The 57,671-nt window shown below is 45.8% G+C and carries 38 protein-coding genes and 1 tRNA gene (1 of these 39 running past the window's edge); 17 read left to right on the top strand and 22 right to left on the bottom strand.

Going from position 1 to position 57,671, the window contains the following annotated elements; translation table 11 throughout:
• From LZZ85_RS25960 to LZZ85_RS25945, 4 genes are all read right to left on the bottom strand, one after another.
• Positions 1-1,577: the 5' portion of a GAF domain-containing protein gene (locus LZZ85_RS25960; RefSeq protein WP_237876598.1), read on the bottom strand. 724 nt of this gene lie to the left of the window's left edge; only the first 1,577 of its 2,301 coding nucleotides appear in the window; it begins with the start codon at positions 1,575-1,577; its stop codon lies beyond the left edge, outside the window.
• 184 nt (positions 1,578-1,761) lie between these two features.
• Entirely contained in the window at positions 1,762-3,165 is a 1,404-nt protein-coding gene (locus LZZ85_RS25955) for a serine hydrolase domain-containing protein (protein ID WP_237876597.1), read from the bottom strand.
• Positions 3,166-3,418: 253 nt separating this feature from the next.
• Positions 3,419-3,805, bottom strand: a complete 387-nt coding sequence (locus LZZ85_RS25950) for a DUF3037 domain-containing protein (RefSeq protein WP_237876596.1) — start codon at positions 3,803-3,805, stop codon at positions 3,419-3,421.
• A complete protein-coding gene (locus tag LZZ85_RS25945) occupies positions 3,783-4,574 on the bottom strand; it encodes a HipA family kinase (RefSeq protein ID WP_237876595.1) in 792 nt (263 codons plus the stop codon). The genes LZZ85_RS25950 and LZZ85_RS25945 overlap by 23 nt, the downstream gene beginning before the upstream one ends.
• A gap of 290 nt (positions 4,575-4,864) precedes the next feature.
• On the opposite strand from LZZ85_RS25945, the gene LZZ85_RS25940 reads away from it, so the two are divergent.
• The 5 genes from LZZ85_RS25940 to LZZ85_RS25920 all read left to right on the top strand — a co-directional run bounded on the left by LZZ85_RS25940 (position 4,865) and on the right by LZZ85_RS25920 (position 14,349).
• Positions 4,865-5,674: an SDR family oxidoreductase gene (locus tag LZZ85_RS25940; RefSeq protein ID WP_237876594.1), complete on the top strand. Its 810-nt coding sequence runs from the start codon at positions 4,865-4,867 to the stop codon at positions 5,672-5,674.
• A gap of 170 nt (positions 5,675-5,844) precedes the next feature.
• Positions 5,845-6,672 (top strand): SAM hydrolase/SAM-dependent halogenase family protein, encoded by an 828-nt coding sequence (locus LZZ85_RS25935; RefSeq protein ID WP_237876592.1) that lies wholly within the window; start codon positions 5,845-5,847, stop codon positions 6,670-6,672.
• A 345-nt stretch (positions 6,673-7,017) separates the two neighbouring features.
• The gene (locus tag LZZ85_RS25930) at positions 7,018-10,536 is read left to right on the top strand and encodes a glycosyltransferase family 117 protein (RefSeq protein WP_237876591.1); all 3,519 of its coding nucleotides are present in this window, start codon (positions 7,018-7,020) and stop codon (positions 10,534-10,536) included.
• A 945-nt stretch (positions 10,537-11,481) separates the two neighbouring features.
• A complete protein-coding gene (locus LZZ85_RS28725) occupies positions 11,482-12,579 on the top strand; it encodes a vWA domain-containing protein (protein ID WP_237876590.1) in 1,098 nt (365 codons plus the stop codon).
• Between the two features lie 240 nt (positions 12,580-12,819).
• Positions 12,820-14,349: a MoxR family ATPase gene (locus LZZ85_RS25920; RefSeq protein ID WP_237876589.1), complete on the top strand. Its 1,530-nt coding sequence runs from the start codon at positions 12,820-12,822 to the stop codon at positions 14,347-14,349.
• Positions 14,350-14,529: 180 nt separating this feature from the next.
• On the opposite strand, the gene murB is transcribed toward LZZ85_RS25920, so the two are convergent.
• Positions 14,530-15,540, bottom strand: a complete 1,011-nt coding sequence (gene murB, locus LZZ85_RS25915) for a UDP-N-acetylmuramate dehydrogenase (protein WP_237876587.1) — start codon at positions 15,538-15,540, stop codon at positions 14,530-14,532.
• Between the two features lie 26 nt (positions 15,541-15,566).
• Between murB and LZZ85_RS25910 the strand changes: the two genes are divergently transcribed.
• On the top strand, positions 15,567-16,235 hold the full coding sequence (locus LZZ85_RS25910) for an NAD(P)H-binding protein (protein WP_237876586.1): 669 nt from the start codon (positions 15,567-15,569) through the stop codon (positions 16,233-16,235).
• 133 nt (positions 16,236-16,368) lie between these two features.
• Here LZZ85_RS25910 and priA read toward each other — a convergent pair whose 3' ends face one another.
• From priA to LZZ85_RS25895, 3 genes are all read right to left on the bottom strand, one after another.
• Positions 16,369-18,885, bottom strand: coding sequence for a replication restart helicase PriA (priA, locus tag LZZ85_RS25905; protein WP_237876585.1), 2,517 nt, complete (start codon positions 18,883-18,885; stop codon positions 16,369-16,371).
• Between the two features lie 204 nt (positions 18,886-19,089).
• On the bottom strand, positions 19,090-19,836 hold the full coding sequence (locus tag LZZ85_RS25900; RefSeq protein WP_237876584.1) for a lysophospholipid acyltransferase family protein: 747 nt from the start codon (positions 19,834-19,836) through the stop codon (positions 19,090-19,092).
• Positions 19,836-20,339: a DUF4258 domain-containing protein gene (locus tag LZZ85_RS25895; RefSeq protein WP_237876582.1), complete on the bottom strand. Its 504-nt coding sequence runs from the start codon at positions 20,337-20,339 to the stop codon at positions 19,836-19,838. The genes LZZ85_RS25900 and LZZ85_RS25895 overlap by 1 nt, the downstream gene beginning before the upstream one ends.
• Positions 20,340-20,466: 127 nt before the next feature.
• Between LZZ85_RS25895 and mtaB the strand changes: the two genes are divergently transcribed.
• Entirely contained in the window at positions 20,467-21,759 is a 1,293-nt protein-coding gene (mtaB, locus tag LZZ85_RS25890) for a tRNA (N(6)-L-threonylcarbamoyladenosine(37)-C(2))-methylthiotransferase MtaB (protein WP_237876581.1), read from the top strand.
• 223 nt (positions 21,760-21,982) lie between these two features.
• On the opposite strand, the gene LZZ85_RS25885 is transcribed toward mtaB, so the two are convergent.
• Positions 21,983-22,057: transfer RNA gene (locus LZZ85_RS25885), tRNA-Val, on the bottom strand.
• 130 nt (positions 22,058-22,187) lie between these two features.
• On the opposite strand from LZZ85_RS25885, the gene LZZ85_RS25880 reads away from it, so the two are divergent.
• A complete protein-coding gene (locus tag LZZ85_RS25880) occupies positions 22,188-22,478 on the top strand; it encodes a hypothetical protein (RefSeq protein ID WP_237876580.1) in 291 nt (96 codons plus the stop codon).
• Between the two features lie 134 nt (positions 22,479-22,612).
• Positions 22,613-24,286 (top strand): tetratricopeptide repeat protein, encoded by a 1,674-nt coding sequence (locus LZZ85_RS25875; RefSeq protein ID WP_237876579.1) that lies wholly within the window; start codon positions 22,613-22,615, stop codon positions 24,284-24,286.
• A 96-nt stretch (positions 24,287-24,382) separates the two neighbouring features.
• On the opposite strand, the gene LZZ85_RS25870 is transcribed toward LZZ85_RS25875, so the two are convergent.
• The gene (locus tag LZZ85_RS25870; protein ID WP_237876577.1) at positions 24,383-24,943 is read right to left on the bottom strand and encodes a hypothetical protein; all 561 of its coding nucleotides are present in this window, start codon (positions 24,941-24,943) and stop codon (positions 24,383-24,385) included.
• Between the two features lie 191 nt (positions 24,944-25,134).
• On the opposite strand from LZZ85_RS25870, the gene LZZ85_RS25865 reads away from it, so the two are divergent.
• Positions 25,135-25,752: a hypothetical protein gene (locus LZZ85_RS25865; RefSeq protein ID WP_237876576.1), complete on the top strand. Its 618-nt coding sequence runs from the start codon at positions 25,135-25,137 to the stop codon at positions 25,750-25,752.
• Positions 25,753-25,824: 72 nt separating this feature from the next.
• Here LZZ85_RS25865 and LZZ85_RS25860 read toward each other — a convergent pair whose 3' ends face one another.
• From LZZ85_RS25860 to LZZ85_RS25810, 11 genes are all read right to left on the bottom strand, one after another.
• Positions 25,825-26,547, bottom strand: a complete 723-nt coding sequence (locus LZZ85_RS25860; protein ID WP_237876575.1) for a hypothetical protein — start codon at positions 26,545-26,547, stop codon at positions 25,825-25,827.
• Between the two features lie 104 nt (positions 26,548-26,651).
• Positions 26,652-27,617: a GAS domain-containing protein gene (locus tag LZZ85_RS25855; protein ID WP_237876574.1), complete on the bottom strand. Its 966-nt coding sequence runs from the start codon at positions 27,615-27,617 to the stop codon at positions 26,652-26,654.
• Between the two features lie 36 nt (positions 27,618-27,653).
• Positions 27,654-29,417: an outer membrane beta-barrel family protein gene (locus LZZ85_RS25850; protein WP_237876573.1), complete on the bottom strand. Its 1,764-nt coding sequence runs from the start codon at positions 29,415-29,417 to the stop codon at positions 27,654-27,656.
• A gap of 35 nt (positions 29,418-29,452) precedes the next feature.
• Positions 29,453-30,781: a PKD domain-containing protein gene (locus LZZ85_RS25845; protein WP_237876572.1), complete on the bottom strand. Its 1,329-nt coding sequence runs from the start codon at positions 30,779-30,781 to the stop codon at positions 29,453-29,455.
• Between the two features lie 2 nt (positions 30,782-30,783).
• On the bottom strand, positions 30,784-31,890 hold the full coding sequence (locus tag LZZ85_RS25840; RefSeq protein ID WP_237876571.1) for a hypothetical protein: 1,107 nt from the start codon (positions 31,888-31,890) through the stop codon (positions 30,784-30,786).
• An 82-nt stretch (positions 31,891-31,972) separates the two neighbouring features.
• Positions 31,973-32,986, bottom strand: a complete 1,014-nt coding sequence (locus LZZ85_RS25835; protein ID WP_237876570.1) for a hypothetical protein — start codon at positions 32,984-32,986, stop codon at positions 31,973-31,975.
• 7 nt (positions 32,987-32,993) lie between these two features.
• Positions 32,994-39,077 (bottom strand): fibronectin type III domain-containing protein, encoded by a 6,084-nt coding sequence (locus LZZ85_RS25830; RefSeq protein ID WP_237876569.1) that lies wholly within the window; start codon positions 39,075-39,077, stop codon positions 32,994-32,996.
• Positions 39,078-39,136: 59 nt separating this feature from the next.
• Positions 39,137-42,565: a T9SS type A sorting domain-containing protein gene (locus LZZ85_RS25825; RefSeq protein WP_237876567.1), complete on the bottom strand. Its 3,429-nt coding sequence runs from the start codon at positions 42,563-42,565 to the stop codon at positions 39,137-39,139.
• Between the two features lie 19 nt (positions 42,566-42,584).
• On the bottom strand, positions 42,585-44,702 hold the full coding sequence (locus LZZ85_RS25820; RefSeq protein ID WP_237876566.1) for a fibronectin type III domain-containing protein: 2,118 nt from the start codon (positions 44,700-44,702) through the stop codon (positions 42,585-42,587).
• A gap of 6 nt (positions 44,703-44,708) precedes the next feature.
• A complete protein-coding gene (locus tag LZZ85_RS25815) occupies positions 44,709-49,433 on the bottom strand; it encodes an Ig-like domain-containing domain (RefSeq protein ID WP_237876565.1) in 4,725 nt (1,574 codons plus the stop codon).
• A gap of 294 nt (positions 49,434-49,727) precedes the next feature.
• Positions 49,728-50,795: a hypothetical protein gene (locus tag LZZ85_RS25810; protein ID WP_237876564.1), complete on the bottom strand. Its 1,068-nt coding sequence runs from the start codon at positions 50,793-50,795 to the stop codon at positions 49,728-49,730.
• A 686-nt stretch (positions 50,796-51,481) separates the two neighbouring features.
• On the opposite strand from LZZ85_RS25810, the gene LZZ85_RS25805 reads away from it, so the two are divergent.
• The 5 genes from LZZ85_RS25805 (at position 51,482) to LZZ85_RS25785 (ending at position 54,113) form a co-directional block, all read left to right on the top strand.
• Positions 51,482-51,805 carry an ArsR/SmtB family transcription factor gene (locus LZZ85_RS25805; RefSeq protein WP_237876562.1) on the top strand — a complete coding sequence of 108 codons (324 nt, stop codon included), beginning with the start codon at positions 51,482-51,484 and terminating at the stop codon, positions 51,803-51,805.
• A gap of 6 nt (positions 51,806-51,811) precedes the next feature.
• The gene (locus LZZ85_RS25800; protein ID WP_237876561.1) at positions 51,812-52,282 is read left to right on the top strand and encodes an SRPBCC domain-containing protein; all 471 of its coding nucleotides are present in this window, start codon (positions 51,812-51,814) and stop codon (positions 52,280-52,282) included.
• 224 nt (positions 52,283-52,506) lie between these two features.
• Positions 52,507-52,887, top strand: coding sequence for a DoxX family protein (locus tag LZZ85_RS25795; protein ID WP_237876560.1), 381 nt, complete (start codon positions 52,507-52,509; stop codon positions 52,885-52,887).
• Between the two features lie 9 nt (positions 52,888-52,896).
• The gene (locus tag LZZ85_RS25790) at positions 52,897-53,475 is read left to right on the top strand and encodes a YdeI/OmpD-associated family protein (RefSeq protein WP_237876559.1); all 579 of its coding nucleotides are present in this window, start codon (positions 52,897-52,899) and stop codon (positions 53,473-53,475) included.
• A 62-nt stretch (positions 53,476-53,537) separates the two neighbouring features.
• Complete coding sequence (locus tag LZZ85_RS25785; RefSeq protein ID WP_237876557.1) at positions 53,538-54,113, top strand: DUF4256 domain-containing protein; 576 nt, start codon at positions 53,538-53,540, stop codon at positions 54,111-54,113.
• 161 nt (positions 54,114-54,274) lie between these two features.
• Here the strand turns inward: LZZ85_RS25785 and LZZ85_RS25780 are convergent, their stop codons facing one another.
• Positions 54,275-55,366, bottom strand: a complete 1,092-nt coding sequence (locus tag LZZ85_RS25780) for a nuclear transport factor 2 family protein (protein WP_237876556.1) — start codon at positions 55,364-55,366, stop codon at positions 54,275-54,277.
• A 197-nt stretch (positions 55,367-55,563) separates the two neighbouring features.
• Between LZZ85_RS25780 and LZZ85_RS25775 the strand changes: the two genes are divergently transcribed.
• Positions 55,564-56,598: a sensor histidine kinase gene (locus tag LZZ85_RS25775; protein ID WP_237876555.1), complete on the top strand. Its 1,035-nt coding sequence runs from the start codon at positions 55,564-55,566 to the stop codon at positions 56,596-56,598.
• A complete protein-coding gene (locus LZZ85_RS25770; RefSeq protein ID WP_237876553.1) occupies positions 56,595-57,302 on the top strand; it encodes a LytR/AlgR family response regulator transcription factor in 708 nt (235 codons plus the stop codon). The genes LZZ85_RS25775 and LZZ85_RS25770 overlap by 4 nt, the downstream gene beginning before the upstream one ends.
• Positions 57,303-57,671 lie beyond the last annotated feature (369 nt).

Below are 57,671 nucleotides of genomic sequence, written 5' to 3'. Positions count from 1 at the left end.
TGCACACGGCTTTCAAGGTAGTTATTGATATGCTGCTCCGTCCCTGCTTTGAATGCGTCGATCAATTCTTCGAGATGAACAGAAAGAAAGGTAATCTCCTCGCCGAACGGTTCATCTACATTGAGTCTCTTCAATAACATGATCAACTCCTGCAACTGCCGCTGAAGATCTTTCTGCACACTGGAATTGCGCATTTCGGATGATCCCTTTACATCTATCTGGCCGTACAAGGGATATACTCCCGGAAAAACAATCTCCTTTAATTGGTATTTCTCCCCATCGAGATCCGCCGATATCAGCTTCTGTGCTTCATCCCGGAACTTCCAGTATACACTTTCATGGATCGACGTATACTTTTCCTGTATGATCGCCTGCACCTGGTTCTGCAGCTCAACGATCATCCGCTCTACCGTATCCGTCAGAAAAGGCATCACCACCTCCAGCTTATGGGCATTAATACTGTTGAGATCTTTTTTCTTTGAAGACACCAGTTCAAGTATCCCCAATAACTTTCCGTTCTTGATCACCGGAGCGAGGATAAAACTTTTTATATCCTGATCCATGAATCGCTTTCCCAGGCAACTGACCTCGGCATCACGAAAGAACTCATCGATATCAGACACTGAAAAATATTTCCGGTCAGCGATCAGGCAGTTATATGATTTAGAACACAATACTTCATTCGCTTTGCCCTGGTCTTCGTTATCCAGGATATAACTGTGCATCTGGTGGCCAAAGCCGTCCAAATTAAATTGCTCTCCTTCCTGGTTATAAAGGGTAAACCCCACTTGCATTTCCGGCAGACGGTAAATAGAGCGGAATATAGATGTTACACTGGTATGAAATCCAATAGAGTTCAGTCCAAGTAATTTTTCTTTCAGTATAGAAACGGCATTTTCCACGGTAACATCTATCAGGGTCATGATAGAGAACCCGCGAAGGATCCAGCTTCCCAGCGGAAACTTTTCTTTCCAGAGAGAAAGATTGTCATAATTATTGGTCAGCAGGTCGATATCTGCAGCAGTAAGCGGCACCGCCTTATCTGTCGGAAGAATATCCAGGTTATCCGCATTGTACAGGATCTTGTAATGACGCACTATCCCATCTGCTGTGGGAATATCATAGAACAATGGTTTGGAAAAATCGAGGTATGTTCCATAATATTCATTCAGGATGATACAGCAGCTCAATACGTATGATTGATGTTCATCGAAATTCCGGATGCCGATCTCAAAATCCGCACCAGCCGCATTCAGTATGTTTAGAAAACGCTGGCTATGATTGAAGATGATATTATGATAGGGCAGGTTGACCGCCTTGATCTCATTCAGCGTAAGCGCGGGTGGGAAATAATCCACCAGCAACCGGCTGATCAGATCGCTGTGAGCCTGAACCTGGGATGCATCTGTGATCCCTTCCGCGAATTCAGGAAATGATTCGAGCTCTTTCAACAGTTTCTTTGCCCGTTCAAATCCTTCATCGGATGGATCGGCAGCCACGCTCTCCAGCTTTGCCACTACCTGCTGAAAGCTAAGCTCGATCTGAAATGGAGTATTGGGAAGAGTAAACGAGTTCATGACGCGAATTAATGATGCGAATTTCGCGAATTCCCGGTTGATTTCAGAGAATGGTTTTTGAGATCAGCAGAGCCTGTAAAAAATCGCTTTATACAGTGAATAGAATGATCTAGACATCAGAAGGACCAAAAGGAATTCACGTGATTAGCGAGCATTCGCGGCAATTAGTGAGCATTCGCGGCAATTAGTGAACATTCGCGTTAATTTTTTTACGGAGTTCGATCACCTTTTCCCGCGCTCCCTGATTGGTTGAATCGAGGATCACAGACCTTGTATAATAGTTGAACGACTGTTTCCAATCACCTTTATTATAGAAAGCCTCGCCTGCGCTGTCAAATACATTGCCCGACGAAGGAAAGAGTTTCGTGTTATAGGTGAACACGGCGATGGCATCATCCAGACGACCTTTGTTCATCAGTTGATAACCCAGCATATTAAGTTCAGCCTCGCTGTCGAACGTATAATCGGCGGCGAGAGTGGATTTCAGGTCATTATAATATTTGATGAGAGCTGCACCGCTGAGAGAATCTGCTTTTTTCTGCATAAGCTCAAATACAGACTTTTTGGGAAGCTTGTAGGGCTCGCCATTAAGGATCTGTTTGATGGCTTCGGTCACGGCGAACATTTGCGCGTTGCGGCTATTGGTCATCCAGATGATGGTCCGCCCCTTAGTGGCATCCACATCCAGCAAAGCCTGGTAGTTCCTGGCGGAGCCATCATGCACATGTGTTTGGATCTTACGGTCCTTCATCGCTCCCCCGCCCAGTCCTGTTTGTTTGTTTGGTGCAAACGGGATCAGAAGGACCTGTGTGGACGCAGGTGTGAGCAACCTGAAAGAATTGATCGCCTGGCTCCATTTGTAAAAATCATCGAGGGTGACCGCCGTCCAGCCGGATTGAGGGTATGTCAACGGATCCTGAACGCCTTCCCTGCTGAAAGACTTCGCCATCAGCGGTTCGGTTTCCAGCGGATCAATGACGGAAGAATACATTCCCGTGGGTTTCAACAACGCATTCTTTACATAATTATTAAAGCTTGTTTTCGTCAGCTTCTCAATGATCCGCCGTTGAAAATAAGTGTTGCTGTTATTATACGCATATTGAGAACCGGGAACAAAATCCAGCTTTGCGATCTGCCGGAACATTTCCATTGCCTGCCCATCGCTGGTCACCGTATTCCATTTAAGATCGGGTAATCCGCTGGTGTATTGAAGCAGGTTTATTACCTCAATGCTATCTGCCCAACGCGGAAGACCACTGATAAAAACGGAGAGCTTATCGTCGAGGGATAACCTGCCCTGCTCCTCCAGCATCATGATCGCTACGGCATTGAACTCCTTGGCGATCGAACCGATATGAAAACGGTGCTGCGGGGTAAGCCTGACCTTTCTGGCCGCGTCAGCAAAGCCAAATGAACCCTGGTACAATGTCTTCCCCTGCTCCACGATCAGCACATTTCCATTCAATATGCCCAGATGCGCGGAGTGCTTTAAGAGCGAGTCGATCCGTGCCTTTTTATTCTGCGCACCGGCATTTACGCAAAGGAAAATCGATAGCAGAACGAGGCTGCTGCTTAGATAACGGTTCATGGCTTGTATGATAGTATAAATGGTGGCGAAAGTTAACGACAGATAGCGAAGCTCTCATTGCCATCCCTCACATTTTTTTCGTTGTCCGGTATCCGTTGTCCGTTGTCCGTTGTCCGTTGTCCGGAAATCCCCTTTATTGATATTTATCCTTCATTGACCAGTTGTTGCAGACCAAAACTTCATTTATCAGGCAACGGTCATCGGCCATCGGCCATCGGTCATCGGTCAACGGTCAACGGTCAACGGACAACGATCAACACTTCACCAGCTGCCCATGCAACCTCTCCAGCATTTCACCGGCATCAGTGCAGAGACCGGGATGGACTTTGGACGCCTGCACAACGGTACTCCTGGTGGCGGTCAGCCAGCGGAACCTTCCCGCAAGATCGAGTTTTGCAATCGGCCCCGCCTCTTTGTTTCCCAGCGCGATCTGTTCGAACGCAAGAAGGTGTTCTCTCAGCTCATCTATATCCAGCAAAGGGCAAAGCGCATGCAGCCGTTGTTCATCAACAGAGATCATTACGCCAAGAAAACGCTGGTCGCGGCAATACAGGATGATCCCTGCATTGATAAATTCTTCTCTTTCCACCCGTGGCACAACGCGGACTACGGCATATTCAAACAAGTGCTTCTCTTGCATTTTGCGCTTCTTTTACAAAAATTTCGGATGAGTTGATCCGGGTGATCAAAAACTGTTCATATACTTCGCGGATCTCTGCCGCTGTTGTATCAAAATGCTCCGCCAGCAACCATTCATCTGGTACGATGGCAAGTATGGCCCTGATCCTTTCGGGCGTAAAGATCGCTTTGAACTGTTCTCCCGCCTCTTTCAGCTCAGTAGCCCACGGTAGCAACACATGATCTTTCACCTGCACAAAAGGCCGCAAAGCCTGTTCCTTCCAGTTATCCCAGGAATGATGAAAATAAAGCGATGCACCGTGATCGATCAGCCAGAGTTCTCTTTTCCAGATCAGCATGTTCGTATTCCGGGCAGTGCGGTCGACATTCGTCAGCAGGCAATCAAGCCATACGATGTTTGATGCCAGCATCGCGTCGGGTTTATTCACGGCGGGATCAAAGGTGATCGCGCCGGAGAGATAATGCAATCCGAGGTTCATCCCTTCGCTTTTCCGCAATAATTCCTGTATCTCCCAATCAGGCTCCGTTCTCCCAAAGGCCTCGTCAAGATTTGCAAAAACGATCTCAGGTATCTTCAGTCCTGCTGCACGCGCCAGCTCTCCTCCGATCAGGTCAGCGATCAGGGCTTTAACGCCCTGCCCTGCGCCACGGAATTTCAGCACATACAGAAAACCATCGTCCGCTTCGGCGATAGCGGGCAGTGAACCACCTTCGCGCAATGGCGTCACATAGCGTGTCGTGTTCACGGTTCTTATTTCAATCGGGTTCATGCTGGCAAATTAATGTATTTGGGTGAGAGAGACCGCCCTCACACGTTACCATAGCCTTCAACTAACGAACTGGTTGGCGTAGCAGGAACGCAGCGCCCGCTGCGCTCCTGCTTCGCCAACCATCCATTAATTGACAGCCTGGCGCCTCATGCCCCTCTGCTGCTAATTGACGAAAGAGTGATCAATACAGACGACCGTCTGCGGTCTCTCTCACTTAACCAACATTAACCACCACCCAACAGCCGATTCTTCCCGATTTTAAAGTAGGTTTGCGTTAGAAAAACACTCGCATGGATTCATACTTTAAAGATAAGGTGGTAGTGGTGACGGGCGGAACCGACGGGATTGGAAAAGCATTGGTTGACGACCTGTTGATGGCTGGCGCCAAAGTGGCTACCTGCGGCCGTGATCACGATAAACTGTACCGTTTACAGGCTTCTTATCCATCATCTCCTCTTCATACAATGGTGGCCGACGTCAGCAGCGAAAATGATTGCAGACGCTTTATGGAAACTACTATCAAGTTCTTTGGCGGTATAGATGTCCTTATCAATAATGCGGGCGTTTCAATGCGCGCCCTTCTGAAAGATTCCACAACCGAAGTGACCAAAAAAGTTATGGAGATCAACTTTTTTGGAGCAGTGTATTGCACAAAATACGCGCTCAATTCCCTGATCGAAAGAAAGGGAACGATCGTCGGCGTATCATCCATCGCCGGATATCGCGGATTGCCCGGACGGAACGCTTATTCCGCCAGCAAATTCGCCCTGCAGGGATGGCTCGAAGCCATCAAAACTGAGCTGATGGACGACGGCGTTCACGTAATGTGGGTCTGCCCGGGCTTCACCGCTTCCAATATCCGTCATGCCGCTCTTAATAAAGACGGCCAGTCTCACGGAGAAACATCCATGGACGAATCAAAAATGATGAGCGCCGAAGAATGCGCCAAACACATCCTGCGTTCCATCCAGAAAAAGAAAAGAACACTGGTGCTGACTTTACAAGGCAAACAAACCATCTTCCTGAATAAATTCTTTCCTAAACTGGCAGATAAACTTACACACCGGTTTTTCTTCAAAAAAGGACAACTCATCAAGTAGAAATAAAGTTTAAGCGTTTAAAAGTTTTAAAGTTTAAACGTTCGCTGGATGTAATGGGCTTTTGTAGCTTAATTTCGTGATTTACTACTTCTTCAAGCCACTGACCTTTCGAAGCCTTAAACCCTCAAACGCTCAAACTCTTAAACCTTTAAAACCTTTTCGATCGCCCTATGCCCCTTCTCACCCTCACATCAGATATTGGCAGTCCTGACTACCTGGTGGGGGTGGTGAAAGCGCAATTATTGCAGATCAATCCCGATTTTCAGATCGTAGACATCTCCCATAATATTCCGCCATTCAACTATCCGCAGGCAGCTTATGTTTGCCGCAGCGCGATCCGCAATTCCCCGGATTTTACGTATCACCTGATCCTAGTGAACCTCTTTGAGAAAAAGCCGGAACAACTGCTCCTGGCATTTCACAATAACCAGTACCTTCTTTGTGCAGACAATGGCCTTCTCACGATGATCCTGGAAGAAACGCCCGAAATGGTGATCGGTATACCACTGGAAAGATCAAAACCCCGGAACACCATCTCACTGACGGCCGTAATGGCGAATGCCGTCAACCAACTTGTTCAGGGAGTAGCCATCCGGGAGATCGGCCTGCCAGACCCTGTATATATGGAGAAGCGTCATCTCCGCCCTGCCCTCGATGAAAACTTTATCGAAGGCCAGATCATCTTTATCGACAATTTCGAGAACGTCATTGTCAATATCACTCACGAACAGTTCGAAGAGCAACGTAAAGGCCGCGCCTTCCGGATCGTATTCAAACGCGATGAAGTGATCGACAAGATCAGCGAATCCTATGCTGATGTTCCCGAAGGCGAAAAACTCGCACTTTTCAACAGCGCCGGCTACCTGGAGATCGCCATCAATAAAGGAAATGCCGCCGGCCTCTTTGGCCTCAAAGGATTCTCCGAAAAAAGCTCCCAGGCTTTCAGCCGGATGCAGGGACAGCTGTCGTATCAGACTGTCCGCGTTCACTTCGGATAAACGACTCAGTCCGCCGGAGCTTTGCAAATACAGATGACTAATGGCGGATGACCGATATCGGCCACCATCGCTTTCAAAAAATCGGTTCGATAGCATCCCAAACTTTAACAGAATATTATTTTAGATGACTCACACCGTCTCTACGAAGTATCTCCTGGTTAGTATTTTTACTTTCCAATAACAAAACGGCAAAACAGACTGTCAGACAGGTATTTCGGCCATCGGCCATCGTTCATCGGCCATCAATCCACTCAGGCGGCCATTCCTCTGTCAGGCGAACTACGAAAGGTGTAATTTTCAGCCCCGTAACCCCTATTTTTGCTTTCTTTCAAAATAAACCCCTGTATGAACTTCAGAAAAGTCAATAACCTTACCGGATGGGCGGTGTTCCTGGTTTCACTTGCAACGTATATGTTAACCCGCGAGGCCAGAGGCAGCTTATGGGATTGCGGCGAATTTGTCGCCAGCGCCTATAAAGTTCAGCTCCCTCACCCTCCCGGAGCCCCGGTATTCGTATTGCTCGGCCGTTTTTTTATTATCCTTTTTGGCAGTGATGGACAAACAGCAGCCAATGCGGTGAACTTCATGAGTGCCCTCGCCAGTGCCGCTACTGTTCTGTTCCTTTTCTGGAGTGTGACCCATTTCGCCCGCAAAATGTTTGTAACCGCCGGGGAACAATTGTCCGGTCAGCAACTTTTCACCACCATGGCCGCAGGTGTGGTCGGTGCACTCGCATACAACTTCAGTGATTCATTCTGGTACAGTGCTGTGGAAGGTGAGGTGTACGCACTATCCTCCTTCTTTACCGCACTCGTATTCTGGTGTATGCTGAAATGGGAACATGCTGATGAACATGCAGGAAATGATCTTGCCGGACGTCTGCGCGCAGACAGATGGATCATCTTCCTGTTCTTTATGATGGGGCTGTCTATCGGTGTTCACTTGCTGAACCTCCTGACGATCCCTGCGATCGTAATGATCTACTACTACCGTCACTATACAAAACCTACAACCAAAGGAGCCATTGTCGCCTTCCTGATCGGCTGTCTGATCACCGGTATCGTACAGGTGGTAGTTATACAATACTCAATGAAGGCAGCAGGTATCTTCGACGTATTCTTTGTAAACTCTGTCGGCCTGCCTTTCTTCTCCGGATTTACTATCTATTTCATCTTGCTTGCAGTATTGATCGGATGGGCGCTTACTTTCAAAGAGAAATCATTCAACCAGACTAAAGTGATCGTCTGGTTCGCACTCTTCCTGGTGATCTCAGCATGGCCATTCATAGCAACGGCTGAAGGCGGCATGATGATCATCAAGTTCATCCTGCTCGTTGGCGTTGCCGCCCTGCTTGGATACTTCATGAAAGCTGCTGCACTCCGCATACTCAAACTTAGCCTTTGGTGCTATGCATTCATGATGCTCGGCTACTTTATCTATTTCACCGCACTGATCCGCTCCAACGCAAACCCGGCGATCGATATGAACAACGTTGACAACCCGATCAACCTTGTTTACTATCTCAGCCGCGAACAATATGGTAGCGCTCCGCTGGTATACGGACCACATTTCTCCGCAGAGATCGACCGTAGCGATCCCTATATCTACGGAGAACAGAAATATGTAAAAGGCGAAAAGAAGTATGAAGCGGTTGGACGCTCGCTCGAATACCGCTATGAAAGCAAAGACATGCAATTGTTCCCACGTGTCTGGGACGCCAGCAATGATCAATACCACGCTTCTTTCTATGCTCAATGGCTTGGTCTGGGACAGGATCAGCAGACCGGAAAATATGAAGCCCCTACTTACCGCGATAACATGGAATGGTTCTTCACCTACCAGATGAGTACCATGTACTGGCGTTATTTCCTCTGGAACTTTGCCGGTAAACAGAATGATGTCCAGGGCATGGGCGCCGTACGCGATGGAAACTGGATCAGTGGAATACCATTTATCGATAACAACCGTCTGGGCGACCAAACCATGCTGCCAGACAGCCTGAAAAACAATAAAGCACATAACAAACTGTACATGCTGCCATTCATACTTGGTATCGTCGGCTGCGTGTATCAGTTCCTGAAGAACCGGAAAGACTGGATCGTCAGCTTCCTGCTGTTCTTCTTTACCGGCGTCGCGATCGTTCTGTATCTTAACCAGCCAGGGAATCAGCCAAGGGAACGTGACTACGCCTTCGTGGGATCGTTCTATGCCTTCGCGATCTGGATCGGCCTTGCGGTGGTCGCCTTTGTGAAGATGGCCAGGGAGAAAGCAGATCAGCTTACATTCAAAAATGTACTGGCCTATGGATCGGCACTCACATTCCTCATCACCATCATGGCCTCATTGCGTGGTTCTGCCGGCAGCGTATTCATGACAGGCGTGTTTGTCACTGCCTTGTTTGCCGCCGTAACAGCGATCATCACGCTCTTATCACGCGCACTCTCATCAGGCGGACAAAACTGGAAAATGCTCAACCTCGTAGCAGGTATCATCTGCCTTGGAGTACCCGTACTGATGGCGCAACAGGAATGGGATGATCATGACCGCAGCAGCAAAACACTCGCTCCGGATCTGGCAAAAGATTATCTCGAAAGCTGTGCACCAAACGCGATCATCTTCACCTTCGGTGATAACGATACTTATCCGCTCTGGTATGCACAGGAAGTGGAAGGCATCCGCCCCGACATCCGCATCATCAACAACAGCCTCCTGGGTATCGACTGGTATATCAACCAGCTCCGTACCAAAGTTAACCAGGCTGATTCTGTAGATGTGATCTGGACGCCTGAACAGATCGAAGGTCACAACCGTGAATACATGCGCTATCAGCAGGCTCCGAATACCGATAAGAACACGTTCTATCCTCTCGAATACGTAATGAAGACCGTATTGGGTAAACAGATGCTCGACCCTGAAACAGGAAGAGACGTTGGCACAAGAACATTCCCTGTATCACGCCTCAGCATTCCGGTGGACCAGGCTGTGGTAAGAGCAAACGGAACCGTTAACGCCGATGACAGCGTCGTTGCACCAATGCTCATCGAGATCCCGCAAGGCAAGCTGAATGAAGCTTTCCTGCGTAGCGACCTGATGATCCTTAACATCATCGCAGCCAACAAATGGAAAAGACCGATCTACTTCACATCTCCTTACGGAGAACTGGGCTTCTTCCCTTACCTCCGCAAAGACGGTATGGCTTATCGACTGACTCCGGTGGTGAACAAATATCCGCAGGCTAACTGGACAACCGACACGATGATGCGCCGCATTGGATTGGGTGGTTCGCCGGTCCGTGATAATAACACCGACTTCATGTACAATAACCTCATGACCAAGTTCGACTTCGGTGGTGCTGGTAAAAGCGGCGTTTACTATGATGAAGAGAACCGCCGTCACCTGTTGAATATCCGTTCTGTTTATGCAGAAGCTGCGGGTAACATGGCAGATATCGGCAGACAAAGCGACGCGCAGAAATTGCTGGAAAAAGTTGAAGCAGGTATCCTGCCGGAAAATCTTCCGTATGCAATGACCGGCCGCTTCAGCAGCCATAACCAAACAGGTCTGCTTTATCTGGAAGCCGCTTACAAAGCAGGCAAAACAGATCTCGCCGACAAGATCCGTAAAGATCTTCGCAAGGATATGGAACAGCAGAAGAGATATTATGAGAATCTGCGCGATACACGCCCTGAACTCTATGGCGCAGACATCGCAAGCACGGAAGCGCCGATCAACGAGGCTCTCCTGAGAGTGCTGGAGGCGATCGAAGAGCGTTATTCGAAACAAAAAACTGCTCCAAACTCAACCATTGAAGGTGGAAGCAGCACGATCATAAGTGGCACTCCGAAAGATTCTACGCCAAACTAGTCCTGACCGGGCTTGTGTAGACTCCCGCTGATGACGCCGATTTGGCCTGCTCAGCCTGGGATGCGTGCTTAGTCGCACTTTGACCACATTCGCAACGCAGATTATGCTGATGATCTTCCGGTTATGGAGATCTTCAGCGTAATCTGCGTTGTCAATTATTGGAAGTGAAAAAGATATGTCTCAACAGCGGGAATTAAATCCACTATCGTTTAGTTAGCAGCCCTGAAGTAACGCAGCGAACGCGGCGATACGCGGAGAGCGCGGCGAAATACAAGATGTTCTATGGCTGTTTACGTTGCGTACGCTGCGTATCGCCGCGTCCGCCGCGCTACTTCTACGCCAGGCAAACCGTAACTAAACGACATTGGAATTAAATCGCTGGAGGAGGGAACCTGCGCCAGTCGCTCAAAAGATTTATCGCCCTCAGCGTGTCAGCTTGTCACCATTTTTCACTGCCTAAGATCCCGTCAAACTTTGGACGGCCAAAGGACGACCAAGAGACGAACTAACGACGACTAACAACCATTTCAAAAACACGTGGAATTTGACCCTGAATGATTATCATCAGTCAACACATCAGCTGGCTTCGCGTGCCAGAATGTCGTATCTAAGTAGCATATATCGCTTCAACGCCTGCTCACGTTTTTTGTGCCCGATCAGACAGCTATCGCTTAAAAACTTGTAAGTGGACAAGTGATAATAACCCGTTTGCAGCATACCGGCAAGCCTGATTACATCAGGCGAGGGACCGAAGCAAAAGCAAAACTTTAAACTTTTAAACCATTAAACATTTAAACAACCATCCCACAACTTTTACGCTTGATCCAGGCCCCCCGCATCGCACCCACCTGTAAGATCTGCCCAACCCGAAATGAACATATCCAGGCATTATCTGTTCTATCTATGTAAGTCCATTTTTACGTAAATTGCCCTAAACCCGATTTTGTGAGAGGATTCCATTTTTCCCGTTTTAACCCGAATGAAGACGGCAAAAGCCGTTTCGACCAGTTGCTTGACCTTTTTACGCAGCTGCTCACCTACACCAGCGGAGATGCCGGCGAAGCCATGCAATGGCTGAATGAGCTGAATAATCAATATGAGCTCACAAACGATGAATATGGCATGGGCGATTTCATCGATGAATTGAAAGAAAAAGGCTACATCACCGATGATAACCAGAAAGGCGATATAAAGATCACCCCGAAAACAGAGCAGGGCATCCGGAAAAAAAGCCTGGAAGAGATCTTCGGTAAGCTAAAGAAAACACGCAAAGGCGATCACCACAGCTTTAAACCCGGTCAGGGTGATGAACTGAACCCCGAAACAAGACAGTTCCGGTTCGGTGATATGCTCGAACAGATCGACTTCACCGAATCCATCCGCAATGCACAGATCAACCATGGCATCGACAGCTTCAGCATGCAGGAAGATGATCTCAGCATCCGCGAAACAGATTTCAAAGCGCAGACATCTACTGTGCTGATGATCGATATTTCCCACTCAATGATCCTTTACGGGGAAGACCGCATCACACCCGCCAAAAAGGTGGCTATGGCTTTGAGTGAACTCATACAAACAAAATATCCGAAAGACACACTGGATATTGTGGTATTCGGCAATGATGCCTGGCCTATTGAAGTAAAAGACCTGCCCTACCTCCAGGTAGGACCTTATCATACCAACACTGTTGCCGGACTTGAACTGGCCATGGATATACTTCGCCGCAGAAAGAATCCAAACAAACAGATCTTTATGATCACAGACGGAAAACCCACCTGTCTGAAGATCGGGAAACGTTACTATAAGAATAGCTTTGGGCTCGACAGGAAGGTGGTCAACCGCTGCATGAACCTCGCAGCTCAATGCAAGAAACTGAAAGTGCCGATCACCACATTCATGATCGCAACAGATCCTTATCTGCAGAAATTCGTACAGGAATTTACAGAAACGAATAACGGTAAAGCGTTCTTCGCGTCATTGGACAGACTGGGAGCATTTATCTTCCGGGACTTCGAAAATGGAAAACGGAAAACTGTTTTCTGATCATCAGAAGAGTTCTGAAAGCGGGATGTCCGGGCTCCCGCATATTTCGCAGATGGTCTGGCTACTTAAAGAACGGTCATTTTATAATAATGAATCAGCCTTCTTTTGGATGCGCAGATAAGCGTCCGGTAGCACTCACCGATCTGCGGGAAAACAAACTTTGACCCGTAGACATGCAACAAATTTTACAAGAGAAAGCAACGGCTTTTCACAAGCATAGTTTTAATAATTTTCGTGAATATGAACAACATCAAAACACTCGGTGAGCTAAAGAAAAGTGGATACAAAGAAAGATCCATCAAAGAAGAGATCCGTCAAAACCTCATCAACAGTTTACAAACAAAGGAGAATTCCTTTCCCGGTATTGTCGGCTATGAAGACACCGTGATCCCCGACGTGGAAAGAGCGCTTCTCAGCAAACACAATATTCTTTTCCTTGGCCTTCGGGGCCAGGCCAAAACAAGAATGGCGCGCCAGATGATCAACCTGCTGGATGAATACATCCCCGTAATAGCAGGCAGCGATATCAATGATGACCCGCTGAACCCGATCACACAATTTGCACGCGATCTCATTGCAGAAAAAGGCGATGCCACCCCTATCCAATGGCTTCACCGTTCGCAACGCTATGGCGAAAAACTCGCTACCCCGGACGTAAGCGTGGCAGATCTGATCGGCGATGTAGACCCCATCAAAGCAGCTAATCTCAAACTCAGCTTTGCAGACGACCGCGTGATCCATTACGGCATCATTCCGCGAAGTAACCGCTGCATTTTTGTGATCAATGAACTTCCCGATCTGCAGGCAAGGATCCAGGTAGCACTGTTCAATATACTGGAAGAAGGCGATGTCCAGATCCGCGGGTTCAAACTTCGTTTACCACTGGACATCCTGTTCGTATTCACCGCAAACCCGGAAGATTATACAAACCGTGGTTCGATCGTTACCCCACTAAAAGACCGGATCCAAAGCCAGATCCTGACGCACTATCCGAAATCTCTTGAACACGCATTGGAGATCACTGAGCAGGAAGCAGATATAGAAGAAGAACAAAAAGACCGCGTAGGTATCAGTGATCTTGTAAAACGACTGATCGAACAGATCGCATTCGAAGCAAGATCAAGCGAATTCGTGGACAAGAAAAGTGGCGTGAGCGCCCGCTTAACGATCTCTGCTTTTGAAAATGCGATCAGCTCCGCCGAAAGAAGAGCGTTGATCAATGGCGAGAACCAGACACAGGTCTGGATCGCAGACCTCGCCGGCATTATTCCCTCTATCACCGGTAAAGTGGAACTCGTTTACGAAGGCGAACAGGAAGGACCATACCAGGTGGCCACAAACCTCGTAGATAAAGCCATTCGCACCCTGTTCGTACAATACTTCCCCAACCCTGATTCATTAAAGAAAAGAAGATCATCCGGCAAACCATCCCAGCAGGAACGCGAAGCGGAAAATCCATATAAGGCAATCACCGCATGGTTCGATAAAGGCAATCACATCAACCTGTCCTTTAATACCAAAGACAAAGAAAAGATCATCTCCCTCTACCAGGTGGACGGATTACATGCACTGGTAAAAAAATACTTTGCACAGGCAAACGAATCCCAGGCCGCTTTATTAATGGAGTTCGTCCTGCATGGTCTCGCATCCTATTCACTGATCAGCAAAAAAGTCTTCGAAAGCAAGATCGAATTCAAAGACCTCATCGGCAGTATGATGAACCTGGGAGGAAAAGAATTTGATGAAGAGGAATTTGACGAGGAAGCTTAAAACGCGAATGAGCACGAATGGCCGCGAATGAGCACGAATAGCGTCTTAAAAAGAAAAGGCATTACTTCATTAGTAATGCCTTTTCTTTTTAACGCCCCGCGCGTAAAAAAAGCGTTAAGTATCTTTGCGCTCTCTGCGACTCCTTGGCGCTCTCCGCGATACTCTTACGCCATTCAACCACTATATAAGGTTCACTTCACGTTCGAGTATGACACCGAATTTCTCTTTAACGCTGGCAAGTACCTCTCCACTCAGTTCGTAAACCTCTTCTCCCTTTGCATTTCCGTAATTGACAAGAACAAGTGCTTGTTTTGCATGAACGCCGGCATCTCCTTTTCGGTACCCCTTCCACCCTGCCTGTTCTATCAACCAGCCAGCTGCTAGTTTCACAGATCCATCAGCATTCGGATAGCCAACGATCGATGAATAAGCAAGTTTGAGTTCATCATACTGCTCCTTTGTTACAGAAGGATTCTTAAAAAAACTGCCGGCATTACCGATCTCCGCAGGGTCTGGTAACTTGGAAGAACGGATGCTGATCACGGCCTCAGAGATTGCCCGGATGCTGAGTTCCTTCACACCCATCTTCGCCAACTCTTCATTGATCGCTCCATAACTTGTATTCAATACAGGATGCTTCCTTAGCCGGTAGGTAACAGATAGTATCACAAACTGCCCTTTAAGCTTTCGCTTAAAAACGCTTTCCCGGTAACCGAATTCACAAGCTGCAAGATCAAAGGTGTGAATAGAATGATCTTTTACATGAAACGCCTGCAACTCATGAAAAACATCTTTTATCTCCACGCCATAGGCACCAATATTCTGCATGGGAGATGCCCCCACACAACCTGGTATCAATGAAAGATTCTCTACTCCTCCCCAGTTGTGTTCAATACAATGCATCACAAACCGGTGCCAGTTCTCTCCTGCCCCTGCCTTAACGTAAACAAACTCATCATCTTCTTTTACCTTTTCAATACCAGCGATCTCATTCTTCAAAACCCAGCCGGGTATATCTTTCGTGAGCAGGATATTGCTGCCCCCGCCAAGGATCATGAACGGAATACCGCCGGTCAGCTCGAGTAATTGCGCCAGCTCATCTCCTGCGTGAAATGCGGCAAAACGATGCGCTTTTGCGTCAATGCCAAAAGTGTTATATCTTTTTAAAGAGAAATTTTCCTGAACTTGCATATTATCAGCAATTATACAGCAAAATTATGAGTGGAAAAACCGTTGCTATTCTGGGAGCTACCGGCATGATCGGTCAGCACCTGCTTGAGCTGACATTGAGTGATCCGTATTTTGAGCGCGTGAGAATACTGGTGAGGAAACCTTTTACGCTGCAGCATCCCAAACTGGAGATAAAGCTGGTCGATTTCAAAGATGCTGAATCATTTAAACTCGCACTGGAAGAAGTAGATATTATTCTCTCTGCCATAGGAACCACACAGAAAAATGTTCGGGGAGACAGGAAACTTTATCGCGAAATTGATTTCGATATCCCGGTGAATGCCGCGCGTTTTGGAAAGGAAGCCGAAGTACAGAAAATGGCTGTTGTTTCATCCGTAGGCGCAGACAGCCACAGCAGAAATTTTTACCTGAAGCTCAAAGGAGAAACAGAAGATGGGCTGATAGCGGTGGACCTGCCGGCCCTACACCTCATGCAGCCCTCACAATTGGTTGGAAAGCGGAAGGAATTCCGGCTGGCCGAACGGATCATTACACCGATTATGAGAGTGATCTCATTACTTTTTGTTGGAAATGCAAAAAAGTTCAGGGCCATACAAGGACTTGATGTGGCAAAGGCGATGATTGCAGTGGTGAAAAAAGAAAAAAGTGGAACATTCAGGTATACGTATGAGGGGATCATGGAACTGGCAGGTTAACCCTGATAGTTGATTATCGTAAGAGTATCGCAAAGGATGCTAAATAAACGCAAAGAGCGCAGAGTATAAAAACTTTGCGCTCTTTGCGTTTACCTCGCGGCCTTTGCGATACTCCTACGCAGTCCGATCTATTCTAATTATCCACATCCGGCACCACGATCACACTCCTGAACCTGCTATCCTGGTGTAGCACCGCCACCTGCTCCATTATATCCCGCTTACAATTCAGAATGGTCTGATTATCCTTCGGCAATTTGATGAGCAACTCCATCAGGAATTGATTCCGTACTCTTCCCACTACAGGCTCTGCAGGCCCAACAAGAAAATCATTGTATCGCCCCTTCAGGGCATTGGCAAACTGGTGCGCAGCCGCATCCAGGATCCCTTTTATCTTATGCCGGAATGTCAATTGAATGATCCGGGAGAATGGCGGATAAAAGAAATGCCTTCTTTTTACCAGCTCATCTTCAAACATCTTTTTATAGTTATGCTGCTTTACATAAGCCAGCACAGGATGACCAGGCTGTGATGTCTGGATCAGAACACTGCTTGTTGATTGCCTTCTTCCGGCGCGACCACTCACCTGCTCCATCAGTTGAAAAGCACGCTCATTCACACGGAAGTCTGCAAAATGCAGAAGTCCATCAGCATCAAGTATGCCCACAAGATCCACATTCTCAAAATCCAATCCCTTTACCACCATCTGCGTTCCTACCAGAACATCTATACGTCTTTGTTCAAATTGCTGGATCAGCACATCATGTGCATTTTTACCACGAACAGTATCTATATCCATTCTCGCTATGCGGTGTTTGGGAAATGTTTCCTGCAGGATCTCTTCGATCTTTTCCGTTCCGAAATTCCGCTGCACAAACTCATGGCTTCCACAAGCTGCACAGGTATGCAATGGAGGATAATTCGTACCGCAATAATGACAAACCAGTTTATTGGAGAGCTTATGAAATGTCAGTGATACATCGCAGTATTTACATTGCGGGATCCAGCTGCAAACACGACAAACCTGGTATGGAGTATAACCGCGCCGGTTCTGGAAAAGGATCACCTGCTGCTGCCTGTCCAGCACTTCCTGTATTGCTTTCACCAATTGAGGTGATAACATGATCTTCGAACGATCTTTCTGCATGATCGTTTTTGTGTCGACCAGGTGTATCGGCGGCAATTGTACATCACCGAACCGCTGCATCAATTCAGCGAGTCCGTATTTGCCACTTACTGCATTATAATAAGTTTCCAGTGACGGGGTCGCACTGCCCAGTAAAACACGCGCGCCTTTTTTTTCATCCCCCTGCGGGAATAACGAAGCAAGATAGACAGCTGAATCACGGCCATTATAGCGCGGGGCAGGATCCTGTTGCTTGTAAGACGTATCATGCTCTTCATCGCAGATCACCATGCCAAGATCCGGGTAAGGAAGAAAAATGGCAGAACGCGCACCAAGCACCACTTTCATTTCACCACTCTTGATCCTGTTCCAGATCTCCACGCGTTCATTTTGTGAGAACTTTGAATGATAAATGCCGATATAGCCACCAAAATGCTTCTGCAGCCGCCGTATGATCTGTGAAGTAAGCGCAATCTCCGGCAGCATATACAACACCTGCTTCCCTTTGCGTACATACTCTTCGATCAGTTTGATATAGATCTGTGTTTTTCCGCTCGAAGTAATGCCATGCAACAGACAGACTGGCTTTTGTTCAAACGATTCTTTCACTTCTTCGTACGCCTTTTGCTGCGCGGGAGTAAGCTCAAAATCGATCTTAATATCCTTCGCCAGTATCGGCAACCGGTCTACCACACGTTTCTCCAGCCACAGTATTTTTTTCTCTACCAACCCTTTTAACTGGGCATCGGTAGCATTTGATTTTTTCAGCAGCTCTGCCTTTGTGACCTCACCGGTAGTGCGTATCAAATGCAGGTAAGAAAGTAATAATTCCATCTGCTTTTCGGCCCGTTGCAAACGCCGGTCATCATTCAGCAACTGTGCAAGCTCTTCTTCATTGTCATATTGAGGATTCAATACAACATAAGTCTCTTTCTTGGCAGTATATGCTTCTTTCAATGCCTCCCATACAAAACAAACATTCTTTTGGATCAGGCGATTGATCACCGGATAAACATGCGAGGAATCCAGTAATTGCTGAACTTCATTCAGCTTTAACTCTTTCCGGATCAGCAGGGCTTCGCTAACAATAAATTCGTCTGTATCGAGTGCCGTGAAATCATCTCCATATTCTTCATTATAGACGAGAATGGTTTCACTGGAAAGTTTGAAGTGTGCGGGAAGAGCGGCGGCCATCACTTCTCCCTCGCTGCACATGTAGTAAGAAGAGATCCATTCCCAAAGCTGTAATTGCTGCTCGTATACAACGGGAGTGCCATCCAGGATGTTCAGTATCTCTTTGGGATCACCCCATTCCGGCTTTTCTTTATGAATGCGTTTTACAACGCCCGCATATTTTTTATTCTTGCCGAGATTTACTTCCACCCGCATCCCGATCTTCAGCTGATCTTCCATTTGCGGCGGCACAGACCATGTATATGTTCTGGGCAGGGCAAGAGGGATCACGATGTCTGCGTAATAAGACACCTCGGGGGCTTTGAAATGTTCCAGGCTGAATTGTCCTTGCATGTATCAATGGTGCCGAAGCAAACAGCAAATTTAGCTGTTTAATCGGGATATTTTTATACTGTCTGGCGTATAGGGAACGCGGCGGACGCCACGATACGCAACGGACGCAACGAAAACACCCATGGAAAAGTATTGTATTTCGCCGCGTCCGTTGCTTATCGTGGCGTCCGCCGCGTTCCTTATACGCTCATCAAGTTGAAAGTTTCACCTGATCCAATCTGCTTTATACGCCATCAGCTTCTGCTCCATCAATGAATAAACCTGCTGCTTCAACGCCGGAAGGTCTTCAGTCTGCAATCCCGCCACAGAAATTTCCTCCATATAAACGATCCTGCTCTTTCCCGGCGTCATAGTAAAAACGCCGGTATAAGGCATCCGTGCATAAGTATCGAGGAAAAGCACCGGCTTTATGGGCGTTTGGGTCTCAATTGCCAGTCGAAATGCCCCATCATAAAAGTCCTTTAACGGCTTATGGGTGTCATTGAACGTTCCTTCCGGGAAAACCAACACAGAAATTCCTTTACCCAGAATAGATCGAAGTACCCTTATACTATTTGCCCGGTTGGCAGCACTGCTCCGGTCAACCGTCACGATCGCATTCCTGTAAATAAATCCAAACACAGGGATCTTTGACATTTCAACTTTTCCCAACGGCCTCAATGGCTGCCGGTATGCTTTTACCAGCACAGCAGAATCCAGGTAGGAAATATGATTACTGACAAATATGTATGGCGTCGTTTTGTCGTGCGGTGCTTCATATATCCGCTTATGGTAGATACCGATCAATGGGAACCACAGATCCGCCCAGCATCTGCACAACCACAGGATCGCATTGCCTCCTTTGATCCTCCCAAAAAAACTGGCGATGATCACAAACGGGAAGATCAATAGCATGATCACGATAAAGACCACCATCGCATAAAGAGAATAAAGCCAAACCAGTGGTCTCATCAACGTTTGTTTTTGTATTTATCATCATCACCGGGGCAATGGCATTCCCAGTCGGTGTCCAGGTCGATGCAGGTCACTACTTTCGTCTTAAGATCACACTGTGCAAACACGATCCGCACACGCTGATCATCACTGGTAACTCCCTCCAGTGCATATGTCGGGCAGGGACGTCCCTGCGCATTTGATTTCTTGTAATTGATCTTTCCGTCACGCATGATCTCTTCCACCTCACGCTGCGTGATCTTCCGGCATTCCATCCGGCATTTTGCATGCTCTGTGAACTCGATATACGAGACACGACGGTCAAATCCCCGGTTTCTATCGACCTCACCCGCAGGATCTGTCGTCTTTCTCCCATCCCTTTTACCCGGCGCCGGATCCACTTTTGCCGGCTCATTCTTCTTTACCGTTGTCGTTTCACCCTTCTCCTGCGATCGTCTTACAAAAAACAGCGCTACCCCCAAAACCACTACGATCGCCAATGGAATCCATTTTTTATTCACTGTCAGATATTTAAGGTCAATGTTACAAGCGAAAAAAAGGAAAAAACGGCAGAAACCGGAACTTCTTAACGTCCTTTTACCGCCTTTCTCCTCCTTTTTCTCTTTTTCCTCTTAGCTTTGCGCTCTTATGACCTCGGCAAAATCAGTAGCTTTTCACACCCTCGGGTGCAAACTCAATTTCTCGGAAACCTCTTCTCTCTCGCGACTGCTTGAGCAGGAAGGCTTTGAAAAGAAGGAATTTGAGGAAAAAGCTGATGTGTATGTGATCAATACCTGCTCCGTTACCGAGAATGCCGATAAAGAATGCCGCCAGCTGGTGCGCCGCATCCAGCGCAAAGCGCCCGAAAGCCTGGTCGTGATCACTGGCTGCTACGCCCAGCTAAAGCCGAAGGAGATCTCCGAGATCCCCGGCGTAGACCTGGTACTCGGCGCCGCCGAGAAATTCAATATCGCACAGCATATCCGCGAACTCGCCAAAGGCGATTCTGCAAAGATCTGTTCCTGTGATATTGAAGAAGTTACGGGATTCCATTCCTCTTATTCTGTAAATGACCGGACCCGTACTTTTCTGAAAGTTCAGGACGGCTGCGACTATAACTGCTCCTTCTGCACCATTCCAATGGCACGCGGAAAAAGCCGTAGTGACACCATCGATAATGTCCTGAAAGCTGCCCGCGGGCTCGCTGAAAGTGGCGCGAAAGAGATCGTCCTCACCGGGATCAACCTGGGCGACTTTGGTAAAGGTCCGGATGGTGCCGGCATCACGATCGGAATCAACCAGCGCGAAGAGAATTTCTTCGAACTGATCAAAGAATTGGATCAGATCCCTGGAATTGAACGATACAGGATCTCTTCGATCGAACCCAACCTGCTGACAAACGATATCATTGATTTTGTGGCTAATAGCGACAAATTCATGCCTCACTTTCACATTCCGCTTCAAAGTGGCAGCAACAAAGTGTTGGGTATGATGCGCCGCCGTTATAAGCGTGAACTCTATGCTGAACGTGTAAAACTGATCAAAACCCTGATGCCGCATTGCGCCATCGGCGTAGACGTGATCGTCGGATTCCCGGGAGAAACAGAAGAAGAGTTCAAGGAAACATTCGACTTCCTGCATTCGCTCGATATCTCCTATTTGCATGTGTTCACCTACTCTGAGCGCGACAATACCCTCGCCTTAACCCTCGGTCCTGTTGTACCACAGCATGTACGTCACGAGCGCAACAAGACATTGCGCAACCTTTCTTACATGAAAATGCAGTATTTCACCGACCAGCATGCAGGTCAAACCCGCAAAGTCCTGTTCGAAAAACACGACAAAGCCGGAATGATCGAAGGCTATACCGATAATTATATCCGCGTGACCACGCCGCACCGGGAAGAATGGGTGAATGAGGTGGTGGAGTGGAAATTGTGAGATTCGTTGTTCGTTGTCCGTTGTCCGTTGTCCGTTGTCCGTTGTCCGTTGTCCGTTGTCCGCATATAAATTAAAAGTGTGGGGCTATCGTTTATCAACGATAGCCCCACACTTTTAATTTGTACCCGAAGATCCAATTTATGTCACCTCACTCGAATTCCGGACAACGGACAACGGTCAACGGACAACGGGCAACAGCCTACGCCAAATCTCCCCTACCATGTGGGACGTACTGGACTCGAACCAGTGACCCCTACTCTGTCAAAGTAGTGCTCTAAACCAACTGAGCTAACGTCCCGTTAATTTTAAAAGAAAATCCGCTTTTACCGGGGCAGTAAAATTAAGGGGTTTTATCTTTATAGTACAACAGTTATTTATTTTTTTGCCGTGCAACTTTCCGACCCCCAGTTTGTCTTTTTAGTAGAGTTATGAAGAAGTACCAGGTTACGATACAATTTGAAATGAAGGACGATTTTACGGATCTCATCCCCCCTCACCGGACGTATATCAATTTCCTGATCAATAAAGATATTATTGACCAGTATATCGTAAGCATGGAAACCCAAAAGATCTGGATCACCCTGAATGCTACTGACAAGACCGAAGTGGAAAAATTGCTGATCAAATCTCCGATCTATCAATTCTGGCAATATGAGATAGATGAATTGTTTGTCTGGGATGGACAACATTACAGATTACCGGCCGTGCAACCCAACTAACCCTCCAGGCGGATCCTGTTCATCTAAATTGGGGATTGCCCGTATCATCCGGCAACCTTACCTTCACGCAAGCCTTTACGGCAAAATACGCCCTGCATAGTAGCAATTCTGTTTGTCACCTAAACACACAAACAATGCTGCGGATCCCATTCTATTCATTGACCATTTTCCTGCTTGGTTTGTCATCCTGCAGGCAGCCAAAGGGCAATATTCCCTCTTCAACAGATATTGATGCATTGACCCTGAAAAAAGGAAAGATCATTTCCTGCGGAGCAGATCAGCAATTCGGGCTGGCTAACCTGGAAATGAGTTGCGATAAAAGATCCCTGGCCGATTTTCGCCTTGCCGTATCTCTTCTGCATTCTTTTGAATATGACGAAGCTGAAAAAGCCTTTGCAAAAGTGATAGACGAAACACCTGGCTGCTCAATGGCTTACTGGGGAGTTGCGATGTCCAACTTTCATGCACTATGGGCACCACCGGCAATAGCTGAGTTGAAAAAAGGCTCTAAAGCGATTGAGATCGCCAATTCGATCACCAACAAAACCTCGAGGGAACAAGCTTATATAAAAGCTATCGACGCCTACTATGCCGGTTGGGAGACCGTATCGCATAAAGAACGATGCAAACGTTATGCGGATGCCATGGAGAAATTGCATGCCGCCTACCCTTCGGATAAAGAAGCTGCGGCATTTTACGCGCTTTCGCTGGTAGCAGCAGCCGATCCTTCGGACAAAACATATACAAATCAATTAAAGGCCGGCACCATATTGAGTGCGTTGTATCCGGGACAACCCGATCATCCGGGTATTGTTCACTACATCATCCATACGTATGACTATCCTGAGATTGCGCAGCATGCGTTAACAGCGGCGCGGAAGTATGCGGGCATTGCGCCATCATCTGCTCATGCATTGCACATGCCCTCGCATATTTTTACAAGATTGGGGTTATGGGATGAATGCATCCGATCAAACCAGGAATCTGTTTCTTCCGCGCAATGCTACGCTGAAGAAACAAAGATCGGCAAGCACTGGGATGAAGAATTGCACGGCCTCGATTATCTCGTGTACGCTTATCTGCAAAAAGGAGATAATGATGCAGCGAACAGGCAACTGCAGTACCTGAATACCATCAAAGAAGTAAAGCCCACAAATTTTAAAGTCGCTTATTCATTTGCTGCAATTCCTGCGCGGATCCTATTGGAAAATAAAGACTGGAAAGCAGCGGCTCAATTGCTGAATACACAAACCCCTGTCAACTGGAAAGAATATCCCTGGCAGGAATCGATCACACATTTCTCACGTTTGCTTGGTGCGGCGCATACAAGGGATCTGGCATCTGCAACTAAAGAATTACAGATCTTAAAAGCATTACGGGATACATTGCTCAGGCAAAACGATAGTTACAAAGCGCAGCAGGTGGATGTGCAGATCCTGACCGGAGAGGCCTGGATTGAATTTCAGTCGGGCAAAAAAGATACGGCATTAAAAAGAATGATACAGGCGGCGGACCTGGAAGATAAAACGGAAAAACATCCGGTAACGCCAGGTGAAATTTTACCCGCCAGAGAATTGTTGGGAGATCTGCTGATGGAAATGAATCGCTACACTGAAGCACTCTCAGCGTATGAAAGATCGTTGAAGAAAAATCCTGCAAGGTTCAACAGCCTGTACGGAGCTGCTTTAGCTGCAAGCAAAACCGGGAACCCGGAGAGAGCTGCATCGTTTGCAAGGGATCTTATCAATCAGTCTCCCGGTTCAAAGCGCGCTGAGGTACTGCTTGCCAGAGATCTTTCACGCAACTGATCTAACATTAAAACGCCATCTTGTTGAGTTAAGGTTCAAACCGTATCCGGAGGCAGGGTTTTGCGTAGAGGAACCTAAAACTAGATACACAAAATGTTAAGGCGATGGACTGATCCTGGGCTCAGCAATCGTCATCACGATCGAATCATTCCACGTAACTGTATCGCCACGCAAAAAACCAATTCTGGGTAGCTTATCTACATCCGCATGATCATAGCGAAAAAGGTGAATACTATCGCCGGCTCTCTTGTAGTTACCGTAATAAATCGATTGTCCGAACATATTCGCTTCAGACAACCGGAAGCAGCCATTCTTTTTGAGCTCCAGGCTGAACACTGGATCATTCCCGGCAATATGATGCATACGCATTACAACAGGAGAATTATTGGTAGCAAACCGTTCTGCCTTACCTTTCAAAATAATCCCCGTAAAAACGATCCCAACCATTGAAGAAACCAATTGATACCATTTACGATTCCCAGCAAAATATTTCGCATCGAGAAAAATCACAGCAGTGGTAACCAGGCAGAGAATAACAAAAGGCAAATCAGCGAAAACATCGAATAAACCGATCTTAAGTACAGAGAACTCTATCTTTAGGGCGGTGACGCCAAAATAAAGGATCAGCACCAGCAATATGAACCGAAAAGCCGTCATGGTAAAGGAGTGATGGCAGCAAGATACTGTTTCCGGTCAACATAAATATCTACTTTCCCAAATAACGAACCAACCTTCTTCAAACAGAATATTCATTTTCTTAAACCAGCAAAACCGCCACTTCAGTGACGGAATATCACAACTGCTTCCTTTTAACAATTCATATCCCCGGCAATTTGGGTATTTCAGGTATGCATACCTCCAACCTCAACCATCGCATAGCACACCTGCTTGGGACTTTTTTGCTTTGTCTGCCCTTTACGACCTTTGCCCAGGAAGACCCTGTTGACGCCACCAACCTGACAAAGATCACCCTACTGACGCCAGGCATCAGCCACGAACACAGGATCGGCAAAAAGCAAACACTGCACATGGGCGCACTGATGAACGTGACCGTACAAAGTGTGATCTCCAGCACTTTTTCAGCAACGGACGTTTATATTGATCCGGCAGCTACAGTCGGTTATCGCTATTACTACAACTTTGAAAAAAGAGCAGAGCGGGGCAAACGATACGAAAAGAATAGCGGCAATTATATAAGCGCATTCTCCGGATTGGTTTTTACAAAAGCAGCAATGAGTTCCATTCATTGGGAAGAAATGAACAGGAGGGCGATTGGCATTCTTGGAACCTGCTGGGGATTTCAACGCAACTACCGGGGCCATTTCAGCCTCGACCTGAATTTGGGATTACAATATCAGTTCGGCAAGGCCACATTTTTCCATCCTGTCACCGGACAACTTACGCGTGAAGGATCGGGGGAGTTTGTACCATCGGCGAACCTGAAACTGGGGATCTGGCTGAACTGATCAAACTTGCTGGCTACACTCCAATAGTAGTCCGATGACCGATGCCAGCAAGTTGGATTCACTAACAGTCACTTACCTGGAAATAGTTTTTTCTTCAAGCTGCTTCAGCCGATCATTAAGTTTTTTATTCTCTTCCTTTATTTCGATCAAATACAAGGTAAGCTCTTCAATTTTTCTTAATAAAATTGCGTCCATACCGCCCAAATCAACTCCATTCTCCCTTACTTCCTTTTCAGATGGAACTTCCGGCAGATGTTTATTCTTCCTGATAAATTCTCTGACATCTTCCAGCGAAGGAAGCTTGTAGTTATCTTCAAAAACAAAATCCGCCCACGACTCCTGAGTCACTCTTACTTTTCGACCGCTGATTGTCCCATCCACCGTAAGTTTATACGCCGGATTTGTTACACCAATGCCAACATTTCCCGTTGCACGTACCTGAAAAAGCGGAGTGAGGTAGTCCGCAAGACTTGCCTGGTTTCCACCCCAACCCTTTCTTGCTACTGTAAAAGAATTACGATCATCATAACCATACATCCAAACAATCGGTGAAGCAATATTCCACCCCGTGATGAAACCCATCCCATTGGAATAGTTACCATCACTTCCTAAAAATGTTAGACTACCAGTTTCCGAATTAGGTGCAGGCAGATTAAATTTCAGCATATTCTGGTAAGAGACAGTTCCGTTCGGTGATGGCCACAGACCTGCCGGACTATCGAGTGTCTGGCTCCATTGTCCGAAGGCTGCCTGAATACAAAGAAACGAGGTAATACAAACGATGCTTTTTTTCATAGTTTTGTTTTATGGATGACTAAATTCAAGCCTTATATAAACCACTTCTTTATACTGACCTTCTCCAAAGTCGCCATCCTCCTTGAAAGATGGTATCCTGACTTTTAACGTCCAGCGCCAACTAACCGGGATTGCATTTCGATCACTTCGTTCAATTGTTTCTTTAGTTGATCAATCTCTTTCTCCTGCTTATCGATCCTGTTTTTTTGTTCAGTCTTTTCCTTTTCCTGATCTATCAGATAAAGCGTCAGTTCTTCAATTTTTTGAAGCAGCGCTGCCTGGTTATCTGCCAGATCAATTCCGTTTTCACGCATACTCCCTGCTGATGGAATTCCCGGAAGATGTTTATTCTTCAGAATAAAAGACTCTACATCTTTCAGGGAAGGTAGAATGTAGGATGAATCGAAAACATAGTCGGGCCAGTTTGCATAGGCCTTTACTTTGATCTTTTCCGCAATCATATTACCTGCAACAGCCAGTTTGTATCCTTTAGGATCCATCGTACCAATCCCAACATTCCGGTCTTGGGTAAGTGTCAATGTTGAATGATTTCCTTCAGTCGTAAAAAAATCCAGGTTACCGTCGGTTCCAACTCTTGTTCTGTATTCCTGTAAACCGTTTACTCCCCCACGCCAGATCAGCCTTGCACCTTCAGCACCACCGGAAAATATTTTGAGATTACCTCCATATACCACAAGCTTCTCATCAGGATCCGTCGTGTTTACACCGACATTCCCATTGACAAGACTCATAACCATTTTTGCACCTGTAGCCGGATCATAAGTAGCTCCCGGCCATGCCTGGTTGTAAAAACGGATGCCTCCATAAAAGGAATGAGCCGATAATGTAATACCAAAATGGTGATTCATAAAGAAAACCGGTCGGTCAGTTGCATTCGGGCGCTGATCGGCAGTATTATCATAACCGTAGCCCCAACCACTATGATCATCCCGGCCAGCCCTGATATTTAACCAATCTGTATTAACTGTAGTAAAATTTCCTGTTTGCGCCTTTGCCTCTGCAAAAAAAACTGCTGCCAGCACGCCTATAAATATCGTATGCCTTTTCATTTGAATTTTCATTTAATCATCAATCGAATTGGTTTATTAGAAGCTGTAGTTGTATCCGATAGTACAGGTAAAATCATGCTGACCGCTTTTCCCCTTTACACTTCTGAACATACCCGCATTCGTCATATTGAATAAATGTTTTTTCTTGTAAACATATCCTGCGTTCATCCTGAAACTGGTGATATTATTTTGTATCGCTCCATCAGCCATACTTTGGTTATGCGACACCGTTAGTCCGGTCCGGATCGTCTTCTTCAGAAATTGCTTGTTCACACCGATCGTTGGGCCGTATGTTATATAGTTATTTATCCCAATCGTATTATAGGTAATATTCACAGCACCTAAAAAATTCAGATCGCGCGGTACATGCGTTACACTATACGAACCTGCAAAATTGTAGAACTGCGAGGTATTGCCTTTGGTCAGAAGACCTGCCTGCTGGTCATAAGAATCCTGGAAGCTGAAATTGAGGTTTAGGTTCCGCGGACGATCCTTATCTTTTGTAATGACATAGTTAACGTTCAGGTTCGCCTGCTGACTGAGCTGACGATAATCAAGCGTGTCCAGGTTATCGTATGGAGTAAGCTGATTGATATACTGGAACTGCGGCTTGATATTGGTAAACGTTTGAAAGTTTGAGTAGGACAGCGTGGTTGTTAAAGCCTGGCTGATATTATAATTCAGATTCAGTGAACCCACCGTTCTGCTGGAACTACCGGCTTTCTTTTTATCAAGATCATCTCTTTGCAAACCGATATTTCCCGCCAGGTTGACCTTACCTTTGAAAAGTGATTGCGCAAAATTTGCCGTGATCTTTTCCAGGTCATTGTTGAAATACAACATCGCCAGCGTCTGGTAGCCCGGATCGATCCTTTCATAGCCGGCACCGAGCGATGTACTGCCGATCGTATAGGTTAGTTGTGATTTATATGCTTTATAAAGATTGGTAGAAAGCTTACCTCCCATCGTCTTCACCAGCCAGTTCACCGAATTGCTATCACCATATGCCGGAGCCCGGAGATCACGCGTCATTGCACTGATCGCATATTCGCTTTCCAAAGAAAGATTTTTCAACAACGGAATCTTGAGTTCTCCTGAGATTGCCGTATTCGCCATCGGATAAACCTGGAGACTGTCAGGCTTAAACAGCAGGCTATTCAATCTGTCTTTCGCCTGGAAGAAAATAACTGAAGCTCTCACGCCCGCATTATCATAGCTGATCTTCGAGCCATAACCAAAACGCTTATAGGCAGGTAATACATTTCTGAATAAAGAATCGTCATTTCGGTACTCCACAGCGCGTTGAAGGTTGCCATAAAACACGCTGTACTTCCAGTTTCCTCTTGGAGAAAGATCAGCACCTACTCCATTGATCGGAATACCGTTTACAGTATAGTTCGAATAGTTCATGGAGATCTGACCGATATGACCCGTCACCCACTTATATCTCGGGTGAAGGCTCAACCTGTTTGGCATACTTGGAAGACGATAGTTATATGCAAAACCAGTATTGGTAAAAGTGAATGACAACGGAACGCTGACACCAAGAATATTCGCCGCGATATTTCCATTCACAAAGTAAGTGAACGGAGCACGCTGACTACCCGCATTACCCGTGTATAAAATAGTATTGGCAGAAATCCCTCCGGTAAGCTTGAATGGATTTTTCACACGCCCCTTTACATCTTTATTGATGTTTTCCACGTCAAACTGCTGCCCATAAGCAATATGAGTCAACATCATCCCCGATACCGTCAGTGAGATCACTGCAACAGCCGTTTTGGTAAAGATTGAGTTCATGGATACGGTTTTGGTTCTGGTGGCGTAGAGCGGTTCTATTCCTTCTGAAATTTAATATCACAAATGATATAGCTGTACAGTCCGGCTTGTACGAACTGTTTGACTTTGATCGCTCCTTTTTTTCCTTCAGCATTTTTAAACAACACAATACGCGGAAGTGTCGCATTGAATGAGGCATCAGCGTTATTCGGAGGAACTGAAATAGCGTTCAATGCACTTCCGTTATTTAACTGATCAAATGCGGCGGCAGATAACTGCACACTTGTTTCCTCCTGCTTATTGATAACACTGGTCACCGTTGCGCCGGGTATGGCATCAAAGGTCCACGTGGCTGCACTGGCCGGATTGATGAACTGGTTAAAGGAAAAACCGTCATTCAATCCAAAGAAAACGATATCGATCTTATTACCATTGCTGTTATTTACTTCTTCTTTTTTAAAAACTTTACGCAGGCTTGTCGAATAAAAACTTCCCACGGATGCATGGGCAGTATTGATGCCCAGCTTCACGTCTGCCACAGTACGCAAGCCCGAATTAGGTTTTACAGTGATCGTACGTGTTACGGTTTCAGATTGTTTCCCATTGGAGCTTTCGTATACCACTGTATATGTGCCGGGATGGTCAAACCTGATCGAAGAAATAGAATCACTGCTGCCTGCGACCACGCCGCCATTGACCGTCCACTTGTGAGACGTAGCGCTGGTGGTTTTATTATGAAGTGTGGCAACAAGCGGGGCTTCGTAATCATCATCGTCGAATGATGGTTCGATATCGAATGCGGCGGATAATGCCGGATAGACCGTGATCCACTTGGATAAAGTATCTTTTACACCACGCGCATTCTTTGCCTCAAGGAAGATGCGATAAGTACCGGGCTGATCATAGTGAACCGGCGCAGGACTACTGCCGGTAGCAGAAGAAGGTGAGCCATTTTCGAAAAGCCAGTTATATTCTGTAGCTCCTGAAGTTGTTGAAGTAATAACAAAGTCGCTCGGACCAAATGCATTCTGTTGGGCGGTGATATTAAAACCAGCCTCCACCGGGCTGTCAATAACGATTTTGATCTCTTTCTCCACCCGCTGTTCGTCATTCCAGGCTTCAAGTTTGATCGTGATCTCACCTGTTGTATCGAAGGTCACGATACCCGGGTCCTTCTTGTCGTATACAGCAGGGCTTCCACCGGGGAAAGTCCATTTGTAAAATAAAGCGCCAGATGTTTTGTTGACAAACTTCACCTGTACAGGTGTGGTATAGCTGTCATCAACGACTTCATAACTGAAGTCAGTTGTGACATTGGTGGACACTTCTTTACGGCACGCAAAGAAGCCCAGGCTTAGCATGGATAGGATCAAAAGCGGTTTCATAATTAGCCGGCTTTTACAGAGGATTTGATTTTTCCGTAGAATTCGAAGAGTTCGATACGGCCTTTCAGTTCATAAGCCAGTGGCGAACGTTCGGATACTCCGGATTGGATAAACTGTTTATAGTATTCACGTGCTTCTGCAAAATGTCCTGAGAGCAGGTTCACATGACTAAGATTATAATAAAGGATCTCTTTTACATTCTTATCAACGCGGGCTTCGTTTGCCTGCAGCACACCTGCATATATAACGCCTAATGAATCACAAACATTGCGGCTGAACGCGAAGTTTCCCTTCTCCAGGGAGTCCAGCGCCACTCTAAAACGGGCAACTGCCTGGTCAAGATCGTTATAGTCGTTTACCCGGTTCTTTGTTTTTACAAAACCCCAGCCATACGTTTGCTTATACGTATTATAATCGCGGAAGAGGTGGCTGATGGCTGCTCTTGCCCGCTCCAGTACTTTCGATGCCACTACCTGCTCGATCTTCTTTGCGAGCGCATCATGATACATTGTTTCCGCATCCATCAATTCCTTTTCGGAGAAATAGGGATTTTCAGGTTTGAGATACGGCGGTTTATTTTCCACCATCAGGAAATCGCGGTGCATAGTAGCCGTGAATACTTCATCCTTGGAAGCGATCTCGATGGTCTGCAGCAGTGAATCCTTTTCATTCCGGATATAGAGTGTGCAGGGAAAGCGGCAGGTGAAGTCGCGCACGAATCCTCTTGCCTCGCGTTTGATATTGTCAGTGCCGGTAAGTTCGGTGACTATCTTCCTGGCCATTTGTCCCCGCATATCAGACATTCCACTGGCAACGATCTCAAATTTGTAATCGTATTTCACCTGGTGGAGTTTGGCGGAGAGTTCCATAACGGTGGCGATAGGGTTCCAGATCTCTGTGAGGATCTCATCTTCCCTACCCCAGTAAGACAGTTGCCGCGGAACGCTGATGGCGTATCGGTTGTCTTTTGTGAGGTTTTGGATGATGGCCGGCAGGACTACTTTTTTATTGGAGTAGTCGTAGTCGGTGGCGGTTGGTTTTTGAGCGAATGCAGTAAGGCCCAAAAAAGAAAAACCCACATAAATGAAAGCCCTTAATATCATTTTCAACGGTATGGATTAAAACAGTAAGACCAGAGTACAATATCTAAAGCAATTTCTTTCACGATGACACTATCTGACTACAATAATCTCATTCTATCTGAAACAAGTGTAATGAGTTGTCAGAGGTCTGCACATATAACCTATCGTCAATTGGAATAACCAGCCTGATACTTTGCCCCACCTGATCAGTATTTTCAACGTCGACAGTTTGTAGCAATCTACCCTTATCTAAGTCTATAATACCAATTCTATTCATCTTTCCGGGGAACCCTTCAGCGAAATAGAATAGATTTTCTTCAGTAACAAAAAAGTTCAGGGTATGCAGTACAATGCCCAATGGGGTCAACAACTGATCGAAACTATATGATTCAACTGAGAGAGAAAGTATGTCAATCACAATCAATCCAGTTGCTCCCTTTACGGCGTATATCTTATTTCCGAATTGCTTCATGAAACCATTATTACCTGGCAAAGAAGCAATGATGTTACCGGTCATTTTATCCAATACCAATGTAACTCCCGGCTCATTTTCGGCGGTTATTGAAAGGAATAATCTATCATCTGTATTGACAGTATACTCAGGATAAATGGACTTTGCTTTTGCAAATAGCTGCCTCAAGCTACAATGCCAAAGCAATGTGCCATCATTTAGATTATATGCACTAACATCTTTGGAAATTTGATTATGAAAAATAAGCGTATGAATTCCGGAAAGCTTGGCAATAACAGGGTCCGTTAAATCTAGCTTCCAGAAAATATTTCCGTTAAAATCAATATTTCTTATATCACGAACATCTTCACTCCCCGCTCTTAAAACAATCCCTTCTGGATAAATCAATCTAATCTGCCTAGGTTTTTCAAGCGGAATACTCACCTGAGTATTAGGATCCTTAAACAACACAACAGCGTTACCTTGCGCTACTACCAGACTTTCATTCTCAGAAAAAATAATCTTCGCTTTCTGAGTGCCCTCGAAGAATAACTCCGGTTGCATATCTGAACTCAAGGCAAAAACTTTATTCTCTTTTTCTATGAAAATAATTCCCCAGGAAATATAAAGATCAGTCGGCAGATCCCTCTGTACTTTCTTCAGCTTGATCATACTTGTTTTATTTAAAAATATTCGAATAGTTCACCTCTACAAAATTCTTTATATGAAGATCCGTTAACTCATCCTCAGATTGATATCCGGGGAATAAACTTGCTTTCTTAGTTTCCGGAAGTTTCTCCAGCGCAACCTTTCCCTCAGGTGACAAAAGAAATTCCTTTACGTTCTCTTTCGTTAGCCGGTTGCCTTTAACCCGCCACTGTATATTATCAATACTAACCATATTACCCAAATCGCGTTGTACAAACTCCTCAAGAAATACATTTTTAGGAATACGATTGCTTCCACTATACCATTTATACTCCAAATACAAAATTGGATCGTGGCGAAAGACATCGACTCTTCCATTCTCAACGATACGTTCAATCTGAATCTTAGATCCTTTAAAAGTACTCGCATCATTTACTATATCCTCCATAATCCAGTACACTGCCTGCATATCGTTTGGATTATCATGTACAAAACGTGCAAAAAGGTACTTCCCGTTTAAAATCTCAATATTATTCTTCTGCGCGTTTGTCATAAAGCCATCCATCAGGTTTATGACATCAGCGAAAGATATATCAGTGACATTTGAGTTTCCCCACGCTTTTGCTCTCGCCAGAATTTCTGGGGTTAGATCATACTTTGCAAGATTAGGATTTTTACGGATTCTTGCCAAAGCTTCGATCGCCTGTGGATTTCTGACAAGCCCGTTAGCCACATTTGTACCACCAGTACGGTCCGCCTCTTTAAGCAATTTCCACGCTTCTGCCAGCTCTACCTTGTTTCCTGAATTGGTAAACAAAACTTTTAATTCCGGAGAAGCGCTTATATCAGCATTTAAAGCGGTCTTCATACTTTGATCCCAGTCCTCCAGATCATTGATGAATTTCCTCCATCCACTTAATAATGTGACTTTCGAAGAATTCGCCGCGGGCGTCAAAAACTGACCCGTGTATTCAACTGCCTGTTGAAATGGCTTTAGTTCTCTAAACTGGGCATCGCTGGATATTCCTCCGTCACTATGAACTGAAACAGTACCGTCGCTCGCAATAACTTTCCTGTTTAACTTATTACTTAAATTCTGGGCCGTTTCCAGATCAGCGCACGAAAGCAGCACGATATCACTATTCGCCGCCGGGGACTTGCTTTCAATCCATTTTGCCAGAGACCGGTGATTCAATACAGTTTCTTCACCCGTCTTCGTTATTACACTAAAGTTTTTGCCATCGCTGTGTGCAACAACGTAAAACCTGGAATCTGACTGTCCTATTGCACCAAGCCACTGTTTTACACTTTTTACATCTCCAGAGCCCAATGCTGCTACTCTTCTGCTAAGCTGCGCTGCATCATCAATATAATCCGCCGGTCCGTCAATCAGGTTCTTGATCTGATTAAGTCTCTCCATCGCTCTTTCTGACACTCCCCGCCTGAGATCTGCATATTCCCCAGCCTCACGCGAGGTTCTTTTCAACATCCCTCCAACTTCTGAGATCCCGCGGATCGCGTCAGGCAACTGAAGCAGCATACAACTGATCCTGATCCTGTCTTTTATTTCTGGCGGTATTGCCCCATCAGATGCTATTTCGTTAATAATGCCAACTGTTGAAGAAGCCAGATTACTAACCACCATGGCTTTACGAAGCCAACTTGCTGTTGAGAATAATATTTTTACTTCTCCGACCCCAACAACCAACATTACACCGTCCACAAGCAACCAAGCCTTTTTTGAAAACAATTCGGCACCCGATTTATGAAGAAGCAATGCTGCATATATGGCGGGAATCGGCACAATCTGCCCTTTTCTGAACCTGGTGCCATTTCCCAGGTCAAAATCAGTCCAGAACTTGATAGGAACCATCTGACTGTAAGGGACGGTCAGGAAAACCTGGTTCTGCGTTGTAGAACCATATCTCGGATCATCTCCATCAATTTGTGTCCGGACTTTATTATAAAACTCAACTTTATTATCAGCTGTTATATTGTACCCATCGGTCTGACGATTATCCCAAAGATCAAGATCTACACTAATGTATCTTGGAGCCTGAAGCGTATCAGAAATAAGCTTGATCGCCTCTGTATTGATCGTTGTGTCAGTAATGAAAGAACTGATCAGCGTAACAACTTTTGTAAAATTGTCTTTCCCACCAAAGTCGTCAAACTTCTCAAAAACCTTCTTCATTGTAATGTCTGAAGCCAGGTAGCTTAGCATAGCAGACTGATCATTCACTTCAACAGAAGAAAGAATTTTAATTACAGCATCTTCTTTATATTCTAAAACACTTCCGGTAGTTAAGATTTTTAACGCCAACTGTCTTTTCGCTAATGGGGCCTTACCCGTCTGAAATAGCGGCTCTCTGTACAAATGACTTACAACATCCTGGACAGGTGTGGTCTCAGATAAATTAGTCCAGAATTGACCAGAGTTGATAATCGCCGTGTCGATGTAATCTCTAAGCTTATAACAAAAAGTAGAAAAATAACTTCGGCGATCAGAATCGTATGTAGAATTATATAACGCAGCCACCGAAGGATTATCAGCAAGATATTTCCCCCATGCCCAATTTGTAGCAGGAGTTGTGTTAGAAGTACTACCGTACCCCATTCCCGAACCCGGCGATACATAAGTTCTGGCAACCGGATTCGCCCAATGTTCATCGGTTTGGGTAAATTGTTTAAAATACTCGGGGAAAATGACACGCAGTTGAGCCGCCTTATCGATGTACCATAACTCTGGCTTTTCACAATAGCTTGCAGTCATTTGTACGGTCACCTCATCCCTGCACCATAAACAGCTCTCATACACTTGTCCTGCCACTGCCTGTTTAACAACTTCATTATTTATCTTTACCGGAAGCTGGAGAATGAATGGCTGAAAGATATTTCCAAGGTCTGCAAATTCAAGCGTACTTCCTGCTCCTGCAGCATACGCAGTGATCGTACCTTTCGCAAACTTATACAGCGTATACCGGTCACCACAAGGCATCGGGAAAATAAATCCATCAACACCGTTAAAATCAACTGTATTTGTATATGCCTGGCCCCCAGGATCCTTCTTATAGGTTTTTGAAGCAATATCGTATTTGTATTTATCGTATGCGTTTCCATTTTTTAAAGTAAACGCATGCAATAATCCTTCAGCTGTCGAAAACTGGTAAGCCAGCCCTGCGCGCGCATCCTGATTCGGAGCCGTAACCGATCCATAACTGAACTCCACAGAATTCAACTGCGCATGAGGAATAGACAGAATCGTTCCATTCTTTGCCAGAAATGATACACTCGTCTGATCCGTATTCAGGAACTTCTTATCAATTACTACGATCTGATTCTGCGCCGCCTCATCCTTCTCGAAGAAGCTAACAACGAGCGCCGGATCATGAATATAATTCCACTGCACCTTCGAAAAATGATCTCCCGAAGGATAATCCATCACATTCGCCGGCGTGATCAATCCTTTCGTCAATTCCCCGATTTCAAATACGTGCTTCAGATTAAACACCCCATGCCCCAGCTCATGCGCTGCTGTTTTCGCATGAAGATTCGCATCTCCTGTAGCTGTAAATAGATAACCAAACTGACGTGATCTCGGCATATCACCCAGGATCTGTACGTTGTCAGTTGATTCAGCTGCCTGATTCAGCACAAACAGGTATATGGTTTGCTCTTCCACTTTCCGGCTGGCCCTGTAAGCATTGTTCAACAACTTCATCTCGTCGGTCAGCGTACTCCAGAAACTGCTGCCATTCACACTAAGCTTGTTGTTACCATCCAGATCCCAACCTTTATAATCAAATTCAGTGTCCTGTACCACTTCCCACTGCACATTGATCTTGTTATAAATGCTGTTGATCTTTTCTTCCACCGCAGCCTTATTCACTACACCGCCTGCAACCGGAACAAGTACAAGTTTCTTCTTCAGCAACGGGTAACTTGCTACCAACACTTTACCCAGGTTCAGAGTTTTACTTCCTGCTTTAGAATACACCGCATAGATCTCCTGTGCATCCCGCTCAGGACCACCTACAACAGCAATTTCATAAACACCGTTGGAAAGTTTTGTACTTGCATAGATCGTTCCTTTGCCATTCACGAACTTTATACTGTCCGCTTTGATCGTGGTATCCTTGATCGTCACTACAGCTTTAAGATAATCTGTGACTGTCGGCGCAATCGCTTTTGAAGGAACATAATAATCATTATTCAGTCTCTCATATTCCTTATTGAACGTTCCACTCTTTTTATAGGCCTCCTGCCATGCATCAAATGAATAGATCTGTTTTTCCGGGTAGTCAACAAACTTCACAATCGCTTTATCAGCATCAATATGAGACTTATTCGCAGTCTTCAGCAACTGCTCGCCGCCAGATTTACCAATACTTTTTACCGTACCATCTTTACCTACCTGGTAAATATTACCACCGGCATCTTTGATAGTAGTTGGCAACTGATCTTCCGTGATAGTTGTCGAACTGCCGCCACCGCTAGGAGTAACAGTAATAGTCACAGGGCCCACACCCGTAGTCGGATTGTATCCCGGACCGAAGGCCGCGGTAATTCCGCCAGGCATCGGAATGGCAAATGGAATATCATGCTCTGCAGCATCCGCCCCTGTCACCACGCTTCCGAGCCCATAACCAGGCGTAAACGCATCCACATACTCATCAATATCCGCAATCCCAGCCCCACTCGGATCATAAGACGTCTGTACCACACCCTGCACCAGTTTCTTCTGCAGATCCAGTGTAATACTTGTAAACTTCACCGCCAGGTTCATATTCGCCAGCCACGGAACCTTCACATAACCTTCACCAGTAAAATTCCCGCTGCCGGAAACTTGTGTTACGATCACCGTAAAGTCTCCTGTATAAATACTGTCACCCGGCAATAATGTTGTCAGCAATGCCTGTCCGGGATTGGTCAGTTGTGATGTATCGCCGCAGGCTTCCACATTGCTGGATGAACTGCTGTTGGTGGTGAACGTAAGCAGGTTGCTATAGTTGAACAGGCCATATTCACAGGCCGCTCCTACACGATACTCATATTGCGTTGAATTCTTCAGGTCATAGATCATCGCCTGCGTTGCCGTATTGGTTACCGTGAACCACGCGGCATTCGCAACGTTCTTTTCCCTGTATTCTACTTTGTATTCAAGATGGGCAGGGTTCGGCAACCAGCCGATCGTTACACGCTGGCCTTGCACAGTCGCGCTGATGCCTGTTGGCACCTGGCAGGTATTCTGGTAAGTAAACCAGTATACTTCTGAGATCCCGCCGTTGCGGAAAGCACCGAGATCTTCCGCACCGTTCTTCATGACAGCACGCACACGCCAGGCATATTTCTTACCGGGGATCAGTTGCGGCTTGCTCGCATCATATAAATAAGTGGTGGTAGAAACATTATCGGTAAACAGAACCGGCTGCGATAGGAACGCTGCTTCCGGGTTGATATTAGGATCATTCACCTCAACGATCGAGAATTGATATTCCGTGGTGAATGCAGCATTCGGACTGGCCGTATGTCTCGGCGTCCAGTTGAAGATGAGGTTCTGCGGAAGGTTCGGCGTTACAGATTCTCCCTTGCGCGGCAGGTTCAGCATCGGCGGTTCACTCATCGTCATCCAGGCATAGGCACAACCCTTTGAGCTGACAACCGTACCCGTAGCTATTTCTACCGCTTCAATACAAAAGCTGTAAAGACCTTCGGGAAGTTTGCCGGTCTGCTCATACTGCTCACGGCTGATACCGCTGAACTCAAGATTGTTCGGGTTGAAATACTGCGTCAGATCCTGTGGTGTCACATAGTACGGCGCGCCACTGTTCAGGCTTAATGACGGAAACGTCACATCTTCCCGCGTGCGTAAACGCAACGCCTGGCTTTCAATGATCATCCGTAGCCGGACTGTTACAACCGGTCTTTGCAGATCACGGTTGAGCAACATGATGCGCAGCTTTTCAGCGCCCGCTACTGTCGGGCTGTAATACTCACTTACCTGCAGACTGTACGGGGGCAACAACTGTGAGTTGACCTGTACAGGATACTGTTGCGCACGCAGTGCAACAGTGAGACTTAACAGCCAAACAAGGGCCAGGATATATTTCTTCATAAGATATTGACTGATGGATTTAAAGAACCTTCTTCAGATACTTTGCTGGTTTTCCCGGTTTATAGTATAACAACTTTGTGAACAAAATTTCCTTTTGCCGTCTCGATCACGAGCACATATGTACCAGGAACAATGCTGCTTCCAAGGCTATACGGTATCGTGTAAGTTGAAGCGCCCTCCACCACTCTGTCATCCACCACGGCATTCGATAATACATTCACCATTCTCAATCTAGCTTTCGTCGTCGCATTGAATTGCAGCTCGGCATTGAACTGACCATTATTCGGGTTCGGATACACCCGGAAGAATTTCAGGAATGCTTCCGCCTGTGTACCAGGGATCGCCAGACCTGTTTTTGATGATACGATCACAGGCTTCGTCACTTCATCAATACAACCACTGCTATAGAATGCGCGCATCGTCACATTATACCTTCCTGAATCCGCGAAACGCAATTCACAGGATCCGCGGTTCTGGGCTGATACGCTGACACCGGAAACATTCGGCACGAGCCAATGAACACTATCCGGCATCGGCTGGCTGATATTCAGCAGTACCACGTTCTCCTGCACAAAAGTCTGTGTGGAAACAAGGAACTCTGTTTGTATGGTTGAAGAAACCGGTGTTAGCACCACCGTATCTTTTTTGATACAATTCAAAGAATCCTGGATGGTAACGATATAAGAACCAGCTTGTGTGATCGTTGCGAGCGCCGTATTGTTTGTATAACCGTTTGATGACTGCCAGCTGTACTGGATGTCGGAGCGGCCTGCGACCGTTGCGTCCAAACGAACCGTCTGACCAACACAGATCTTCCTGTCCACACCTGCATTCAATGTGATCGGTGCGGGATTTACAAAGTCGACCGTGTCGCTCGTGAAACATCCGTTCGCGTCCGTCACCGTGTACCAGTAACGTCCCGGGCAAAGATTAGAGATCGATGTACCCGTCGCTCCTGTATTCCAGCTATAGGTATAAGGAGCCTGACCACCGCTTACAGATAATGACACGGAGCCATCGCATTTACCTGCACAGGTGATCCTGCTGACCGTTTTATTCGCTATCACCTGCACCGGTGATGTTACGATCGCCTGTTGTGTTGCCTCACATCCGCGGGCATCACGAACAAGAACGATGTATTTGTTACCAACAAGGCTATCTGCCATAGCTGCATTATCACCATTGCTCCAGCTGTATGTGTAAGGAGCGATACCACCGGACGCTGTTGCCCATGCACTGCCGTTCGCTGATGAATAGCAGGTAGCCGATTGTACAGAAGTACTCACTGCCAGTACCGCAGGCGGGTTCAGCGTATATTGCTGGGAGGTTACCGTGTTATCATACTTATCCCTGATCTGCACCTGGTACACACCGGCACCGATATTAGACAACACACTATCCGTCACATTCAGATCAACCGGATTTCCGCCTACCACCTTGAACCATTTGAACAGGTAACGAAGACTATCTATCTGATGTCCCCCTGCCGGTTTAGCTAAAAGCTGCCCATCTTCTTTACCATAACAACTGATCGGCAAACTATCCACGATCGCTGCTGTCAGCGGCAATGGATTGATCATTCGCACCGCCACCTGTACGGTACATCCGTTTCTTATATAATTAGCCGAAGAGTCATATTTATTGTCATATGCATTGAACAGGTAAACTCCTCCCGGGAGGTTTGCCAGTTTAACACTGAAGATCCCGTCAGCACGGTTGATCAGCGTCCAGCTATGGATCGTCTGATTTGACGTCGAGTCTTTCCACTCGAATGAATATTTAAATCCTGCAGGGTTGACCGTTCCTCCTACAAGGTTGATCAGGATCTCTCCATTGGTGGCACCATTGCTGGTAACGGGTTTCACTTCAAGCAGGTCAAACATCAGTTCCTTTGCAGGTTCAGTGATCACAACGGGAACCCTGAGCTCGTTGCCTAATGAATCATATAACATACAACCTTTGTTATCACGCACGCTCACATAGTACGTTCCCGCTTTGAGATTATCGATCCATTCGTCAGCATAGGGCCCGACCGGGACAATATCTTCCACCGTCTGCACAAAGTTCTTTTGCGTCATCAGGCTATCTCCCTTGTACAGGAGATAGGTATGTATTCCGCTTCCACCCCGCGCGGATAATCTGAACTTGCCGCTGTTTCCGTCTCTACACCAGACGTTGCGGATATCACGGATCAGGAATTCGATTTTTGGAGGTTGTGTCACTTTGATAAAAGCATAGTGCTGCGGGTTACCTGTATAAGTGACAGAAGAATTCTCATTGCTCAATTCCGTTTCAAAATTGTCCGAGTTGGTAGATTCGAAACCTGGCAGGAATTCAATAGAGCTTACTGCGCGATAGAGATATGGCTGGCCATTCGCAGTTCTGGAACTGACAGAAACCTCTACTTCATTTCCGAAATATCGTCCTATCATTGATAGCAGGTAAGTAGAAGCAGGCAATTCGTTCTTCCAGGTAAATTCATTTAAGCCGTTCAGTTCCGAAGGCTTGATGTTGATCGAGGAGAACTGCCGGAATTTTGCGGTATCATCTAAAAACAGGTTCAATTGTTCTCTTGATAGAAGAGAGCGGTTGAACTTGACTTTTATCCCTCCGTTATAACCGCCCCAACATGTATTCGGCACGACGGACCAGCTCAGGATCTTTGGAGCAGAGATCCGGTGTGTCATTTTCAATACCTGTGGATTCCCGGATCCGGATGCGCGGATATATACGGCGGTGTTGTGATAAGATTGCCAGTACTGACCGAACAGATCCTGTCCGGAGATTTGAACCGCGTTTGACCCTCTGTAACAATTGGATGGTATCGGCTGCCAGGGACCTTCCGATGAATAAGGAGAAAACTCCCAATTGTAGATGGTGCCCGTAGCAGTTAGCATTACAAAATCATGACTCGGCAGATTATTGGTATTGTCAAGCCAGGGCAATACGCGGATACGTACCGACATGGGATTGATCCCATACCGCTCAATCGTTGTATCGAAGAACGGATACCGGAGATCTATCGTTGTATACATATCAAAAGCCTCCGGGTTATAGTAATACTCACAGTCATCGCCGGGTGGCGGAATATTATTTACAACCGGCGTTTCTCTCGCCGCTGAGCCTCTTGCAGTATCCGAGCCCCCTGATCTGCTTACCTCTATCGGACCTGGTGGCGGATCTCCGGGACACCATGTGTAACTATAACTGTGCGAATTCCGGATCTCAATTTTCATTGGCTTATTAGCATCTTCCACTACGAAAAAACTATCCACCTTTCGGCCGGTCCCAAACATATTGAGGGAACGAACGGAAGAATTGTCCGTTTTTTTATAATTGAGAGACAGCTTTATATTCGAAATACCTTGCTGATTAGGCGTATAGGTCAACCTTTCAACTACGACAATACTCTGCGCAGGCTTGATCTGTGCCAGCAACGAAGCCGCCGAACACATCAGGAGGCAGAATAATAAGATTATTTTTTTCATAGTTCCGGATTCAATTATTTTAATAAACGACCGTCTTAACCTGCATATCAGAATAACCTCCATCACTGAACACCGCTCTTATCCCGTATGTATATTTTGTGTTGACAAGAAGATCTTTATCGGCAAATGAAGTCGCTGTCCTGTTGTCGATCACTTTATACAATGAAATTTTCTGCTTGTCTCCGCCCCGGTAAAGCTCAAAAGATTTGATCATGCCATTCTCGGCCATGGCAGACCATTCAACAGCGATCTCACGTAACTGCCTGTCCACACCCAGCTTCAGCTCATTGATCTTCCCTCTTACTTTCACAGGAATGTAAACAGTGAGGGGTTGTGCAGGTTGCGACTCAAGCGAACTGCTATCGACCGCTATCACTGTATACGCATAATTTCCGCCCGCTTTGATACTATCCATATAACTGATCTCCTTTGCAGAAGACATGGTGTCCTTTATTTTCTCCCACTGATTCATTCCATTTATGTTCTTCCGATAGATCACGTGCTTCACCACATCTTTCGAGGAACTTGGCGTGATCCGGATCCTGATCCCATGATCATTCAATTCATAGCCAGCGATCACGGCATCTGACGGCGGTATTACATCCGGCTTGAGCAGCAATAAAGGCTGACAATATTTCGATTGGTTATATCTCCTGTCAACCGCCGCCACTGCATAGTAGATCTCCCGGTTCAGGCTGTTCACACTGATGGAATCAATGAATGAATTCCCCTTCCATGCAGTATCCTGAACCAGTGAAAATTCATTATTAAGTGAAGAGGACCTGTAGATCATGTACCCCATCAGGTCTTTCTCCGCATTACGGCTCCAGTCGAGATACACTCGCCCAGTACTGTCGATCCTGCCTTTTAATGCAATCGGAACAGACGGCGGAACAGAATCTTCCGGCTGCACCATGAACGGATAAGACCTTCGGATCTCTCCGCCTCTTTCCAGCACTTCTACCTGCACATAGGAAACAATACCAGGATCAAATTCGAACGAACGTTTTCCCACCGGAATTGAATCGATCAGCGAAGCATATGTGCTGTTCATTGAAGAAGCCTGGCTGAGCGAAAACTTCACGATCGCGTCATTCAATGAATCCGGGAAATCCCAATAAACAGTATATCCTTTTTTGGATGGAAGTGCTTTTGTGATAAAAGGATTAACACCTGAAGATTTTAGCCCACTGCCGGCGATCACATTAGAAGGTTCACCCACTTCACCAAAGGCTGATACACCACGGATCCGGTAATAGTATTTTTTGTCGTTATGCTGTAGCGTATCGAAATAAGTAAGCATCTCAGCATCCTTTGCATCATCTGCCGTCATATTGGTATATGGCTTATCAGTGATGCTCTTAAAATCCTTTCCATTCTCAGAACGTTCAACATAATACGAATTATACAAGGTGCGCTGTGTTTTGAAATTCCAGCGAACTGATGCGATCTTATCTCCAAAATCAACCTTGCTGAGACGCGGAGCCGGAAGCGGGTAGTGATCTTTCAGACTGATATATACCACTGCCGGCTCGATGTTCATGATAGCTGGTGGAACAAGAGACCTGATCCTGTAGAAATACGCTTCATTGGGTTTTACTTTCGCATCAAGCCAGCCAAGCCCGGCCATTCTTGCTGCGCGGAAACTGTGATCTGCCCCGTATAATGCCATGGTATAGCGCTGCTCAAGCTCACCTGCCTGGATCAGGATGTTCTGCGCGCCCTGCTCTCCCATCTCCATTCCGAAAGTTTCCCCATAAATAGCTTGTGCGATCACTGCAGCATAGTCATCTCTTTCCAGCATTACTGAATCCCATTTTTCCAGCTCCTGCGGCCTGATGATCCCATCACCTTTCAGCAGCTCTGGCTTTGGCAGTGCCTTCCCGTCACGTGCAACAGTATATCGCTCTATCGCATAACCATATTTATTACACAGCTTCCATGCATTGGGATCATCCGGAGCCCAACGCAATAATATCCTGTCTTTAAGGGCACGACCGGCCATCAACACCTTCTTTGCAGGTAACTGCTGAGGCGGGGGAGCAGCTGGCTTTACCACTTTATTCGTTTTCGGTTGCTGCCATGCCAATGCAGGCAGCATCATACCCGTAAATAAGATAGACAGTAATACTTTCATGGCTTTCTAGTCAATTGGATTTTTATAAATGAACACTGCACTACTTGCGCCCGCAGGGTTGCCCGGAAGATTTAGCTTAAAGATCACCGGATAGTTCCCCTTACGGAGGAATGGGAATGGACTGGCAATGATGTTGTACACCTCGCCCGGGATCTGCGACAATTGCGCTTCGCTCAGATCCTCATTATACCCATCGCCTGAACACTCAAAGTATAACGACTGGTTATATCCGTAGTTATTGTATCCGTACGGATCATACGGATCTACATATCCGCAATCTCTGACAGGATGAGGATTGGTTGGCGGTGGCGTATAAATATTCAGATAATGATTCAGCATCTGAGCCTGCAGGCTACGCATATCCTGGTTGTAGAACTTCGGCAGGTCGTAAGCAAAAGGGAACCTTCTCGAAATAAACTCGTCATACTGAGACACGCCCATTCTTTCAATGTAAAAGTCCAATGGCGTGATCGCATGGATCGGAGGCACCCCGATCTGCGCAAGCTTACCCGTCCTGGTGATCGGGAACGCATGCGGTGTAGCATTGCTTACAGAATACGGCGCTGTGAACGGAACCGTCGGATAGATCAGTGGCTGAATGGTCTGCGTATAGAACGGATCATTCGCCACGTCCGCTGTTCCTATGATCAGCGCGCTGCTTGCGTAGGTCGTGCTATCCAACTCCTGTATATCGAATGGCTCGAACGGCTGCAGATCCGCCTGCAGGTTGATCACGTCTGAAGATAGACGTCCGATCACACCCTGTGTAACATTCAACGACTGGATCTTCGCAGCAAGCGTTGCAAACTTACTTGTACGGAACGCCACTTTGATCACCGGTTTTGTCATGATCTTCGATCCGTCATTTTTGAATCCCCACATCTCGTACGTATAGTTCGACTCCGGCTGGAGTTTATCCGATCTCGTAAATGTGAATTTATTTCCGCCAAAACTTGCTCCTGTACTGTCTATCGTTTGTCCCTGCTGATTTCGGAAATAAACTTTCCAGTTATCATACACACCGAAGTTTGAATAATTCTGATCCATGTTCACATTACCCGGCACATTCTCTCCATAAAAATAGTAATGCTGCCCGTGGAAGGGATACATATGCACGATGGCACTGTTGGGAATCGTATCAATTTCATTACCCGTAGTGAACGATTGCTCATCCAGCTCATCCACCTTTGTTCCATTTTCAGAGAGCACCGACCAGATGCCATTTTTGAACTGCTGGTAAGTGAAGTACGCTTTCACCTTATACTTCGTATTCGCTTTCAGAATAGAAGAAGGGATCAGTGTAACAGACGACGTATCGCTTGAATATTTCAGGCTTGTTTCAACCACCTGACCCGTGATCGAATCGATCAGCTGAGCATATTCCATTTTAGGCATCAACCTTTCCTCGCCCTCATCTGTATACAATTCAAACAGCTTACCGGGCTTGATCACGAAGTTTACTTGCGGACGTGCGATCACCGTTACCTTTGTTGCATTCGGTGCAGGCGTGATCGAACTTACGATCTTAAAGTTATCGTAGTCAGAACCGCCTTCATTGGTGCTTTCCAGCTGGCATTGCTCACCAAAGCTCATCTTCAGACCAAGGTTTGCCCTGATCAGCCCTCCGAGCACTTCTACCCTGATCATGAATTCTCCGCCAACCCATGTCGGGTTTGGCAGCTTCGCCTGGAGCAGGCAGGCAGCGGAACCTTTGATGATCTTGATCTTTTTTTTGATGAACCCAAGCTTGATCTGCACACCGGCTTCACCTGCGAGGTAAGCATAGGCCTGGCCCTGGGCATACCATCCATTGATCCCGATCTCAGACCTGTTCGGACACATTAACCCTTTTGTAAACATCACATCGAAACCAATCCCAGCCTGGAATTTTGCATAGAGGAACAGGAGACGCATGTCGCCTGTATTAACAGATACGCTTGCGCCAAATGCCATCCCCTGCCCCAATTGCAACTGGAATGGATTGATATTATTCTGATAGACCTGGCCATCTTTCAACAGGGAGGTAACTTCCTGCGGAGCTCCCGGGAATGCCGGAATATCATGCCCGATCATGAAATAAGAAGTAGTACGGATATTAAGCGGTCCTACACCGATCTGTACACCCATCCTGTTCGTAGGAGTTCCTGCATGCAGGAACCATTTATCCGGTCCAATATAAAATACAGCTCCGCCGGCACGGTTATTCGCTCCAATACCTTTCAATACACCGCCACCGACATTCAGGTATACATCGAAGTTGGCGGAAAATGTACTGTTCTGAAAATCACACATGATCCCTACATAAGCAGATAAACCGCTTGTACCAGGCGTCTTCCCTGAAACAGGTGTGATCGTTGTTTTGGCAGCCTCTGTTGGCTGATACATTTTTGTTGCGATCATTGCATCTGTTAACGGCGAAGCATTTAACTTCTGCTCGATGTTATCAAGATCCTGTTTCAGTTCTGTCAGCAATCCTGAAGCAGGATTGAACAGATCTGAACTAAGCAGATGCATATAGCCATAAATGCCCATATAGCGCAGGCCCCCGCCACTGTTGAAACCGATCTCAAGAGAAGCTCTCCCTTTTGCCACATCTTCCTTTACGGCGCTGAACAGCAGCGAAGCACGCAAACCTAACCCCGCCGTGTTGTCGGGCACATAGTCATACGCGGTTGGTAATTGTGCAGTGTTTCCACTAACACGTTTCATATTATAGAATGCACCACCGCCAATGCCGTTTACCACAACAGCCGGAGCAACCGGTATACCACCTGGTATTTTTGTCATCGCATCGAAGAACCAATAACGGTAATTGCCACTGCCGAAAACGGCAGCAGCATTTATTTCCAGACCGTTCAGGGTCGGCATTTTAACAGCCAGTGACCCACGGAAACCATCGTTAAATACAGGATCGTTGTTCATGAACTGAACATGCCCCTCCAGTTGAAATGCACCAAAATCAGCATTGATAGCTACTTCATTCACTTCCACTTTATCAAACTTCCAGTGATCTTCCGTTTGCGGATTCATTTTTGCAACGAGCGTAACACCCGTGCTACCGGTGATCTTACCATTTTGAAGATTCAGGTTTACATTGAAACCCAATCTCGCTTCGCTATTCTGTGCCGTAAGATTGATATTATCCACAAACACAGGGAAGTTTGCAAGTTTCACCGCGCCATTATAGCCAAAATGCCCGATGCTTATATATGGAGCAGTTGACTTAAGATGCAGTTGCTGAAATTCAATATCCTTGAATTCTCCTTTCTGATTGCCCGTTGCTTCCGCATCCGCCGCATTCATCCTCTTCAATCCAATGTTCATATACCCATTCAGCATCGCCTCTGCTTCAAGCTGATCACTGTTTCCCTTTAACAACACATATGAGTTCGGGAGCAAGGTTGTTCTCGCCTGAAGAAAATCAAAACCAAGCGTATCTTTTGAACGGACAGAACAAACATAGTCGCCACTCGCAGAGATGTAAGCAGAATAACCAAGCTTACGGGAGTTTTCACTTTGAGAAATGGGCAAACCGATGCTTCCACCGAATCCTGCACTCCTCAGACTGTTTGCTTCGATGCCGATGCGAATGCTATCAACTGAAAGAGGCCAGCCGGATGCGCTGCCCTTTTGAAAGTTCAATATGTTCTCTGCATAGAACTTACCAGAAACTCCATTGTTATCGATCAGCAGATCATTCACACCGAACGTGATCTTCTGCCCCGTTGATTTGTCTTTAAAAGCATTCGGAAGCGTCACTGTAATATCTTTTGCATAGATCCCGCGCCATGTCTCAGGGTTGGTCTGGCTTACATATTTTTCCCGGTAGCCTGCCGGATACACCACATTGCCATTCTGTGTGTCACTGAAATCAAAAATGGCATTGGATATCCCGATATCAATTCCCTTGAGATTGGCGATCTGGAACTTGTTTGCAAAACTCACGTCCGCCAGGATATTATTCCAGTCGCTCACCAGTGTGGCAAATGAACCTTTTACAAATCCGCTCGCGATCACCTGTCCGTTATTATCAACCGGTATAAATAAAGAACGGGGAAACTGCACATCTGCGGATATCTTCAGCTCTTTGAAACCATTACAGTCGATGGACAAATACGTTTGATCCAGCGGCAATCCGGTTTGTGTGTCAAAACCGCCCTTCAATACCAGTGCGGCATTGCCATTATTGATCGGAACATTCAGGTTACCCAGCAAGGCGAGTTTGCCCGCACCGATAATCCCTCCGCGCTTGGATAATTTCAAACCCGTTATCCCGAAATAGATCTCTTTGGGCTCCTGCGGAATTGTAAGCTTTGCAAACACAGTCAACTCCGCATATCTCGAAGTAAAAACTGCACTGCTTACAGCGATCGTCAGAACCGAATTACCAACTTTCTTTTTCATACCGATCGGTAACTGATTCAGATCCGATGGAGTCAGGATGTCTACAAAGCTGTTAGCACTTTCTACTTCAGCAAGACTTGCCCTGGCCTTTGACTTCAACTCCTCCGATTTGGGATCACCATTCACCTCATCAAAAAATGATTGAGGAAAACCACTTTCAGGCTGAAAAGTGAATTCACGAACAGCCTGATCGATCGATGGGAAAGACCTGAATGCGACTTCTCCCGGATTCACTGCTTTTGCCTTCGTTGAATCAGTAAATCCATTCGCTGAACATGCGGCTGAAACAAGAAGCAGTAAAGAGATTACAATGTTTAGTTTTTTCATAAGAACTGGAAACCTTTAAATATGATTCTCCTATGGATCTGCGATGACATACCAATTCCATCAACCATGTTTTGTTTTGCAAAACAGGATGCACCTGTTGTTTACCACAACAAGTCATTTCTTTATGAGAAATAGTTTACTGGAAACTGCCTCCGGATATAAATTCATTTTCCGATGCATCATCTTTCCCCTGAAACAATGCAGCATCACGGATGTGACTGTGCAATTGAGTAGCGATTCTCATGCGATTGATGGTTTGGTTTTTTCTAAGAATAATAAATTAATGCTGATCTGCTATTTAATCTTTTGTTTTGAAACAGACTTTTTTATCTCAACATTCTCTTTCCTCAGTTCTTCTACCTGTTTCTGTAACTGGATTGTATATAATGTAAGCTCTTCGATCTTCTGGAGAAGTAAAACCTGCGTATCTCCGAGATCTACACCATTCTTTTCAACTTCTTTTGCAGAAGGAATTCCTGGCAAGTGCTTATGCTGTTGGATAAATTGTTCAACTTCTGCCAACGTCGGTAAAGTATAATCTTTCTCAAATACATGATCAGCCCACCCCGATTGAGTCACCTTTACCTTTTTTGCACCGATATCTCCGTTAACAGATAGTTTATATGTCGGAGTAGTTGTGCCTATACCTACGTTGCCACCGTTTCTATTAATATAGGTATTGTCCGAACCATAATTAACAGACAGAGGCAGATCCCGGTTAGCACCATAATCATAAGCGGATACCCCAAAATAACCACCACTTACACCTACATACGCAACGCGATTTGATTCAGCAGTAACAGCACCAATCACGTCTTGTCCCAAAACCCGGAACTGTCCGTTCGGATTTGATGGCATCGATCCGACTCTGAGGTACGTATTTCCTTTTATCTCACCATTTACATGCAGGCGTGCTTCAGGAGTACCTGTTGCAATACCAACATTTCCACCACGATTAAAGATCATCACAGGATTCCAATTGATAGGCTGATTAATACCGGTCGACATACCTCCATCATAAAACCCAAATGTTCCGCCGTTAGCTATATAGCCCAGTGAAAATGCACCATATCCATACTGTCCTGAAGGCTGCGCGTATTCCGCATTTCCGTTACCCCAAAGATGGTCGCTACCTTTATAATTGATCTTCGATCCGAAGAAAAGGCCATGCGAACCACCCCATTGCGTTACTGCAATCTCTGCATGATCATAACCATCATCAACAATTACTTTGGAAGAGGCCTGAACTTCAGCCTGCACCTGGGAATAGGCGTGAAAGCCGCCGGCTAATAGAAACAATACTGCAGGCAGTACCTTAGAAGAGATCAGCGATGCTGATCTGTTTAAAAAAATGTTGGTCATAGAATATTGTATATGGATTCAATAGTACTGACACGTCAGCACACATCTCACCCGTTATTGGCCCAAATTATTAAAGGCAGGCAATATCACTTAGCTATTCAGCACACTCTGCTAATACTGGAAAATGGAAATTAACTTGCTTTTATTCGTAGTAATAAAAGGCTTTCAAACCAGCCTTAGCCAGTAGAACAAGTTAAATGGGTACAATAATAAAAAGTGAAAAGAGAGAGAGAAGAAACTGCTTCGGGCTGGTAGGGCTTGCGAAAGCTGCTGTGAAAATTCATGAGGTGGTTGTTTTGGTTCGTTCTGCTAAATTGAAAATTTTTTCCAGTTTCATAACGTAATCGATGAAAAAAAATTCTTCCTGATGAATAAAAAAGAAAAAATACCCAATCAAAAAATAGTAATGTTACCAATGAAAATAATGATGGATATTTTTTTGATGATTAACACTTAGTGAAAATAAAATGCGACCTAAGCACACCTAATAGAAAACACTTACCAATAAATTCAAGAATAATTCTCCTTGTTGTTAGCCCCTGAATGTTTCTCACGATGTCGTGAATTTCCTCCTCAACTTCCTATAAGCTCCCGCTCTTTACATCCAGCCTGAAAGCAAAGCATAGAAAAGAAAAATTTGCGCAGCCAAATAACTGCACGTATATTCGCAGTCAAATGACTGCAATATGGATTTAAGAAGAGACGTTTTCCAGGCAATAGCCGACCCGACCAGGAGGGCGATCCTTACCCTCGTCGCCATCCAGGCAATGACCCCGGGTGCCATTGCTGAACAGTTCGACTCCTCCAGGCAAACGATCTCCAAGCATATTCAGATCCTGACTGAATGTGAACTGCTGAAACAGGAGCAGAATGGCCGCGAGATCTACTATCACTTCAATCCCAAAAAGATGAAAGAGATCGCAGACTTTATTGAGCCTTTCCGGACCATGTGGGATGACCGCTTCAACAAGCTGGAAAGCATCATGAAGAAATATAAAACAAAGAAATAACGCTATATGGAAAGAAAGACAAAAGTGATTGCTGAAGAAGGCAAACAATATCTTACGATCACGAGAGAGTTCGACCTGCCGGTTGAGCTGCTGTTCAAAGCTTACGAAGACCCTGAGATCGTATCGCAATGGATGGGTACAAAAGTGATCAAGCTCGAAAACAAGCAACATGGAAGCTGGCAGTTTGAAACATCAGATGCCAAAGGCAATGTCGTCTTCCAGGCGCATGGAACGATCCATGAATTCATTCCCGGTCAGAAGATCATCCGGACCTTTGAAATGCTGAATGCCGGATTTGATGTTCAACTGGAGTTCCTCGAATTCGAAAAACTGACAGAAGAGACAAGCAGGCTCAATATCCACACTGTATACAAAACACCGGCACTCCGCGATGAAATGCTCAAACTGCCGTTCGCTTATGGGATCAATATGGCGCACGACCGCTTACAGGAAGTACAGGCTCAGTTCATCCGATAGATGATCAGGGTACTCACCTCAGCTGTCAAGGCATGACCATAGCAGTGCAGGAGTAACCCAAAGTGCGTGCAGGTCCGCAAACAACGCAAGGGCTTCGCTATGAAAGATTGATTTCTTTGCGTACTCTGCGATCCTTTCGCCCTTTGCGATACTCCCACACCAGTCAAACCTCAGGCCCGGCTCACCCCGTCCGTCCCTCGATAGTCAACCATAAACACAACCATATGTCAAAAAGAAACAGGATCATCTATTGGATCGCCACCGGCTGGCTGGCTTTAGGTATGGTGTCGACCGGCATAGTCCAGGTACTTCAACTGAAAGAAGAAACTGAATTCATAGAAAAACTCGGCTATCCCTCCTACCTCATCCCCTTTCTCGGTGTGTGTAAAATTCTTGGGATAATTGTCGTTCTTATTCCTAAATTTCCATTATTAAAAGAATGGGCATACACAGGATTCTTTTTTATGATGTCCGGCGCTGCTTTCTCCCATATAGCCGCTGGCAATCCGGTGAAAGACATACTGCCGTGTCTGTTGTTGATCGTCCTGACTGCATTATCCTGGTATTTCCGTCCCCTGAACAGAAAGATCGTTTCAGTTAAATAAACAATTGGTATGAATCCCAAAGTCGATTTCTTTTTTGACAAAGCCACTACCTGGAAAAAGGAAGTAGAGCAATTGAGAAGTATCATTCTCGACTGTGGACTAACTGAAGAATTAAAATGGGGATGCCCCTGTTATACGCATAACAATACGAACCTCGTTCTGATACATTCCTTCAAGGAATATTGTGCTGTCCTGTTCTTCAAAGGCGCATTGCTGAATGATCCTAAAGGACTGCTGATACAGCAATCGCAAAATGTGCAATCAGCCCGTCAGATGCGCTTCACCGATCTGAAAGAGATCGTAAAGCAACAGCGCAACCTGAAGGCATATATATATGAAGCTATCGAAGTGGAGAATGCGGGTCTGAAAGTCACCTTGAAAAAAACATCCGAATACAGCATCCCCGAAGAATTTCAAAAACGGCTGAATAAAAAAGCAGCATTGAAGAAAGCATTTGAAGCACTTACCCCGGGAAGACAGCGTGCTTACCTGCTCTATTTCTCTTCAGCAAAACAGCAAAAAACAAGAGAAGACAGGATAGAAAAATACATCCCGCTGATCATGGACGGGAAAGGATTGAACGATTGAGCCGGTCAACTGGCCCACGATCCTGCAACCTGACATCAATAACCCATTCTAAACAAAACTTTATGGCGACGAAAAAATCTTCTCAAAAAAAGTTACCTGCATCTCAGGCAGCGGAATTGATCAATATACTCAGCACCCGCTTCGAAAAATACAAGACCCGGCATAAAGGAATAGAGTGGAGTAAAGTGCAGGCAAAGCTTGAAGGAAATCCGGAGAAATTATGGTCGCTCAACGAAATGGAAATGACCGGCGGCGAGCCTGATGTTGTAGGCTATGATAAAAAAACGGATGAATACCTCTTCTTCGACTGTTCACCGGAAACTCCAAAAGAAAGAAGAAGTGTTTGTTATGACCGCGAAGCCCTGGATTCACGTAAGGAACATAAACCAGCCAACAGTGCAGTGGACATGGCCGAAGAGATCGGCATCGAAATACTAAACGAAGACGAATACCGTGAGTTGCAAACGCTCGGTGCTTTTGACCTGAAAACCTCCAGCTGGATCAAAACACCGGAGAAGATCAGAAAGCTGGATGGGGCATTATTTTGCGACAGGAGATACGATACGGTGTTTGTGTATCATAATGGAGCTTCTTCGTATTATGCAGTGAGAGGGTTCAGAGGAATGCTGCGGGTGTAGATGCCAGCTTCCTGCTCTCTCTAAACAATTTTTCTTCTATCGTCAAAACCCGGCTTACAAAAGCATCGGTTCAGCTGGCAGACCATCAAATTCGATCTACCACTAATGATTTTTAAAGACCTGTTCAAGAAATCTCCCGCCGCTGGATCTGTTTATCATTGTCATTGATTTATTAGCTTTATTATTTCTAATGCAATCCCTTTTGCCGAAGCCGGATTTTGCCCGGTGATCAACCTTCCGTCGGTAATTACATTAGCCTGCCAATTGGCTGCTGCCTTAAACAAAGCACCTCTTTCAGTTAGTCTTGATTGCAGCAGAAAGGGAACGATTGTTTCATTGCCCCCTTCTTTCTCCTCACTATTGGCAAAGGCGGTCAACTGTTTTCCTTTTACCAGGTACTCGCCATTGCTTAGCTTAACATCTACCAGTCCGGCAGGACCGTGACATACCGCCGCAACAATACCTTTTCGTTCATAAATTGAACGGGTAATATTCATTAGAGCCGCATTACCGGGAAAATCCCACATGGAGCCGTGGCCACCGACAAAATAAATGGCTGTATATACAGATGGGTTGATCTCCTCCGGTTTTGCCGCATGTGTAAAACGATAGTATGCGGTCGGGTTTTGAACAAACCACAAGCTGGCAGCATCATTCATATCCGCCCCGTACATACGGGTGCTCCCGCCTTTCGGGCTCACAAAATCTATTTCAAATCCTGCTTCTGCTAAAGGCTTATACGCATGGCTTACTTCGCCAAGATGCAGACCGGTTTTACGTCCGGTATTTCCCATCTCTTCATGGCTGGTAAGTACAAAAAGGATGCGCCGGGTGCTGTCAATACGCTGTCCAGAGAAAGTTTTTATCGCTATCAGCCATTGATCCCCCATCTTCAGCAAATTGATGTAATCAGCTAATTTCCGGTGCGGATATTCCAACTCAATTTTGGCCTGCGCGGCTGTGCCCAGAATATCAATGGATATAATACGGGAGATACAGTTGGCCTTTATACCTTGTTTAGAACCATTTACATAATCCTTTACCGGCCAGATGGTATATTCACTATCGTTTTTCATATAACGCAGTTCCGCCGTGGGATGAAAAGCACTTGCAAGCAGCGCCGTATCGCCATTATTTCTTCCGTTGAGGTAACGCCAAAGCGTTTCCCTGATCAGTTGTTCATCTGATGATACCTTCTGGGTATACGCCATACCGGGAAACAGCAGACATACATACAGTATTAGCTTCCGCATCTTTTTGTTGTTGAATAGTAAATCAGGAATTTGAAACAATTGCTGTGAATAGTACAGCGTAATTTAGGCTGGAAAATTCACCACGAATCCGTAATTCAACAACTCCCCGGTTCTATTCAATAACTCGGGTAAAGCCCGGATTTTCCCGGCAAATAAGATGGTATTTTTGAGGGCGAAAGAAGCATTTAAAACATCAAATGAGTACATTGCAGACAAAACGTTTTGTGAAACACAGGCATATTTTTATTGAAGTTGTCTGCTGGCTCTTTGCCTACGTTTTGTTTAGTTTCTACCTGACCCAAAGGCTGGGAAACCTTGCTTATGCCGTAAGCATCTCGACTTCAGCCTTCCTGTTCTTTACTGCGATCGTTTACACTTATTCTCTTTGGCTTTATCCCCGGTATTACCATAAAAATCGAAAATTACTCTTTGCACTCATTGCACTTCTCTTCCTCGCCGTAATGTCCTTTCCAAGGCTTTTAACAGAACTGGTCTTTTTTAAAACCGTGTTCAGTGGAAATACATTCTTTTCTGCAGGCCGTTCACACCTGTCATACATCATAACGACCAACAGCCTGGCATTGCTGATAGCCATATTACTGAAAGGCGCAAAGGAAGCCGCACTACTCAGGTCAAAACAAGCTGAACTTGAAAACAGGCAATTGCTTACGGAATTGAAACTGCTCAAAGCACAGCTGCATCCTCACTTTTTATTCAATGCGCTGAATAATATTTATTACGAAGTATATAAAGAAAGCCCTAAAGGCGCATTATTAATAGAAAAACTATCAGATATGATGCGATTCTTTCTGCATATTACCTCGAAGGAAAGAATCGACTTGAGGCATGAAGTTGAATTTATCCGGAATTATGTTATGCTGGAACAAATACGGTTTGATGATAGCCTCCAGATATCTTTCACGGCAGAAGAAACTGCTTCTGCCAATATTCCTCCCATGCTGCTGGTACCACTTGTTGAGAATGTATTTAAGCACGGTATTGATAAGTTAGAAGGATCGAACCAGATAGAATTGGAACTGAAGACAGATAATGGGTTTATCATATTTAAAACGAAGAACAGGTTGCACCTGCACAATGCATCGAACGAGAACAGCACCGGCCTGGATAACTTAAGGGAAAGACTGAATATTCTTTTCCCCACTAATTATAGCTTAACAACAGAAAGCATAAACGGCTATTACTATTCAGTTTTAAAAATTCCTGCTGCTTGAAAATAACCTGCATTATAGTAGATGATGAGCCTAATGGTGTAAAACTTTTAAGTGAGTATGCGGCTAGTATATCAGCATTGGAAGTAAAGGCACATTGCTCCAATTCAAAACAAGCATTGGAGGCTATAGAGCAATACAATCCTGACATTGCTTTTCTTGACATTAATATGCCCGGCATTTCCGGTATTGATCTGGCAGCGCAAATTAACGGCAATACAGGCATCATCTTTACGACTGCCTATGCTGAGTATGCCGTTATCAGCTACGATTATAACGCCATTGACTACCTTTTAAAACCCATCAGCCTTAATCGGTTCAAAACTTCTGTGGAAAAGGCAATTGCTTTCCTGCAGAACAGGAAGTTAAGGACGGAAGAAACACCTGCCACGCCTCAATATTTCTTCATAAAAACGGGGCAGGAAATGCTGAAGATCGACTTTACCGAAGTGATTTATGTCGAGGCATCGAAAGAGTATGCGATACTGCATACAGCACAGTCCAAACACTTTTATTACCGTCGTATGAAAGAGCTGGCTTTGCTTCTTCCCGCCAATTTTATACGGATTCATCACTCGTATATTGTCAATCTGAATTTTATCACAAAGATCGAAACACAGCAGGTGTGTATTGGCGATCACTATTTTCCTGTCAGCGCTACATACAAAAAAGATCTTTTCAGGGCAATAAAGGGCAGTACTATTTAGCATTGGGAAATCTCTATTAAAAAACCAGTCTGAATTTTCTGCGATAACAAAGGAAACGACCATGTTGTGCTCTGCCTCAGCACCGTAAGCGTTCTAAATTCTTAGCGCACCTGGCGCTTCCCTTGCGTCCTTTGCGATACGACGTCACTGCCGATGGCTGATGACCGATAAGCCGATTCGCCAAGCAGGAAACCGGTACGGGAGCTGAGGTGCCGCCTCCCCGGCCCGATCAAAATTTTTTAAAAAAATCCTCTTTTTTTTTTGGCAGAAAAGATCCAGCCCTTATCTTTGCACTCCCAATCGAAACAGGGACAAGGGAGTTTAGCTCAGTTGGTTCAGAGCATCTGCCTTACAAGCAGAGGGTCGGCG

This window comes from Terrimonas ginsenosidimutans, assembly GCF_022012415.1.
Classification (GTDB): domain Bacteria; phylum Bacteroidota; class Bacteroidia; order Chitinophagales; family Chitinophagaceae; genus Terrimonas_A; species Terrimonas_A ginsenosidimutans.
Note: the sequence above shows the minus strand (reverse complement) of the source record. Positions and strands in the feature narration are given on the sequence as shown.

Excerpts from the sequence above, each read along its gene's own strand:
- LZZ85_RS25790 (WP_237876559.1), top strand. The coding sequence starts at position 52,897 with ATGAATCCCAAAGTCGATTTCTTTTTTGACAAAGCCACTACCTGGAAA.
- LZZ85_RS25800 (WP_237876561.1), top strand. The coding sequence starts at position 51,812 with ATGGAAAGAAAGACAAAAGTGATTGCTGAAGAAGGCAAACAATATCTT.
- LZZ85_RS25945 (WP_237876595.1), bottom strand. The coding sequence starts at position 4,574 with ATGAACCCGATTGAAATAAGAACCGTGAACACGACACGCTATGTGACG.
- LZZ85_RS25950 (WP_237876596.1), bottom strand. The coding sequence starts at position 3,805 with ATGCAAGAGAAGCACTTGTTTGAATATGCCGTAGTCCGCGTTGTGCCA.
- LZZ85_RS25860 (WP_237876575.1), bottom strand. The coding sequence starts at position 26,547 with ATGAAAAAAAGCATCGTTTGTATTACCTCGTTTCTTTGTATTCAGGCA.
- LZZ85_RS25805 (WP_237876562.1), top strand. The coding sequence starts at position 51,482 with ATGGATTTAAGAAGAGACGTTTTCCAGGCAATAGCCGACCCGACCAGG.
- LZZ85_RS25920 (WP_237876589.1), top strand. The coding sequence starts at position 12,820 with ATGAACAACATCAAAACACTCGGTGAGCTAAAGAAAAGTGGATACAAA.
- LZZ85_RS25850 (WP_237876573.1), bottom strand. The coding sequence starts at position 29,417 with ATGAACTCAATCTTTACCAAAACGGCTGTTGCAGTGATCTCACTGACG.
- LZZ85_RS25795 (WP_237876560.1), top strand. The coding sequence starts at position 52,507 with ATGTCAAAAAGAAACAGGATCATCTATTGGATCGCCACCGGCTGGCTG.
- LZZ85_RS25930 (WP_237876591.1), top strand. The coding sequence starts at position 7,018 with ATGAACTTCAGAAAAGTCAATAACCTTACCGGATGGGCGGTGTTCCTG.
- LZZ85_RS25865 (WP_237876576.1), top strand. The coding sequence starts at position 25,135 with ATGCATACCTCCAACCTCAACCATCGCATAGCACACCTGCTTGGGACT.
- LZZ85_RS25785 (WP_237876557.1), top strand. The coding sequence starts at position 53,538 with ATGGCGACGAAAAAATCTTCTCAAAAAAAGTTACCTGCATCTCAGGCA.
- LZZ85_RS25775 (WP_237876555.1), top strand. The coding sequence starts at position 55,564 with ATGAGTACATTGCAGACAAAACGTTTTGTGAAACACAGGCATATTTTT.
- murB (WP_237876587.1), bottom strand. The coding sequence starts at position 15,540 with ATGCAAGTTCAGGAAAATTTCTCTTTAAAAAGATATAACACTTTTGGC.
- LZZ85_RS25955 (WP_237876597.1), bottom strand. The coding sequence starts at position 3,165 with ATGAACCGTTATCTAAGCAGCAGCCTCGTTCTGCTATCGATTTTCCTT.
- LZZ85_RS25835 (WP_237876570.1), bottom strand. The coding sequence starts at position 32,986 with ATGATCAAGCTGAAGAAAGTACAGAGGGATCTGCCGACTGATCTTTAT.
- LZZ85_RS25845 (WP_237876572.1), bottom strand. The coding sequence starts at position 30,781 with ATGAAACCGCTTTTGATCCTATCCATGCTAAGCCTGGGCTTCTTTGCG.
- LZZ85_RS25940 (WP_237876594.1), top strand. The coding sequence starts at position 4,865 with ATGGATTCATACTTTAAAGATAAGGTGGTAGTGGTGACGGGCGGAACC.
- LZZ85_RS25870 (WP_237876577.1), bottom strand. The coding sequence starts at position 24,943 with ATGACGGCTTTTCGGTTCATATTGCTGGTGCTGATCCTTTATTTTGGC.
- LZZ85_RS25820 (WP_237876566.1), bottom strand. The coding sequence starts at position 44,702 with ATGAAAGTATTACTGTCTATCTTATTTACGGGTATGATGCTGCCTGCA.
- LZZ85_RS25825 (WP_237876567.1), bottom strand. The coding sequence starts at position 42,565 with ATGAAAAAAATAATCTTATTATTCTGCCTCCTGATGTGTTCGGCGGCT.
- LZZ85_RS25935 (WP_237876592.1), top strand. The coding sequence starts at position 5,845 with ATGCCCCTTCTCACCCTCACATCAGATATTGGCAGTCCTGACTACCTG.
- LZZ85_RS25780 (WP_237876556.1), bottom strand. The coding sequence starts at position 55,366 with ATGCGGAAGCTAATACTGTATGTATGTCTGCTGTTTCCCGGTATGGCG.
- LZZ85_RS25900 (WP_237876584.1), bottom strand. The coding sequence starts at position 19,836 with ATGAGACCACTGGTTTGGCTTTATTCTCTTTATGCGATGGTGGTCTTT.
- LZZ85_RS25880 (WP_237876580.1), top strand. The coding sequence starts at position 22,188 with ATGAAGAAGTACCAGGTTACGATACAATTTGAAATGAAGGACGATTTT.
- priA (WP_237876585.1), bottom strand. The coding sequence starts at position 18,885 with ATGCAAGGACAATTCAGCCTGGAACATTTCAAAGCCCCCGAGGTGTCT.
- mtaB (WP_237876581.1), top strand. The coding sequence starts at position 20,467 with ATGACCTCGGCAAAATCAGTAGCTTTTCACACCCTCGGGTGCAAACTC.
- LZZ85_RS25855 (WP_237876574.1), bottom strand. The coding sequence starts at position 27,617 with ATGAAAAGGCATACGATATTTATAGGCGTGCTGGCAGCAGTTTTTTTT.
- LZZ85_RS25810 (WP_237876564.1), bottom strand. The coding sequence starts at position 50,795 with ATGACCAACATTTTTTTAAACAGATCAGCATCGCTGATCTCTTCTAAG.
- LZZ85_RS25875 (WP_237876579.1), top strand. The coding sequence starts at position 22,613 with ATGCTGCGGATCCCATTCTATTCATTGACCATTTTCCTGCTTGGTTTG.
- LZZ85_RS25815 (WP_237876565.1), bottom strand. The coding sequence starts at position 49,433 with ATGAAAAAACTAAACATTGTAATCTCTTTACTGCTTCTTGTTTCAGCC.
- LZZ85_RS25910 (WP_237876586.1), top strand. The coding sequence starts at position 15,567 with ATGAGTGGAAAAACCGTTGCTATTCTGGGAGCTACCGGCATGATCGGT.
- LZZ85_RS25830 (WP_237876569.1), bottom strand. The coding sequence starts at position 39,077 with ATGAAGAAATATATCCTGGCCCTTGTTTGGCTGTTAAGTCTCACTGTT.